Source organism: Hydrogenophaga sp. (assembly GCF_030651625.1).
Lineage (GTDB): Bacteria > Pseudomonadota > Gammaproteobacteria > Burkholderiales > Burkholderiaceae_C > Hydrogenophaga.
Map to the genome: position 1 here is coordinate 57,672 of NZ_JAUSCF010000004.1, position 51,626 is coordinate 109,297.

Annotated in this window: 39 protein-coding genes and 1 pseudogene (1 of these 40 only partly in view); 23 read left to right on the forward strand and 17 right to left on the reverse strand. The window is 64.3% G+C overall.

The features are described 5' to 3' along the window. The 9 genes from Q7V46_RS01185 to Q7V46_RS01225 all read left to right on the forward strand — a co-directional run. Nucleotides 1-651 carry the 3' portion of a glycosyltransferase family 2 protein gene (locus Q7V46_RS01185; RefSeq protein WP_304911670.1) on the forward strand. Its footprint begins 315 nt before the window's first position, so only the last 651 of its 966 coding nucleotides appear in the window; its start codon lies off the left edge, out of view; the stop codon is at nt 649-651. A 150-nt stretch (nt 652-801) separates the two neighbouring features. Further along, entirely contained in the window at nt 802-2,007 is a 1,206-nt protein-coding gene (locus Q7V46_RS01190) for a glycosyltransferase family 4 protein (RefSeq protein ID WP_304911671.1), read from the forward strand. Further along, the gene (locus Q7V46_RS01195; RefSeq protein WP_304911672.1) at nt 2,004-3,200 is read left to right on the forward strand and encodes a glycosyltransferase family 2 protein; all 1,197 of its coding nucleotides are present in this window, start codon (nt 2,004-2,006) and stop codon (nt 3,198-3,200) included. Before Q7V46_RS01190 ends, Q7V46_RS01195 begins: the two co-directional genes overlap by 4 nt. A 126-nt stretch (nt 3,201-3,326) precedes the next feature. Beyond that, a complete protein-coding gene (locus Q7V46_RS01200; RefSeq protein WP_304911673.1) occupies nt 3,327-4,067 on the forward strand; it encodes a WecB/TagA/CpsF family glycosyltransferase in 741 nt (246 codons plus the stop codon). A 310-nt stretch (nt 4,068-4,377) separates the two neighbouring features. Then, nucleotides 4,378-5,238: an ExeA family protein gene (locus Q7V46_RS01205; protein ID WP_304911674.1), complete on the forward strand. Its 861-nt coding sequence runs from the start codon at nt 4,378-4,380 to the stop codon at nt 5,236-5,238. A gap of 84 nt (nt 5,239-5,322) precedes the next feature. Continuing rightward, nucleotides 5,323-11,763, forward strand: a complete 6,441-nt coding sequence (locus tag Q7V46_RS01210) for a type I polyketide synthase (RefSeq protein WP_304911675.1) — start codon at nt 5,323-5,325, stop codon at nt 11,761-11,763. Continuing rightward, nucleotides 11,760-12,758, forward strand: coding sequence for a glycosyltransferase family 2 protein (locus tag Q7V46_RS01215; protein ID WP_304911676.1), 999 nt, complete (start codon nt 11,760-11,762; stop codon nt 12,756-12,758). Before Q7V46_RS01210 ends, Q7V46_RS01215 begins: the two co-directional genes overlap by 4 nt. Nucleotides 12,759-12,812: 54 nt before the next feature. Further along, nucleotides 12,813-17,435, forward strand: a complete 4,623-nt coding sequence (locus Q7V46_RS01220) for a MupA/Atu3671 family FMN-dependent luciferase-like monooxygenase (RefSeq protein WP_304911677.1) — start codon at nt 12,813-12,815, stop codon at nt 17,433-17,435. Between the two features lie 12 nt (nt 17,436-17,447). Then, nucleotides 17,448-18,200 (forward strand): 4'-phosphopantetheinyl transferase, encoded by a 753-nt coding sequence (locus tag Q7V46_RS01225; protein ID WP_304911678.1) that lies wholly within the window; start codon nt 17,448-17,450, stop codon nt 18,198-18,200. Here the strand turns inward: Q7V46_RS01225 and Q7V46_RS01230 are convergent. Continuing rightward, the gene (locus Q7V46_RS01230; protein ID WP_304911679.1) at nt 18,190-19,443 is read right to left on the reverse strand and encodes a glycosyltransferase; all 1,254 of its coding nucleotides are present in this window, start codon (nt 19,441-19,443) and stop codon (nt 18,190-18,192) included. The two genes, Q7V46_RS01225 and Q7V46_RS01230, sit on opposite strands and share 11 nt — an antisense overlap. 564 nt (nt 19,444-20,007) lie before the next feature. Between Q7V46_RS01230 and Q7V46_RS01235 the strand changes: the two genes are divergently transcribed. From Q7V46_RS01235 to Q7V46_RS01285, 11 genes and pseudogenes are all read left to right on the forward strand, one after another. Beyond that, complete coding sequence (locus Q7V46_RS01235) at nt 20,008-21,255, forward strand: glycosyltransferase (RefSeq protein ID WP_304911680.1); 1,248 nt, start codon at nt 20,008-20,010, stop codon at nt 21,253-21,255. Nucleotides 21,256-21,402: 147 nt separating this feature from the next. After that, nucleotides 21,403-27,459, forward strand: a complete 6,057-nt coding sequence (locus Q7V46_RS01240; RefSeq protein ID WP_304911681.1) for a non-ribosomal peptide synthetase — start codon at nt 21,403-21,405, stop codon at nt 27,457-27,459. Further along, entirely contained in the window at nt 27,450-28,385 is a 936-nt protein-coding gene (locus tag Q7V46_RS01245) for a hypothetical protein (protein WP_304911682.1), read from the forward strand. Before Q7V46_RS01240 ends, Q7V46_RS01245 begins: the two co-directional genes overlap by 10 nt. Nucleotides 28,386-28,579: 194 nt before the next feature. Next, nucleotides 28,580-30,034: an undecaprenyl-phosphate glucose phosphotransferase gene (locus Q7V46_RS01250; RefSeq protein WP_304911683.1), complete on the forward strand. Its 1,455-nt coding sequence runs from the start codon at nt 28,580-28,582 to the stop codon at nt 30,032-30,034. Between the two features lie 71 nt (nt 30,035-30,105). Beyond that, on the forward strand, nt 30,106-30,384 hold the full coding sequence (locus Q7V46_RS01255; protein ID WP_304911684.1) for a type II toxin-antitoxin system RelE/ParE family toxin: 279 nt from the start codon (nt 30,106-30,108) through the stop codon (nt 30,382-30,384). A gap of 9 nt (nt 30,385-30,393) precedes the next feature. Beyond that, nucleotides 30,394-30,693, forward strand: coding sequence for a HigA family addiction module antitoxin (locus tag Q7V46_RS01260; protein WP_304911685.1), 300 nt, complete (start codon nt 30,394-30,396; stop codon nt 30,691-30,693). A gap of 212 nt (nt 30,694-30,905) precedes the next feature. Next, nucleotides 30,906-31,058, forward strand: a complete 153-nt coding sequence (locus Q7V46_RS01265) for a hypothetical protein (RefSeq protein ID WP_304911686.1) — start codon at nt 30,906-30,908, stop codon at nt 31,056-31,058. A gap of 21 nt (nt 31,059-31,079) precedes the next feature. Beyond that, nucleotides 31,080-31,391, forward strand: a complete 312-nt coding sequence (locus tag Q7V46_RS01270) for a hypothetical protein (protein ID WP_304911687.1) — start codon at nt 31,080-31,082, stop codon at nt 31,389-31,391. Between the two features lie 201 nt (nt 31,392-31,592). Beyond that, nucleotides 31,593-31,964, forward strand: a pseudogene (locus Q7V46_RS01275) (sugar transferase); the annotation flags it as partial. A 189-nt stretch (nt 31,965-32,153) separates the two neighbouring features. Then, on the forward strand, nt 32,154-32,444 hold the full coding sequence (locus Q7V46_RS01280; protein WP_304911688.1) for a nucleotidyltransferase family protein: 291 nt from the start codon (nt 32,154-32,156) through the stop codon (nt 32,442-32,444). After that, entirely contained in the window at nt 32,441-32,569 is a 129-nt protein-coding gene (locus Q7V46_RS01285; RefSeq protein WP_304911689.1) for a hypothetical protein, read from the forward strand. Before Q7V46_RS01280 ends, Q7V46_RS01285 begins: the two co-directional genes overlap by 4 nt. Before the next feature lie 173 nt (nt 32,570-32,742). On the opposite strand, the gene tfpZ is transcribed toward Q7V46_RS01285, so the two are convergent. The 3 genes from tfpZ to Q7V46_RS01300 form a co-directional block, all read right to left on the reverse strand. Next, entirely contained in the window at nt 32,743-33,513 is a 771-nt protein-coding gene (gene tfpZ, locus Q7V46_RS01290) for a TfpX/TfpZ family type IV pilin accessory protein (RefSeq protein ID WP_304911690.1), read from the reverse strand. 58 nt (nt 33,514-33,571) lie between these two features. Next, nucleotides 33,572-34,120, reverse strand: coding sequence for a prepilin-type N-terminal cleavage/methylation domain-containing protein (locus Q7V46_RS01295; protein ID WP_304911691.1), 549 nt, complete (start codon nt 34,118-34,120; stop codon nt 33,572-33,574). Nucleotides 34,121-34,464: 344 nt separating this feature from the next. Further along, on the reverse strand, nt 34,465-35,010 hold the full coding sequence (locus Q7V46_RS01300; RefSeq protein WP_304911692.1) for a prepilin-type N-terminal cleavage/methylation domain-containing protein: 546 nt from the start codon (nt 35,008-35,010) through the stop codon (nt 34,465-34,467). 440 nt (nt 35,011-35,450) lie between these two features. Here Q7V46_RS01300 and Q7V46_RS01305 point away from each other — a divergent pair, with 440 nt between their 5' ends. Together Q7V46_RS01305 and Q7V46_RS01310 are read left to right on the forward strand one after the other, a co-directional pair. Next, on the forward strand, nt 35,451-35,714 hold the full coding sequence (locus Q7V46_RS01305) for an antitoxin (protein WP_304911693.1): 264 nt from the start codon (nt 35,451-35,453) through the stop codon (nt 35,712-35,714). Between the two features lie 8 nt (nt 35,715-35,722). Next, nucleotides 35,723-36,109: a type II toxin-antitoxin system VapC family toxin gene (locus Q7V46_RS01310; protein ID WP_304911694.1), complete on the forward strand. Its 387-nt coding sequence runs from the start codon at nt 35,723-35,725 to the stop codon at nt 36,107-36,109. 353 nt (nt 36,110-36,462) lie between these two features. Here the strand turns inward: Q7V46_RS01310 and Q7V46_RS01315 are convergent, their stop codons facing one another. The 9 genes from Q7V46_RS01315 to sucC all read right to left on the reverse strand — a co-directional run bounded on the left by Q7V46_RS01315 (nt 36,463) and on the right by sucC (nt 47,090). Then, nucleotides 36,463-36,597 (reverse strand): hypothetical protein, encoded by a 135-nt coding sequence (locus Q7V46_RS01315; RefSeq protein WP_304911695.1) that lies wholly within the window; start codon nt 36,595-36,597, stop codon nt 36,463-36,465. A gap of 561 nt (nt 36,598-37,158) precedes the next feature. Continuing rightward, nucleotides 37,159-37,971, reverse strand: a complete 813-nt coding sequence (locus Q7V46_RS01320; RefSeq protein WP_304911696.1) for a 3',5'-cyclic-nucleotide phosphodiesterase — start codon at nt 37,969-37,971, stop codon at nt 37,159-37,161. Beyond that, nucleotides 37,968-38,123, reverse strand: a complete 156-nt coding sequence (locus Q7V46_RS01325; protein ID WP_304911697.1) for a hypothetical protein — start codon at nt 38,121-38,123, stop codon at nt 37,968-37,970. Before Q7V46_RS01325 ends, Q7V46_RS01320 begins: the two co-directional genes overlap by 4 nt. Beyond that, nucleotides 38,120-40,369 carry a CHASE2 domain-containing protein gene (locus Q7V46_RS01330; protein WP_304911698.1) on the reverse strand — a complete coding sequence of 750 codons (2,250 nt, stop codon included), beginning with the start codon at nt 40,367-40,369 and terminating at the stop codon, nt 38,120-38,122. Before Q7V46_RS01330 ends, Q7V46_RS01325 begins: the two co-directional genes overlap by 4 nt. Nucleotides 40,370-40,427: 58 nt before the next feature. Continuing rightward, complete coding sequence (locus Q7V46_RS01335; RefSeq protein ID WP_304911699.1) at nt 40,428-41,072, reverse strand: FHA domain-containing protein; 645 nt, start codon at nt 41,070-41,072, stop codon at nt 40,428-40,430. A 43-nt stretch (nt 41,073-41,115) separates the two neighbouring features. Beyond that, the gene (locus Q7V46_RS01340) at nt 41,116-41,901 is read right to left on the reverse strand and encodes a Stp1/IreP family PP2C-type Ser/Thr phosphatase (protein WP_304911700.1); all 786 of its coding nucleotides are present in this window, start codon (nt 41,899-41,901) and stop codon (nt 41,116-41,118) included. Then, nucleotides 41,898-44,561: a CHASE2 domain-containing serine/threonine-protein kinase gene (locus Q7V46_RS01345; protein ID WP_304911701.1), complete on the reverse strand. Its 2,664-nt coding sequence runs from the start codon at nt 44,559-44,561 to the stop codon at nt 41,898-41,900. Before Q7V46_RS01345 ends, Q7V46_RS01340 begins: the two co-directional genes overlap by 4 nt. Nucleotides 44,562-44,889: 328 nt before the next feature. Beyond that, nucleotides 44,890-45,783: a succinate--CoA ligase subunit alpha gene (gene sucD, locus Q7V46_RS01350; protein ID WP_304911702.1), complete on the reverse strand. Its 894-nt coding sequence runs from the start codon at nt 45,781-45,783 to the stop codon at nt 44,890-44,892. 146 nt (nt 45,784-45,929) lie between these two features. Further along, nucleotides 45,930-47,090 carry an ADP-forming succinate--CoA ligase subunit beta gene (gene sucC, locus Q7V46_RS01355; protein ID WP_304911703.1) on the reverse strand — a complete coding sequence of 387 codons (1,161 nt, stop codon included), beginning with the start codon at nt 47,088-47,090 and terminating at the stop codon, nt 45,930-45,932. Nucleotides 47,091-47,278: 188 nt separating this feature from the next. Here sucC and argC point away from each other — a divergent pair, with 188 nt between their 5' ends. Continuing rightward, the gene (gene argC, locus Q7V46_RS01360) at nt 47,279-48,190 is read left to right on the forward strand and encodes an N-acetyl-gamma-glutamyl-phosphate reductase (protein WP_304911704.1); all 912 of its coding nucleotides are present in this window, start codon (nt 47,279-47,281) and stop codon (nt 48,188-48,190) included. A 444-nt stretch (nt 48,191-48,634) separates the two neighbouring features. Here argC and recX read toward each other — a convergent pair whose 3' ends face one another. The 4 genes from recX to Q7V46_RS01380 all read right to left on the reverse strand — a co-directional run. Beyond that, nucleotides 48,635-49,093, reverse strand: a complete 459-nt coding sequence (gene recX / locus Q7V46_RS01365) for a recombination regulator RecX (RefSeq protein WP_304911705.1) — start codon at nt 49,091-49,093, stop codon at nt 48,635-48,637. 48 nt (nt 49,094-49,141) lie between these two features. Continuing rightward, on the reverse strand, nt 49,142-50,248 hold the full coding sequence (gene recA / locus Q7V46_RS01370) for a recombinase RecA (RefSeq protein WP_370690248.1): 1,107 nt from the start codon (nt 50,246-50,248) through the stop codon (nt 49,142-49,144). 82 nt (nt 50,249-50,330) lie between these two features. Next, nucleotides 50,331-51,032: an RNA 2',3'-cyclic phosphodiesterase gene (gene thpR / locus Q7V46_RS01375; RefSeq protein WP_370690249.1), complete on the reverse strand. Its 702-nt coding sequence runs from the start codon at nt 51,030-51,032 to the stop codon at nt 50,331-50,333. Next, nucleotides 50,917-51,626 (reverse strand): nicotinamide-nucleotide amidohydrolase family protein (locus Q7V46_RS01380; RefSeq protein WP_304911708.1); only part of this gene is annotated, 710 nt, incomplete at its 5' end. The genes Q7V46_RS01380 and thpR, both read right to left, overlap by 116 nt.

Genomic DNA, 51,626 nt, shown 5'->3' on the forward strand with positions numbered 1-51,626 from the left:
CATTTCCTTCAGGAACACCCCACCCACGCTGTGGTGTGTGGCCGTCGCCGTGAGCGCCACCCGGAACGTTCTGTCTACAACCGGATGTGCGACCAGGAATGGGACACGCCAGTGGGCGACGCCCTCAGTTGCGGCGGTGACGCCATGATGCGGGTGCCGGCACTGCTGGCCGTGGGCGGCTACCGGGACGACCTGATCGCTGGCGAGGAACCCGAACTGTGCGTGCGGCTTCGGCAGGCGGGATGGCTCATCCACCGGCTTGACCGGGAAATGACCCTGCACGATGCGGCCATGACCCGTTTCAGCCAGTGGTGGAAGCGCACGGTGCGGGCTGGGCACGCTTTCGCGCAAGGCGCGTGGCTGCACGGTGCGCCCCCCGAACGCCACTGGGTGCGCGAAACCCGGCGCGCCTGGTTCTGGGGCGCGGGACTGCCTGTGGTGATCGCCATCGGCCTGGTCCTCGTGGGTCCGTGGGGAGCGCTGCCGGGACTGGCCTACCCCTTGCAATGGCTGCGCCTGTACCGACGCAATGGCATGGCACGAACGAGCGGCTTCCTGCTGATCGGCAAATTCGCAGAGATGTGGGGGGTGGGGAAGTTTCACCTCTCGCGATTGCGCGGTGTCGCTGGCTCTATCATCGAATACAAATGATTCGAACAACCAGAGGCAACGTCCATTGAACCCAGGCCTTTTTGGGCAGAGGTCCCCGGCCATCAAATTTGCAGCCCGGGGCAGATCGCTGACCGTGCGGCTCACACTGCTCGTCGCAGGGCTTGTCGGGCGGCACAGAGGACCGAACTGATGCGTGTCGCCTACTTCACCAACCAGTACCCGAAGGTCAGCCACAGCTTCATCCGACGCGAAATACTGGCGCTGGAGCGCCAGGGCGTGGAAGTGGATCGCCTGGCGCTGCGCGGCTGGTCAGATCCGCTCGTCGACGAAGACGACATCGCCGAACGGGCAAAGACCCACTACCTGCTGCGCAAGGGTCTGGGCGCGCTCCTGCCGGCCACCTTTCGCCAGGCCCTGCGCACGCCCGCTGCCTTTGTTCGGGGAATCGGCATGGCCTTTCGCCTGTCCCGCATGTCCGATCGGCCGGCACCCTACCACCTGGTGTATCTGGCCGAGGCCTGCGAGATGGTGCGCTGGTGTCGCGAGCACCAGGTCGATCACCTGCACGTGCACTTCGGCACCAACCCGACCGAAGTCGCCTTGCTGGCCCGCCTGCTCGAGGGTCCTCGCTTTTCCTTCACGGTGCACGGCCCTGATGAGTTCGATCGGCCACTGGGACTGCACCTGCGGGAAAAAATCGAGGCGGCCACCCATGTGGTTGCGATCAGCTCCTTCGGGCGCAGCCAGCTGTACCGCTGGGTCGGACACGACCATTGGCCCAAGATACAGGTGGTGCATTGCGGCCTGGAAGCAGCCTTTCTCGATACGCTTTCCGCAGAACCGTTTCCCACAACCCCCCGACTGGTCTGCGTGGGCCGCCTGTGCGAACAGAAGGGGCAATTGTTGCTGCTCGAAGCCGTCCGCCGGCTCAGGGACCAGGGAGTCGATCTCCACCTGGTGCTGGCTGGCGATGGCGAGATGCGGGGTGAGCTTGAACGGTTCATCCAGCAGCACAACCTGCAATCCCGGGTCAGCATCACCGGATGGATCAGCAGCGAGCGCGTGAAGCAGGAGTTGCAGGCCGCCAGGACCATGGTCCTGGCCAGCTTTGCCGAGGGTCTTCCTGTGGTGATCATGGAAGCCATGGCGCTGGGGCGACCTGTGTTGACCACCAGCATCGCCGGCATTCCAGAACTGGTGCGCCACGGCATCGACGGCTGGCTCGTCCCCGCTGGAGACGTGGAAGCGCTGGTGGACATGCTGGCCGTTGCGCTGGCCACACCAACCCATCAACTGCAGGACATGGGTCGCGCTGCCCGAAGCCGGGTCATTGAAAGGCATTCGATCGACACCGAAGCCACCAAGCTGCACCGCCTGTTTGCGTCCGCTCCATGATCACCACGTTCCTCAGCTGGGTGCTGCTGGCCACCGGTGGAGTGCTGCTGGCCTGGGTCGGGTTGCTTGCAGTTCAGACCCTGGCCAGTTTTCTCCCTCGGCGCGGCGGCCCAGGCCCCTTCCATGGGGAGGCTCCCGCACCTTCGGTGGTGGTTCTGATGCCCGCGCACGACGAGGCCGAGATCATCGAATCCATGGTGGCACAAGCCCTGACGTCGCTGCCCGCTGGCGCCCGGCTGCTGGTCGTGGCAGACAACTGCACGGACGACACCGCTGTCCGTGCGCGATCGGCTGGCGCTGAGGTGCTGGAACGGTCCGACGTGTACCTTCGCGGCAAGGGCTACGCGCTCGCCCATGGCGTGAGTCACTTGCGCCAGGCCCCGCCCGACGTGGTCATCGTGGTCGACGCGGATTGCGTCGCTGCCCCCGGCAGCCTGGCCACCATCGCCACCGCGGCACACCACCTGCAGCGGCCTGTCCAGGCGATGTACGACATGCTCGCACCCGACGGGGCCGGGCTGATGCAGCGCATGGCCGCCTTCGCCTGGGACTTTCGAACCCGGCTGCGGGCCGAAGGCTACCGCCGCCTCGGCCTGCCGTGCCAGCTGATGGGCAGCGGGATGGCTTTCCCCTGGCCCTTGCTGCAGCGAGTCAATCTGGCCACCGGCCACATCGTCGAAGACCTCAAGCTCGGCCTGGACTGCGCGCAAGTGCGCAAGCCACCCCAATTCATGCCTTGGGCACTGGTCAGCAGCCACTTTCCCACCAACGACCAGGGCTCGCAATCGCAGCGCCAGCGCTGGGAACACGGCCACCTGAGCATGGTCGCCTCGCAGGGGCCAGGCCTGCTGTGGCGCGCAGTGACCCAGAGAAACATGGGGCTGCTGGCGCTGACACTGGACATGAGCGTACCCCCGCTGGCGCTGCTGGTCATGTTGCTGGGAACGCAGGCAATCACCGCAACCGCACTGGCATGGTGGGGCCTGGCCTGGCCAGTGGTCGCAACGATCTCTGTCGGCGCCTTGGCACTGCTGGTTCTGACGGTGTTGGCTGGCTGGTGGAAAGCCGGCCGGCGATGGATCGGTCTGGGCGAGCTCATGTCTGTGCCCTGGTACGTGCTGCGCAAAATCCCCATCTACCTGGGTTTTCTCGCCCGCCGTCAGATGGCCTGGATCCGGACCCGAAGAGATTGAGCCCATGACCACCCCAGCGTGCGCCCCGTCTCTGGCACAAGCCCGCATCACCTCAGGGGCGCATCATGTTCCCCCCTCGTCGCGCGGAATCAGGGACCAGGCCGTTGCCCCACCGGACCACCGATCATGAATGACACCTGCAGCCTGTGCGGTCTGCCCGTTTCTCGCGCCAGCATGAGGCAAACCCTGGACCATCTGCTGGAACGCATGGCCCGGGGCGAAGGCGCCTGGCTGCTGACACTCAACACCGAAATGCTCTCCCGCTTCACCAGGGACCCTGGGTATCGCGATCTTGTCGCCCAGGCCGACATCATCACGGCCGACGGCATGCCACTGGTCTGGGCATCGCGATTCAAGGGGGCCGATCAGGCCATTGCCGAACGGACCACCGGCGTCGATCTGGTGGATGCGTTTCTGCGTTTGCCACAGGTGCCCCCCTACGCCATCATTGGCGGCGTCGACCCCGCCACCACCCTGCGGTTGTATGGCGACCATGCGCAACAGGCCTGCCGCTACCTGTTCAGCGGCAAAGTGGACCTGAGCGACGAACAGGTGAAGGCGTTTGCCGAGACCTTGCGCGCCGAGAATGTGCGCATGCTGTTTGTCGCACTGGGCGTTCCCAAACAGGACCGGCTGGCCCTGAAGCTGCGAAGCGCGATACCGGAACTGGTCGTCACAGGGATCGGTGGCACCTTCGAGATTCTGGGCCCGCAGGGCAGTCGCGCACCGCTCTGGATGCAGAAATCGGGCCTGGAGTGGCTGTACCGGCTGGTCAAGGAGCCCGGTCGCCTGTGGAAGCGCTACCTTGTCCACTACCCCGCCGGCATAAGCTTGATTCTCAAGGATCTTTTTCTTTCGCGGCAGTGAGGTGGACACGATGGCATCGGCCGCCTGAAAGGCATGACATTCATGCCGGTTGATTCAGGCACCATGCCGATCTGCAACGCCGTCGGCTCCGTGCCGATTGACGCCAGCGGCGCTTGAAAGATGGATCGCGAATCGCGCCTGCCGGATGAGGATGCAAGGGCAGATGCGCAGCCATCCCCTGCCGCGTCATGCGGCAGGGGATGCCGAAGTGCCTCTTAGAATGTAATGAAATGGTGCCTGAATGTCTGTTGTTCTAAATCTCGATGACATCTGGTCGGGCAGCCTGCTCATTGGCCAGGAGGATTGACACGTGTACGAATCGTTCTATGGTCTTCGCGAAAGACCTTTCTCCATTCAGCCTGACCCGGATTTCCTGTTCATGAGCCAGCGCCATTCGCAGGCCTTCAGCATGCTGGAGTACGGCATGGTGAGCCGTGCCGGCTTCACCGTGGTCTGTGGCGATGTGGGATGCGGGAAGACAACGCTGGTCCGCCGCCTGCTCAACACGCTGGGCGAAGACGTGCGGGTGGGTCTGGTCACCAACACCCATCAGGACATGGGCAATCTGCTGGAATGGATCATGCTCGCCTACGGGCTCCCATTCGAAGGCAAATCGCAGGTGAGCCAATACGATGCTTTCCAGCAGTTTCTGATTGCCGAATACGGCAAAGGCCACAGGGTGGTGCTCATCGTCGATGAAGCGCAGAACCTCAGCGTGTCTGCACTGGAATATCTGCGCATGCTGTCCAACATCAATGCCGACAAGGATCAGCTGCTTCAAATGATTCTGGTGGGTCAGCCGCAGTTGCGCGACAAACTCAAAAGGCCCGAACTCACGCAGTTTGCGCAGCGGGTGGCCGTGGACTATTTCATTCCTCCCTTGGGCACGGTGGAAGTGGCAGATTACATTGAACACCGGCTTCGCGTGGCAGGGCGCGATCGCAAGCTTTTCAGCCCGTTGGCGATGGCCAAGATCGGCAAGGTGGCGCAGGGCGTTCCCCGCAATATCAACACACTGTGCGACATGGCCCTGGTCTATGGCTACGCATACGAGGCCCGTGTCATCGATGTGCACATCATTGATGAGGTGCTCCACGATCGCTCGCAGTTCGGCGTGTTGGGAGAGCAGGCACCCGCAAATTCTGGGGAAAATCTGCCCGGGCGTGATTAATTTGTCAGTCTTACGTTCTATTGCTGACGCGATAATGGCAGTTTAGTGGGATGGAGCCATGTGCCAGGAATCATTGGGGTCGGTGTGACAACGCAATCAACCAACGACATTGCCATTGTCGGCATCTCTGCCCACCTTCCAGGCGCAAGCCATCCACAGGCCTATTGGGACAACCTGCGCCAGGGGATCGAGTCCATTCGGCGTCTCAGCGACGACGAATTGCTCGCGGCAGGCGAAAGCCCGGAACGCATGCGGCACCACAACTATGTGCCTGCAGCGGCCGTGCTGGATGGCTTTGAGCAATTTGACGCCGATTTCTTCGGGTTCAGCCCCAAGGAAGCGGCCATCATGGACCCACAGCACCGCCAGTTTCTGGAGGTGGCCTGGGAGGCACTGGAAAGCGCCGGTCATCCGCCCGAGTCTTTTCCAGGCGCCATCGCCGTGTATGCCGGCTGCGGGATGGGCAGCTACTTCTACTTCAACATCTGCTCCAATCCGGACCTGGTGGCCAACACCGGCATGTTCCTGTTGCGACACACCGGCAACGACAAGGACTTCCTCTCCACCCGGGTCAGCCACATCTTTGACCTCAAGGGTCCCAGCGTCAACATCCAGACCGCCTGCTCCACGTCGCTGGTGGCGGTGCACTATGCCTGTCAGTCACTGCTGAGTGGCGAATGCGACATGGCCTTGGCCGGCGGGGTGACGATCGAACTGCCGCACGCGCGTGGCTACATTTTCCAGGAGGGCGAAATTCTTTCGCCTGACGGCCATTGCCACGCCTTCGACCACCGCGCCCAGGGCACGGTGTTCGGTTCGGGGGCAGGCGTTGTGGTGCTGCGCCGGCTGGAAGACGCCCTGAAGGACGGCGACCACATCTGGGCCGTGATCAAGGGCACGGCTGTCAACAACGACGGAGCGGCCAAGGCAGGCTATCTGGCGCCCAGCGTGGACGGTCAGGCCAAGGCCATCGCGGAAGCACAGGCCGTGGCCGGTGTGTCGGCCGACACCATCGACTACGTGGAATGCCATGGCACGGGCACCTTCCTGGGCGACCCGATCGAGGTCGCCGCGCTGACCCAGGCGTTCCAGGAAACCACCAGCGAAACCGGTTTCTGCCGCATCGGTTCGGTCAAGACCAACATCGGCCACCTCGACACAGCGGCGGGCGTGGCCAGCCTGATCAAGGTGGCGCTGGCGCTCAAGCACCGCGAGCTGCCGCCGAGCCTGGGCTACGAGCGTCCCAATCCGTCGATCGACTTCGATGGAAGCCCGTTCCAGGTCAACCACACCCTGACCCCGTGGGTTTCGCACACGGGGCCTCGCCGGGCGGGCGTGAATTCGCTCGGCGTGGGCGGCACCAATGCCCACGCCGTGCTGGAAGAGGCGCCCGAAACAGCACCGAGCGAGCCGTCGGACTGGCCGTTCCAGTTGCTGGTGGTTTCAGGCCGCTCGCGTGCGGCCGTTGACGCAAACGCCAAGGCCCTGGCCGCTCACCTGCGCGCCCACCCCGAACTGTCTCTGGCCGACGTGGCCTACACGCTCAGGGAAGGCCGTCGCGCCTTCGAGCACCGGCGCGTGCTGGTGGCTGAAACCCTGGAAGAAGCCGCCACCCTGCTGGAAGGCACTGACACCCGACGTGTGTTCACCCACAGCCACCTGGGTGAAGACCCCGAGGTGGTGTTCATGTTCCCGGGCGGGGGTGCCCAGTACGCCGGCATGGCGCGCGAACTTTACGCCACCGAACCGGTGTTTCAGGACTGGATGGACCGCGGCCTGGAAGTGCTGCAGCGCCAACTGGACTACGACATCCGCGCGCTGTGGTTGCCCGAACCCGACCAGCACGATCAGGCGGTTGAGAAGCTCAAGCGCCCTTCGGTGCAGTTGCCCCTGATCATGATCGTGGAGTACGCGCTGGCGCAGCTGTGGATGTCCTGGGGCGTGAAACCCGCTGCCCTGGTGGGCCACAGCATGGGGGAAAACACCGCCGCCTGTCTGGCCGGCGTGATGTCGTTCGAAGATTGCATTGGCCTGGTGCTGCTGCGTGGCCAGTTGTTCGACACCGTGCCCGTGGGCGGCATGCTCAGTGTGCCGCTGCCTGCCGCCGAGGTGCGTGGCCTGCTGGGCAGCGAGCTGGACATGGCCAGCGTGAACGCGCCCGAGCTGTGCGTGGTGTCCGGACCGCAACACGCGCTCGACGCATTGGAGGCCACACTGCGCGAGCGCGAGGTCGAACCCCAGCGCGTCCAGATCGACATAGCCGCGCATTCGCGCATGCTCGGCCCCATTCTGGGCCGCTTTGAGGCCTACCTGCGCAGCATCCGCCTGAGCGCGCCCAGGCTGTCGATCATCTCGAACCGCGATGGTCAGCCTCTGAGCGCTGCGCAGGCCACCGATCCTCTGTACTGGGTCGCACACCTGCGCAACACGGTGCAGTTTGCCGACTGCCTGGCCACGCTGATGAAAGCGAGTGACCGGGTGTATCTTGAAGTGGGTCCGGGCAAGGCACTGGGCTCACTGGCGCAGGCCAATGGTGTGCCGGCAGGCCAGGTCATCAACTCGCTGCGCCACGCTGATCACGTCGTCGCCGACGATGTGTGGTTCCTTGGCACACTGGGACGTCTCTGGGCCACCGGCGTGAAGGTCGACTGGGAACCGATCTGGGGCGAGGCGCGCCGCCATCGCGTGCCGCTTCCCACCTACGCCTTCCAGCGCAAGCCTTATTTCATTGCGCCCGGCGCAGCACGGGCCACCGCGCCAGAGGCTGTGCGGCCATTGCGCACCGACGACGTGAGTCTGTGGGGCTACCAGCCCCGCTGGCGGCCACGCCAGGCCGACGTGGAAATCGATGTGGCCCAGGACCTTTCCACAACGGCGCCGCAAAACTGGCTGGTGTTCATGGACGATGCCGGCTTGGCCGATCACCTGGTCCACCGGCTGCGCAACGCCAGCCACCGGGTGACGGTGGTGCGCTCCGGCGACCTTTTTGCGCGTGTGAGCGAGAACGAGTACGTGCTGGCGCCAGAACGCGGCCGCGAAGGTTACGACGAACTGGTGCGGGATCTGGTGGCCACAGGCCATACGCCGCAACAGATCGTGCATGCCTGGCTGGTCACCCAGGAAGAGCAGTTTCGCCCGGGCAGCAGTTTCTTTCACCGCAACATCGAGCAGGGATTCTTCAGCCTGCTGTTTCTCGCCCAGGCCATGGCCGGCGAGAACCTGCCAAAACCCATGCACCTGACGGTGCTGAGCACCGGTGCCGCCCGTGTGCGCGACGAGGCCTTGCCCTACCCTGAAAAGGCCACGGCTCTGGGCCCCGCCCGCGTGGCTCCGCGCGAACTGCCAGGCCTCACCTGCACGGTGCTGGATGTGGTGCTCCCTGTGGCTGAAAAGGGTTGGCGCGCCAAACCGGATATGGGTGCATGGAACGCCTTGAGCGAGCGCGTGCTCGAAGAACTGTTCGCCACTCCGGGCAACCGGGTGGCGGCGTTGCGGGCCGACAAGCGCTTTGAACTGGGCTACGCCCCGCTGCCGCTGGCGCCCGCCGAGGACCTGAGCGGGCTGGCCATGGGTTGCGTCTGTCTGCTCACCGGCGGTCTGGGTGGCATAGGCCTGACCGTGGCCGAGCGCCTGGCGCGCGAAAAGCATGCCCGCCTGGTGCTGCTGGCGCGACAGCCGCTGCCTGCACCCGATACCTGGGACCGCCACTTGCGCAGCGGTGAACCGCTGGATCCGACCGTGCAGCGCATCCTGGCCGTGCGCCGCCTCGAAGCGCTGGGTGCCCAGGTGATGGTGATCGCCGCCGACGTGTGCAATGTGAAAGACATGCAGGCAGCCGCCGAACAGGCGCAGCAGCGTTTCGGGCGTATCGCGCTGGTGATCCACGCCGCCGGCGTGGTGGACGACGGTCCCCTGCTGACCAAGACATCGGGTGGTGTGGAAGAGGTGTTTGCGCCAAAGGTTCACGGTGTGCAGATCCTCCACGAACTGTTTCCCGATGGCAGCATTGATGGCCTGGTGCTGTTTTCGTCCACCAGCACCATCACCGCGCCGGCTGGCCAGGTCGACTATGTGGCAGCCAACGAGTACCTCAACGCCTACGCGCGCAGCCGCGCAGGTGGCCGCACCCGGGTGCTGGCCATCGACTGGGGCATCTGGAACGAAGTGGGCATGGCGGCCAAGGCCATGGCCAGCCGCCTCGGCGAGGCACCACCGCCCCCCCGGCATCCGGTCGACGCCCCCTTGCTCGACGAAGCCACCTTCGACCCGGCTGGAAACCGCCTCTTCACCGCCCGCTGGCACACGCAGGACCGCTGGATTCTCGACGGTCACCGCACGGCCTCCGGCCAGGCCCTTTTGCCTGGCACCGGCTACCTGGAACTCGCCGCAGAGGCCCTGCGCGGCAACGGGGAGACGGGTTCGTTCACGATCCAGGATCTTTACTTTTTCCGTCCGCTGGAAGTGGACGACACCCAGGCCCGCGATGTCCGGGTGATGCTGGCCCGAAGCGACGAGGGCTATGCCCTCGAGGTGCGCAGCGATGTGCTGTTTGAAGGTCGCAAGGCCTACCAGCTCAATGCCCAGGCCACGCTGGTGCCTGGCCCGCTGCCGCCGGCCGCCCGGCTCGAACTCCAGGACCTGCTGGCACGTTGTCCACTGCGAAGGGCCGAAGACACTGGTGGTCTGCGTTCGCCGCAGGAGGCCCACCTGAACTTCGGCCCGCGCTGGCGGGTGCTGCAGTCGGTCGCTTACGGACACAACGAAGGCGTGGCCCATCTGCAACTGCCCGCGGAATTTGAGGGCGACGTTCGGGCGGGCTTCCTCCTGCACCCGGCGTTGCTGGACCTGGCCACCGGCTGGGCGATGCATCTGATCGAGGGGTACGGGCCCGATCACCTTTGGGTGCCGGTGTCTTACCGGTCGGTGCAGGTGCACCGACCCCTGCCAACCGAAGTCTGGAGCTGGGTCCGCAACGCACAGGACAACCGCGCCGACGCACCGTTTGCGGTGTTCGATGTCACGCTGTTCGATGCACAGGGCGAAGTCTGTCTGGAGGTTCAGGGCTTCTCCATCAAGCGCCTGCAGGAAGGGGGGTTTGCGACGTCGGCCAGCCGGCTCGATGCACGCGAACTGGTTTTCGATGGGCCCGCGCGCGGTGCTTCCCAGGCCAAGCTCTCACCCGCTGAAGAACAGCTGCAACACAGCATGTCGCAGGGCATCCTGCCGCACGAAGGCGCCGATGCGTTTGGGCGTGCCCTGGCCACAGGCATGTCCCAGGTGGTGATCTCTTCCATGAACCTGGATGCCCTGGTGCGCCAGGCCGGCGAGGCCACGGCTGCCGAGGTGGGCTCCGGTCAGAAATTCCAGCGACCCGACCTGGACAGCGACTATGTGGAACCACGCAACGACGTGGAGCGCACCCTGGTGGGGTTCTGGGAAGAATTGCTCGGTGTAGACCAGGTGGGCGTTGCCGACAGCTTCTTCGATCTGGGCGGGCACTCGCTGATCGCGGTCCGCCTTTTCGCGATGGTGAAGAAGGCCTACCGGGTCGAGTTTCCCATCTCGGTCCTGTTCGAAGCGCCCACCATAGCCTTGTGCGCCGACATGATCCGGGAACGCATCGGCGACACAGGCACGGATACCGGCAGCGCTGCGGACGTACCCGGTTCCGCTGTATCCACCCCCCGACGCCGCTTCACCCACCTGGTGGCCATGCACGATGGCGAAGGGGGTGAGCGCCCGCCTTTCTTCCTGGTCGCCGGCATGTTCGGCAACGTGCTCAACCTGCGCCACCTGGCCCGACTGATTGGCGTGGGGCGGCCGTTTTACGGGCTGCAGGCGCGGGGTCTTTACGGCGACCAGGCGCCACACGCCACGCTGGTCGAAGCAGCCACCGACTGCATCGCCGAGATGCGCCTGGTCCAGCCCCAGGGCCCCTACCTGCTGGGCGGTTTCTCGGGCGGAGGCATCACGGCACTGGAGATCGCACGGCAGCTGGAAGCCGCCGGCGAAACGGTGTCGCTGCTGGTGCTGCTGGACACCCCGCTGCCTGTGCGCCCCAGCCTCAACCGGATGGACAAGCTGATGATCAAACTGGCCGAGCTGCGCCGGGGTGGCCTGGGTTTCCTCAAGGAATGGGTCAGGCGCCGCGTCGAGTGGGAACTGCAACGCCGCCGGGGTGTCGCGGCGCCCACGGCCAGTGTCCACCAACTCCACAACGCCGAAATCGAAGCGGCGTTCCGCGCCGCATTGCCGGCGTATCCGCTGAAAGCCTGGAAGGGCCCCGCCGTGCTGTTCCGTCCGCCGCTGGATCGCCACTGGAAGGTGTCCGGGGGACGCTGGGTCAGCGCAGAACGCGAATACCTGTACGAAGACAACGACTGGACCCGCTTCATGCCAGCACTGAAAGTGATCGAAGTGCCCGGCAACCACGACTCCATGGTGCTCGAGCCCAACGTGCGCGTGCTTGCGAGCCACATGAAAACCTGCATTGAGGCGGCCGAAAAGCCGAACGACCCCACATGAATCCCACCCTACAGCCCACGGTGCTCACGGTGTTGCTGAACTTTCGCACACCGGACATGACGCTGCAGGCCCTGGAAGCGGTGCTGCGGGAAATGCAGGATCTCGCTGGCGCCGTCACGGTGGTGGACAACGACTCGGGTGACGGCTCCTTCGAGAAAATTCGCGACACCGTACGCGCCAGGGAATGGCAACGGGTGAGGGTGCTGCAGTCCGGGCACAACGGAGGCTACGGTGCCGGCAACAACTTCGGCATCCGCCAGGGTCTGCCAGATGGTTCGGCACCCGATTTCGTGTACCTGCTGAACTCCGACGCCTTCCCCGAACCGGGTTGTCTGAGCATTCTGCTGGATCACATGGTGCGGCATCCTCGCGTGGGTTTTGCCGGCGGGCGAACCCATGGGCAAGACGGCGTGCTCCACAACACCGCCTTCCGCTTTCCGACCGTCTTCAGCGAATTCGAAGGCGCTGTCGCCACGGGCCCCTTCTCACGCCTCCTCAAGAAGTACATCGTGGCCATGCCGACCCCTGAAGACGTGCAGGAAGTGGACTGGCTGGCCGGCGCCAGCCTGATGGTGCGGCGCCAGACCCTGGACGAAATCGGCCTCTTTGATGAGCGCTACTTTCTGTATTTTGAAGAGACCGACCTGTGCCTGCGCGCCCGACGCGCCGGCTGGTCGTCCATGTACGTGCCGCAAAGCCAGGTGATGCACATCGGATCGGTGACCACGGGCATGAGAACCTGGCGGCGCATGCCTTCCTACTGGTTCGACTCCCGTCTGCGGTACTTCATGAAAAACCATGGCGTGCTGTACGCAGCCGCGGCCACCCTGGCGCATGTCACAGGCGCTCTGCTGTTACGGCTGCGCCATCTGGTGAACAGGCGCAGCCGGCGGGAGAACGCACCGGAACACTTTCTGCGGGATCTGGTGTCACACGATCTGCGTGGTCTGTGGCAACGTGAGCCGCTGGGCGAGCAACCCGGCGCCAAGTCCTGAACAAAACGGCACGAGCCGCCAGCACATTTTTTTCTCCTACGTCCGGAGCAGTTCATGAGCAGTTTTTCCTGTGTGGTAATGGGCAACGAGTCCCTGCTGATCCAGTGCGCCGAGCGCCTGCTGCAAGGCGGCGACCGCATCGGTGCGGTGGTGACACGCAATGCCGACATCCGCACCTGGGCCCTGCACAAGCATCTTCGGGTGGAGGCACCGGGTGAGGGCCTGGGCGAGCGTCTGGCGGATCTCGATTTCGACTGGCTGTTCAGCATCGCCAACCTGTCGGTGATTCCGCAGACGGTACTCGATCGCGCCGCACATGGCGCCATCAATTTCCACGACGGCCCGCTGCCCCGGCACGCGGGTCTGAACGCCCCGGTGTGGGCCATCCTGCAGCGCGAAAAGCAGCACGGGGTGACCTGGCACATGATCGAGGGTGGCATCGACGAAGGCGACATCGTCAAGCAGCAGCTGTTCGACATGGCGCCCCATGAAACGGCACTGACCCTGAACACGCGCTGCTACGAAGCGGCGATGGAAAGTTTCACCGAGTTGCTGGCCGACCTGCACGGAACGGGCCTGCGACGCACACCCCAGGACCTCAGCCAGCGCAGCTACCACGCCCGCCTGGACCGGCCGGGCGCGGCGGCCCAGCTTGATTTTGCGCAGCCGGCCGAAACGCTGGTGGCCCTGGTCTCGGCCCTGGACCACGGCACCTACTGGAACCCCCTGACCTGCCCCAAGGTGGAAGTCGCGGGCCGCGTGCTGCTCGTCAAGGGTGCCGCAATTGAAGCTGGCGCAGGCGGCGCTGTGCCCGGTCAGGTCTTGGAAGCGACACAGGCCGGTCTCGTGGTGGCCACCGCATCGGACCCGGTCCGATTGACGGGTTTGCGCGACATGCAAGGCCAGCCCGTGTGCCCTTCCACCATCGCCCGCACAGGTGACCAGCTTCCCGCGCTGGACGCCGCACAGGCACAGAACCTGACCGAGGCCATGGCCCGGGTGGTGGCCGGCGAGGCGGCCTGGCGCCGCTGCCTGCAGTCGCCCCAGGCCATCGACCTGCCATCGACCACCGCCGCCACTGGCCCTGTGGCCCTGCGCCAGACCGCACTGCAAGTGCCTGCAGGGCTCACGGGCGACCGCCTGCTGGCTGCGGTGGCCGCCGGGGTTGCCCGGGTGAGCGGCAAGACGGCTTTCGACATGGCCTACCAGGACGCGGCCGCGCCACAGGCGCCGGCCTACCTGTCCACCTGGGTCCCGTTGCGCCTGACGGCTGCAGGCGACAGCCCGTTCTCCGCCTTCGCCGAACAGTGCGCCTCCGCGCTGGACAAGGCGCGCCGCCACCCGGCCTTTGCGCTGGATCTCGTGGCACGCGACCCGGCCATCAAGGGCCTGTCGATACCGCAATTCGGGCTCTCTGTGGGTGCGGCATTCGTTGAAGGCAGCGCTGTGACCGCACAGCTCACCCGAGATGGCACCCTGTCGCTGTGGTACGACGCCGCCCGCCTGCCCGACGAAGCCGCTGCACAGCTCGCACAGCGCCTGCAAAGCGTGTTGCACGCCCTGGGTGATCCATCCGCCCAGGACACCCACCTGGGGAGCCTGCCCATCCTGTCACCCGCCGAGCGCGAGCAGGTGCTGTACGGCTGGAATCACACCCGCTGCGACTACGAGCGGAACACCTGCGTGCACCAGTTCTTTGAAGCGCAAGTCACGCGCACGCCGCAAGCCACCGCCGTGGTGTTCGAAGGCACGGCGCTGACCTATGCCGAACTGAACACCCGCGCCAACCGCGTGGCACACCGCCTGCGTGACATGGGCGTGCAACCGGGCACGCTGGTGGGCCTGTACACACCCCGCTCGCTGGAGTTGCTGGTGGGCGCGCTCGCCATCCAGAAAGCTGGCGGCGCCTACGTGCCGCTGGATCCGGCCTACCCGGCCGACCGTGTGGCGCTCTACATTGAAGACAGCGGCGCGCCGGTGATCATCGCGCAGTCCACCCTGGTGAAGAACCTTCCCAGCCATCAAGCGCAGGTGCTGGTGATCGACCAGGATGCGCAGATCGGTACACAGCCAGACACCAACCCCGACAGCGGGGTGCAACCATCCGACATCGCCTACATGATCTACACCTCGGGCTCCACCGGCCGGCCCAAGGGCGTGATGGTGGAGCACCGCAATGTGGCCAACTTCTTCCGTGGCATGGACGACCGCATCCGCCACGACCCGCCGGGCGTGTGGCTGGCCGTCACCAGCCTGTCGTTCGACATCTCGGTGCTGGAGCTGTTCTACACCCTGGCGCGCGGGTTCAAGCTGATCCTCTCAAGCGACGAAAACCGCGCGCTCGTCTCCGGTGGCCAGTTGCCGATCTCGGCCCAGAAAATGGACTTCAGCCTCTACTACTGGGGCAACGACGACGGCGCCGGCCCAAAGAAGTACGAACTGCTGCTCGAAGGCGCCAAATTCGCCGACAACCACGGGTTCTGTGCGGTGTGGACGCCCGAGCGCCACTTCCATGCCTTTGGCGGCCCGTATCCGAACCCGTCGGTCACGGGCGCTGCGGTGGCCGCGGTCACCAAAAACATCGGCGTGCGCGCGGGCAGCTGCGTGGGTCCACTGCATCATCCCGCACGCATTGCCGAAGAATGGGCGGTCATCGACAACCTCACCAACGGCAGGGCCGGTCTGGCCATTGCCTCGGGTTGGCAGCCAGACGACTTCGTGTTGCGACCGCAGAACACACCGCCCAACAACAAGAAGGCGATGTTCGAAACCATTGAGCAACTGCGCCGCCTCTGGCGCGGCGAAGCGGTGGCGTTTCCCACGGTCAGTGGAGAGCCCTTCAACGTGGTCACCCAGCCACGCCCGGTGTCCAAGGAATTGCCGGTTTGGGTCACCACCGCAGGCAACCCGGAGACATGGAAGGAAGCCGGCGCCATTGGCGCCCACGTGCTCACCCACTTGCTGGGCCAGACCGTGGAGGAGGTTGGCAGCAAGATCAAGATCTACCACCAGGCGCTGAGCGACGCAGGGCACGATCCGACGCAATTCACGGTCACGCTCATGCTGCACACCTATGTGGCGCGTGACCGCGAGCAAGCGCGTGAAACGGCCCGTGGCCCGATGAAGGACTACCTGCGCAGCGCGGCCGGTCTCATCAAGCAGTACGCCTGGGCCTTCCCTGCCTTCAAGAAGCCATCGGGCGTGAACAACCCGTTTGACCTCGACCTGCGGTCGCTGACAGAAGAAGAACTGGAAGCCATTCTGGACTTTGCCTTCATTCGCTACTTCGAGGACTCCGGACTTTTTGGCACGGTGGACGATTGTTTGCAGCGGGTGGAGGAACTCAAAGCCATCGGTGTGGCCGAGGTCGCCTGCCTGATCGACTACGGCATTCCGACAGAGAAGGTCATGGAAGGCCTTTACCCCCTGGCCGAAGTGCTGCGCCGTTCAAACGAGGCAACAGAGGTGCCTGACGACGATTTCTCCATCGCTGCCCAGATCGTGCGTCACGGCGTCACCCACCTGCAATGCACCCCCAGCATGGCCCGCATGATTGCCATGAACGACGAAGCCAAGTCGGCGCTTTCAAAGGTCCAGCATCTGATGATTGGTGGCGAGGCACTGCCCGGTACCCTGGTGGCCGAACTGGGCCAGGTCACGAAAGCCTCCGTCGAAAACATGTACGGTCCCACCGAGACCACCATCTGGTCGTCCACCGAAACCGCCAGCGCCTCCGAAGCGGTGGTCAACATCGGCCGGCCGATTGCCAACACCCAGATGTATGTGCTCGACGACCACCAGCAGCCCGTTCCGGTGGGCGTGCCTGGTGAGCTCTACATTGGCGGCGACGGTGTCACACGTGGCTACTGGCAGCGCGACGACCTCACCGCCGAGCGCTTCCCTGCCGATCCCTTCGTGCGCCCCGAATGCACCGCACCCGGCGGTGCCCGCATGTACCGCACCGGCGACCTGGCGCGCTGGCGCCCGGACGGCCGCATCGACTTTCTGGGCCGCGCCGACTTCCAGGTCAAGATCCGGGGCTACCGCATCGAGCTGGGCGAGATCGAAGCCGTGCTCGAATCCGTCGACGGTGTTCGACAGGCCGTGGTGGTGGCCCGCGAAGACCAGCCGGGCGATGTGCGCCTGGTGGCCTACCTGCGCACCGACGCGGGTTTCTCGACCGAGCGCCTGCGCGAGTGGGCCGCCACCCGTCTGCCCGAGCACATGGTGCCGGCCCATTTCGTGACGGTCGAAGAATTCCCCCTCACGCCCAATCGCAAGGTCGACCGCAAGGCCCTGCCCGCCCCGACGCAGACCTCCTTGCGCGAGCGTACCGAGGTGTTTGTGGCACCCGAGAACGAAATCGAACAGAAGATCGCCGCCATCTGGTCGCGCGTGCTGGGTGTGCCACAGATCGGTGGCAAGGACAATTTCTTCGCGCTCGGCGGCCACTCGCTGCTGGCCGTGCAGGCCCACCGTGAAATCAAGCAGGCACTCAATTCCACCCGCCTGAGCATCACCGACATCTTCCGCTTCCCGACCCTCTCGGCCCTGGCCGCCCACCTCGACGACAAGCCGCGCGACACGCCTGAAGCCGCCGCAGAATCGGCCGACCGGGCCCAGATGCGCGCCGACGCCATGTCGCGCCGGCGCGCCATGCGCTCGGGAAAGACCTGAGCACAGGTTCAAGTGACTCACCCGGGTCCATCCGCGTGGTCGGAACTGCAGCAGGCGCTCACCGCCGCCGTTGGCCAGGGTGTGGGCGTGGTTTTCAGCGGCGTGGACGGCGATCCGGACCGTCTGCACCCGCTGGAGCGCGCCGCGATGGGCCGGGCCATTGTCCGGCGCCAGCGCGAATACGCCGCAGGTCGCGAAGCCGCACGGATGGCCATGCGTTTGATCGGATGGCCCGAAGCCCCCGTCCCCAGTGCCCCGGACCGTTCGCCACAGTGGCCACCGGGACTGATCGGGTCCATTTCGCACACCCGCGACGCCTGCCTGGTGTTGGTGGCCCCGTGTGCCCGGTTCCTGGGCATCGGCGTGGACATCGACATGCACGAGCCCGTCGAGCCTCACTTGTGGCCCTTGATCTGCACTCCTGCCGAACAGGCGGCACTGGCGACCTGGCCCGAAAACGAAAGAGGCTTGGCGGTGACCCGCCTGTTTTCGGCCAAAGAGGCGGTTTTCAAATGGCAATTCCCCCTGCATCGCCGCATGCTGGATTTCCAGCATGTGCACATCCACCTCGCGCAGAGCAACAGCACCTTCGTTGCACACATTGACCAGGGCAGCGATCCCCGCGTGCATCCCCACGTCTGCACGCAGGGAAAGATACTTTGCCGTGGCGAGCACGTCGTGTCGTGGGTGATCACCCCGCAAGATCCAACGGAAGCGGGCCTTCAGCGCCAGGAGAAACCGGGTTTGAACTGCCTCACCCCGTAAGCTGCCTCGAACCGCGTGCACGCAAACTGCCATCCAGCAAGCGCCAGCGATTCAGATGCATGTGACGGTGGGTCATGTTGGCCGCCACCTTCAAGCCATTCAGTCCCAGTGTTTTCAATGCGCTGCGTTGTGCCGCGGCCTGGCGCCACGTCTCGAACAGGGCCTGTGCATCTCCCGATGGGAAAAACCGCCCCGCATGGGTGGGCACACAATCGCGCAGGCCGGGCGTGTTGCTGGCCAGGACCGGCACGCCCTGCGAGAAGGCGTCGTAGACGATCCGGGGTTGTTCGTCCGAACGACTCGGCACGACGACGGCGTGGTAGCCGTGCAACTGCTTGAAAAAGGACGGGCCGTAGGGCGTGGTGCCCAGCAGTCTCAGTCGCGTCGAGCGGCGCGGTTTGGCGGCCGCAGTCCGGCACCTGTCGGCCAGTTCGCCATCACCCAACACATCCAGATGCACGGGCACGCCATGGGCCTCCGCCAGATCCAGGGCGTCGAGAAGATCCAGCACGCCCTTGGCGGCGACCAGTCGGCCGGCAAACAGCAAGTTGAGCGACCCGGACGATTCGGCGAGCTTTTCATTCCAGCTGTGCAGCACCGCCGCTTCGCTGGCGATGTTGTCGTCATCGATCCAGGAAGCGTGGATGATATGCCCCCGGTCAGGCCGTCGGGTCAGCAGGCTCTGTTTGTATTCGGCCTGCGTGAAGACCGCCAGGTCGGTCATGTTGATGCAGCAACGATTGACCCACTCCGACAGTGCCGCGTCAATGCGCTCGGGCCAGCGCGCAGGAACGCTCAGGTCGGTGCGCCACGGTGACGACTCGACAATGATCAGCAAATACTTGCCACGCAACTTGGCCGCGAAGGTGGCAATGTTGTGCAGTGAGGTGAGCATCCAGCCACCCAGTCCTGTGTGCACCACATCGGCACGGCCGATGGCCTGCCACAGCCGGCCAACCATGATGGGCAATGCCAGTGTCTGCTTGAAGCGGGCGGGCAAATCGATGAACTGGATGCGTGGGTCGTCCAGCAACACCACGCCCTCGGGAAGCGGCCCGTCAATGCGGGGGCAGGCCAGCGTGAAGTGGGAGATGTAATCCGGGTGCCTGATGAGGTCCTTGTGCCACAGTGCATCCACATACCGTTTGCCGTCGACATCACAATACACCGGGATGGAAATCACCAGCAGGTAATGCCCTGAGAGGGGCATGGGTGTCTCGGTGGTTTCTACGGCGACGGTCACTTGGAGCTCCAGGCCATTGGCAGACAACCGGTTCAGCACCACCCTGCGGCCCGATTTTGGCGATCATTCAGGTCTGCCGCAGCGTGATCGTTCAGACTGTAGCCCAGGTAACAACCAGTAAGCAATCCATTCAATCACATACAAATGATGACACGCGTGAGGGCGCCTGGCTCGTGGCTGAAGACGGGGAGCGGCGGTCAGTGGCGTAGCCATCGGCAGCGCGACAAACCTCACGCCAGGCACCCGCTGCATCGGTGCCCAGGAGAATGGTATGTGATTGACGACAGCCGGTTCGTTGTTTCCTTGCGTCAGACCGAACATGACCGGTGGTCAAGCCGTTTATTCTGTGCACAGGAAGCCTTTTGTATGCCAACGGCGGAGCGCCGGGTGTCTGTTGGGCTTCCGCGATGTGCCCGTCGCGCAGCAACGGCAGAGCCCATGCTGGCCAAATGCTGGCGTGCCTCAGATTCATTCGACCCAAGTACCCATGCCCACATGCCAACACGGAGGTCAATTCATGACCACCCACGCTCTGGTGTTGACCTGGCTTATCGGAACACCTGTGTGACAAGCACGCAACCCATCGTCATGGCGACCCCGGGCAACACCCTGCTGCTTTACGCGCCCGTTCCCCTTTATTCCAGCGGGCAGGGTTACCTGCTGGAAGACCAGGCCTGCAACGGCCTTCGCCGGTGGGCAGAAAATTTTGACCACGTCATCGTGATGCACCCGCTGCAGCACGGCGCAGCGCCGCCCAGCTGGATTCCGGTGGAATCGTCCGGCATCGATCTGGACCGGGTGGAGTTCGTGGCTCTGCCCACCGCCTACCGCCCCGACCAGTTTCTGCTCCACTACGGGAAGGTGCGGCGGCAGATCGCTCAGCTGATCGATCGCGCACAGTACCTGACCTTTGCCATCGGTGGCCTATTTGGTGACTGGGGCGCGGTGGCGGCACTGGAGGCCCACCGCAAGGGCCGGCGCTTTGCGGTCTGGACCGATCGGGTGGAGTCCGACGTGGCCCGGCACGAGGCAACGTCCGCTCCAACACTGAAAGCGCGTGTGAGGGCAAGGCTCTTCCACCGGCCCATGGCCATGCTGGAGCGGGCCGTCATTCGTCGCGCCACCGTGGGCCTCTTTCACGGTGCAGAGACGCACGCCGCGTACGCGCCCTATGCCAAGGCGGCGGAAATCGTGCACGACATCCACCTTCGGGAGGAGGATCGCATCCCTGCTGACGAGCTGAAAAAGAAGCAGGAAACGGTCTTGCAGGGCCCCTTGAAAATCTGCTATCTGGGTCGCGCCGACCCGATGAAGGGCACCGACGACTGGATGGCTGTGATGGCGAACCTGAAGGCGGCCGGGATCGACTTCCACGCGACATGGCTGGGTGCCGGCGAACGCCTGCAAGCCATGAAGGACCAGAGCGACAGCCTGGGGCTGGGGGCGCAGGTCGCGCTGCCCGGCTTCGTGAGAGACCGTGCGGCGATCCTGACCGCGCTGCGGGAGGCGCAGGTGTTCGTGTTCTGCCACAAGACGCCGGAGTCGCCCCGCAACCTGATCGAGGCGCTGGTTTCGGGGACGCCGCTCGTCGGCTACGACAGCCCTTTTCCCAGAGACCTGATCGCTGCGAACGGCGGCGGCTGGCTGTCGCCCAAAGACGATGTGAAAGCGCTCACGGCCGTCCTGGTCAGCCTCGCGGGCGATCGCCAGCGCCTGGCAGACCTCATCGATCGGGCCGCCCGGGATGGCAGTCCCTTCAACGATGTGGCGGTCTTCAAACACCGCAGCGAAGTGATACGTGCCCACCTCTGATACCCAGCTTCCCGGCGGGCACCCCGCAGGGGGCGGGCGGGAAAAACCCACGTCCGGTGTTCGCCTGGACCGTTACCGCCCATCGCTGCCACTGGCATGCGTTCCGATCCATCAAACAAGAATGACCGTTCATCTGGGGAGCTCGACATGAGTGAGGAAGCGGTAACAGGCGGTCCGGAAGAGCCTGAACCGTCCACGCTGCGTGGCCTGCTGCGGGCTGGCGCAGCGCAGGCCGGCGAGCGCCTGGCGTTCGCTTTTCTGGACGACCAGCTGGCCGTGACCGGGCAACTGACGTTCTCGGAACTGGCCGACATGGCCCACACCATCGCCTTGCGCCTGGCACCGCTGGTGGCGCCAGGCGACCGGGTGTTGCTGGCCTTCGACAACGGCCCGGACGCCGTGTGCCTGTTCTGGGGCTGTATCGCAGCAGGCGTGGTGCCTGTGCCTGCGCCAGCGCCCAAACCACCGCGCGCAAAAGCCAGGAATGCCCGGTTGCCGGGCATCGCTGCCGACGCAGGCATCACGCTCGCCATGGCTTCCGACGAGCATGCCAGGGCCGCCAGGGTCCACTCGCCCGAACTCACCTGGCTGTCGCTGCCGGAGCTGCTGGCCGACGGGCCCGCCAGTGCGCCCGCCGCCAGCCGGGCAGAGGCGACACCCAGCGACCTTGCCTACCTGCAGTACACATCGGGATCCACCAGCGAGCCCCGTGGCGTTGAAATCACCCACGCCAACATCCTGGCCCAGTGCAAGGCCCTCGGCACAGCAGAGAAGATCGATCCCGACCGGTCGCGTGCCCTGATCTGGCTGCCCTGGTTCCACGACTATGGCCTGGTGCACGGTCTGGTGCAGCCGGTGTACACCCGGGCCGCCTCGTTCCTGATGCCCACCAGCGCTTTCACACTCAATCCGTTGAAGTGGCTCGAAGCCATCGACCAACACCAGATCACCCACAGCGGCGGTCCGGACTTCGCCTACGCCGCCTGCGTGCAGGCCCTGGCGCGACAACCGAACTGGTCCGCCCGGCTCAGTGGCTGGGAGCTGGCTTCCAGCGGCGCGGAGCCGGTGCGTGACACCACGCTGCATGCTTTTGCCGAAGCCTTTGCGCCGCACGGCTTCGACAACACCCTCTTCGCACCTTCGTACGGCCTGGCGGAAGCGGTGCTGGGCGTCACGATGCGAAACCTGCGCACGGCGCCACGCTGCCTGGCGCTGGACGCGAGGGCGCTGGAGCACAAAGCGGTGCTTGAAGCGCAGGCCACGGCCACGGGTTCGCGCGCCCTGGTGAGCTGCGGCAAGCCCCTGCCCGGGTTTGAAGTGCGCATCGTGGACCCCCTGACCCGCCTGCCCTGCAACCCGGACCGGATCGGGGAAATCTGGGTGGCAGGACCGAGCGTGGGGCGGGGCTACTGGGGCCAGCCAGCGACCAGCGAAGCGATCTTCCGCGCATCTCTCGCGGGCGATGAGCCTGGCCGCTCAACCTACCTCCGGACCGGAGATCTGGGTTTTCTTTCTGAGGGCGAGCTGTTCATCACAGGCAGGGACAAGGACCTGATCGTGGTCCATGGCCGCAACATCTACCCCCAGGATATCGAACTGACGACACAGACGGCCCATCCCGCCGTGCGGCCAGGCGGCGTGATCGCGGTGGCGGTCGAAAAGGGCGCACGTCAGGTGGTGGTGGTGCTGATGGAATGCCACCGCAGACAGACACCGGCAGAGATCCGTGTGGCGATCGACGAGGTGCGGCGACAGGTCGGGCTCGAGCACGAGCTGGACCTTCACGATGTGTTGCCCCTGCAGACCGGCGCCTTGCCGCGCACCTCCAGCGGCAAGCCGCAGCGCGGCGCCGCCCGCCACCTGTACCTGCAGGGCGCGCTGGAGCCCATGCGACTGGCGGCTCAGGTGCCCTCAGACCTCGCCGCATCCCCGGCCCTGGCGTCAGACCCCCTGCTGCTGGAAACGCTGACCGCGTTGTGGGCCGAGATCCTGGGCCAGACGACGATCGAACCCGAGGCGAACTTCTTTGACCTCGGCGGCGACTCGCTGCTGGCCACCCAGCTGGTGTCGCGCCTGCACGCAAGGCTGGGGGTCGAACTGCCGGTCAGCGCCCTGTTCGAGGCCCCCACGGTGCAAGGTCTCGCGCACCAGGTTGCCCGGGCACGGGCGAACCTGTCGGACGACCCCGCCACCCTGACCCTGTTCGAGCGGGTGCCGCCCGCCCCGGACCGCGCCCGCGCGCCGGGCAGCCAGGTTCCGCTGTCGTTCTCCCAGGAGCGCATGTGGTTCATGCACGAGCTCGCCCCCACGAGCACCGCCTACAACATCCCGCTGGCCCTGCGCCTGCACGGTCCGCTCGACGTGACCGCCCTGCAGACCGCCCTGGCGCGGGTGGTGGACCGGCACGAAGTGCTGCGCACCCGCTTCATCAAGACCCGCGAAGGTGTGGTGGGCGAGGTGGTGGAGAGCCCGCCACCCGTACTCGAAGCCGTGCACCTGAACACCGCCGGTCTGCGCACCACCGAAGAGGCGCTGCACCGCCACCTGACCCAGGCCACCAGCGAGCCTTTCCGGCTGGACCAGTGCCCGCTGTTTCGCGCGCAGGTGGTGCACCTGGGTGACCAGGACGCGGTGCTGCTGATCGTGATGCACCACATCGTCAGCGACCAGTGGTCGTTCGCCGAGATGGGCCGGGAACTGGCGGTGCACTACAGCGCGGCGCGCACCGGGGGTGAAGCGTCTCTGCCCCGACTGACGATCCAGTACGCCGACTACGCCGCCTGGCACCGCCAGTGGTTTGAAGGTGCGCGGCGCGACCGGGAGCTCGCTTACTGGACGCGTCGCCTGGAAGGCCTGGAACCGCTGCCACTGAACGAAGACTTTCCGCGCCCCCGGCAGCAGAGCTTCAGGGGTGCCTCGATTCGTTTCCCTCTGCCTGTGGACGACATCGCCGCCCTGCGGCGCCTGGGTGCGGCCCATGGTGCCAGCCTGTCGATGGTGCTGATGGCCGCACTCAATGTGATGCTGCACCGGCACACCGGCAAGACCGACATCGCCATCGGCGTGCCGATTGCCAACCGCCACCACCTGGCCTCCGAAAGCCTGATCGGCACCTTCGTGAACACCCTGGTGTTCCGCACCGACCTGGCTGGCGATCCGGACTACCGCACCGTGCTGGCACGGGTGCGCGACGTGTCGCTGGAGGCCTTCGCCCACCAGGACATGCCCTTCGAGGTGCTGGTGCGCGAACTGGCGGGCCAACCCGACGCCAGCCGGCAACCGCTGTTCAATGTGATGTTCAACATGGTGAACTCACAGGCCCGCGACAGCACCTTCGACGGACTGACCTGGTCCCGTCTGGATTTCGACCGGGCATCGGCCCAGTTCGACCTGACGGTGGTCGCCGACCTGCTCTACGACCAGGCCCTGGTGATCGAGTACGCCACCGATCTGTTCACACGCGAGACCGTGCAACGCATGGGCGAGCACCTGCAACGCATCCTGCTCGCCGCGATCGACGCCCCCGGGGTGCGCGTGGCCACGATCCCGCTGCTGGGTGACGCCGAGCGCGCCTGCCTGCACAACTGGTCGCTGGGGCCCGCCCAAGCGCCGGCGGCCCACTCGGTGGTCGACTGGGTGGCGCGCGGCGCGCGGCGGTTCCCGCAGCAGACCGCGCTCATCTTCGGCGACACGCACCTGACCCACCAGGCACTGGACGAGGCGTCGAACCGGCTGGCCAGGGTGCTGCGCGATCAGGGCATTGCGCGCGGTGCCCGCGTCGGTCTGTGCCTGCCGCGCAGCCACGACCTGGTCATCGCCCTGCTGGCCGTCCTCAAGACCGGTGCGGCCTATGTCCCGCTGGACCCCGCCTATCCGGTGGAGCGGCTGAACCACCAGATCGACGATGCCGACCTGGCGATGCTGGTCACGCTCCGGCCCATGGCGCAGACGCTGGCGCGCGGGCACCAGTCGAACCTGCTGCTGGACGTGGACCATGCACGGATCTTGGCGGCCGCCACCGATCCCCTGGAAGCGAACCCCGATCTCGACGCCGGGCCGGAAGATGCGGCCTACCTGATCTACACCTCCGGCTCCACCGGTAAGCCCAAAGGGGTCGCCGTGCCCCACCGGGCCGTGGTCAACTTCCTGTGCAGCATGGCGAACGAGCCGGGTCTCTCACCCCGGGACCGGCTGCTGGCCGTCACCACGCCCAGCTTCGACATCGCCGTGCTCGAGCTGCTCCTGCCGCTGGGTGTGGGCGCCACGGTGGTCGTTGCCAGCGAAGCCCAGGCCACCGACGGCACGGCACTGGCCGAGGTGATCGCCCGGGAGCACATCACGGTGCTGCAGGCCACGCCGTCGCGCTGGCACCTGCTGATCGATTCCGGCTGGCCTGGAAACGCCGGCTTGAAGGCGCTGGTGGGCGGCGAACCGCTCACGCCCAGTCTGGCCACGCAGTTGCTGGCCTGCTGCGGCGAGGTCTGGAACATGTACGGCCCCACCGAAACCACGGTGTGGTCGAGCTGTTGGCGGGTACAGGCCGACGCCGTGCAGCACATCTCGCTGGGGCAGCCGATCGCCAACACGTCGGTCCAGGTGCTTGACGAACACCACCAGCCCAGCCCCATTGGCGTGCCTGGGGAAATTCACATCGGCGGTACCGGGGTGGCACTCGGCTATTACAAACGCCCGGACCTCACCGCCGAGCGCTTCATCGAGCAACCCGAAGCCGCGGAGCGGGAGAACCGGCGCATCTACCGCACCGGTGACCGTGGGCGCTGGCGACACGATGGCTCGCTGGAACACGGCGGGCGGCTGGACGACCAGATCAAGCTGCGCGGCTTCCGTATCGAACTCGGCGAGATTGAAGCCCGCCTGCTGAGCCATCCGGGCGTCGCGCGCGCCGTGGTGATCCTGCGCGAAGACCAGCCCGGCCAGGCCAGGCTGGTGGCCTATGTGGTGCCCGAAGGCCCCATGCCCGCGCGCGAGGCCTTGCGACAGCATCTTCGCCAATGGCTGCCGGACCACATGGTCCCCGCTGTGGTGGTGCCGCTCGACAGCATTCCGGTGCTGCCCAACGGCAAGACCAACCGCCGGGCGCTGCCCGCCCCCGACCACAGCCATGCCGGCACAGGCGCCGCACCGGTGGCGCCGCGCAACACCACCGAGCAGGCCATCTGGGCGGTCTGGCAGGAAGCCCTGCACGCCGAAGGCTTCGGCATTCACGACAACTTCTTCGATCTCGGGGGCCATTCGATCCTGGCCGTGGCTGTGGTCAGCCGCATCGAGACGGCGCTGGATCGACCATGTGCGCTGGGCCTGCTGTTCGAGCACCCGACGGTGGCCGACCTGGCCTGCGCCCTCACACAGACCCGCCCGGAAGGTGCACCGGACCTGCCGGTGGCGGTGCTGCAGCCGCAGGGCAGCGGCCCGGGCCTGTTCCTGCTGGCGGGGGCGGAGATGTACCGCCACCTCGCACAGAAGCTGGATCCGCAGATGCCGGTGTACGGCGTGTTTTCTCAGACCGAAATCGACTTGCTGCACTGGCCGGCGCAGGCGGCGCTTCCGGCGGTTTCGGTCGAGACGCTGGCCGGGGAATACCTCGCGCTGATCCAGGGCATCCAGCCGCACGGGCCCTACTTTCTGGGGGGCTTCTCGATCGGCGGGGCACTGGCCTATGAGGTGGCACAGCGTCTGCATCGAGCCGGTGAAGAGATCGGCCTGATCGTGCTGCTCGACTCCATGCTGCCCGGGCACGGCTTCAAATACCTGCTGGCGGGCGTGATCAGGCGCCTGCGGCTGATCCGGCGCGAAGGCCTGGGGCACCTGCTGCACGTCTACCGCGTCTACCGACGTCAGACCCAGCAACGGCACGCGCCGGGCAGCCGGCGCATCCAGGCCTACGCGCAGGCCATACGCGCCTACGAGGCCGTGCCCAGCGATCTGCCCGTGCTGTTCCTGCAGGCTGGCAACGACGCTTCCACCGCACCGGCCTACGGCTGGCGCTCACTGGTGCCAGAATTGACCGTGGAACGCGTGCCTGGCAATCACATGAGCATTCTGGAACCACCCAATGTGGACACGCTGGCCCGTCAGGTGCGGACCCACCTGGCAGCCGTGCCAGTGGGCCATTCTGCGGTGTCTGCTGTGAACGCCGGGATGGAACTTTCATCTGAATCCGTCACCTCTGCCCCATGTACCTGAGGAATTCACTGACCTGTGCCCTGGCCTTGCTGCTGAGTGCCTGTGGATGGCAAAAATCGCTGGACCCTGTGGCGCTCTCCGCCCTGTACGCGCAACCCCTGGCCCCGCCGGACAAGCCCCTGCGGGTGTTCCACATCGGGCACAGCCTGGTGGGCCGCGACATGCCAGCCATGCTGGAACAGCTGGCCGGCGCGGGCCACGACCACCGTTCCCAGCTGGGTTGGGGTGCCACGCTCAAGTCGCACTGGGAACCCGATGTGCCCATCAACGGCTTTGAGCAGGAAAACGCCCACCCGCGCTACCAGGACGCCACGGCGGCGGTCAAGAGCGGTCAGCTGGATGCGCTGGTCCTGACCGAGATGGTCGAGATCAAGGACGCGATCAAATACTTTGACAGCCCGGCCTACCTGCGGCGGTGGGCGCGCCTGGCGCGCGAAAGCAACCCCGCCACCCGCGTGTACCTGTACGAAACCTGGCACCCGCTGGACGATCCCCAGGGCTGGCTCCAGCGGCTGGACGACGACCTGCCGCGCCACTGGGAGGGCGAGCTGCTGGCCAAGGCCCTGGCCCACGGCGACACCGGGCCGGTCCACGTGATTCCGGCCGGACAGGTCATGGCGCGTTTCGTCCGGCGCCTGGAGCAGGGCGGGGGGTTGCCCGGTCTGGCATCGCGTGAAGGCCTCTTTGCCCTGAACCCCGACGGCACGCAGGACAACATCCACCTGAGCGACCTGGGCAGCTACCTGGTGGCCCTGACCCACTTCGCCGTGCTTTACCACCGCAGTCCGGTGGGCCTGCCGCACCGGCTGCTGCGGGCCGACGGCAGCCCGGCAGACGCCCCCAGCGATGAAGTGGCACACATGATGCAGGCCGTGGTCTGGGAAGTGGTGACAGGCTACCCCAAGACCGGCGTGGCACCGCCGTGAGCACACGGGTTCGCCCCCGCACGGGCCCATCAGGCGGCACCACCTGTCTGACACCCGATGCCACGGATCCCTTTAAAGGCATCGGCCAGGCGGAAATCCCCCACCATGCGTGCGTTTGCAGCGGCATGGGGCCATCCACCCGGGCGGCCCTGGCGACCGCACATTCGGCCAGCCACCCCACCCTATACTGATCCATGGCGCTTTCTCACCAGCCCCCCAAATCCATCCTGAAGCGGCGCAGCAGCATCTCCACGGCGGTACAGACCGTGCTGGACGGGCTCGCCGTGATGGGCCTGGGTTACTTCCTCGTGCTGCACCACATCGGCGGACTCACGGCGGAATACACCGTGCTGCTGCTGCTGTTGCTGATCAGCATGGGTGTGGCCTACGACCAGTTCGGTCTCTACCGCAGCAACAGCGGCTTTGCCCGCAAGGCGCTCACGCTGTTCAAGGCCTGGACGCTGGTGTTCGCCTTCCTGCTGGCGGTGGGCTTTGCGGTCAAGCAGACCGAGTTTTTCTCGCGCCTGTTGCTGGGGCAGCTCTACGTGGCGGGCTACGTGTTGCAGCTGCTGCTGCAGTTTGCGTTCCGCAGTGCGCAGATGCGCCTGATGCACCACGCCGTTGCGCCCGAGAACGTGCTGATCGTGGGCACCGGCCGCCTCGCCAAGTACCTGCAGAACAAGGTGTCCACCAACCCCTGGCTGGGCCAGCATGTGATTGGCTGCCTGGCGCTGCCCGAAGGCGGCGACGTGGACATGGAGAACGTGCCGTCCAAGCTCTACGATTCGTCGGACTTCGCTTCGCTGAAAGACGCCCAGGTGGTCGGGCAGTTCGACGAAATGATGGCGGTGATCGACCAGTTTGAAGTGCGCACCGTGTACTTCGCCATTCCGCTGAGCCAGTCGGCCCTGATCGAGGACATGTATTTCCGGCTGCTCGACAAGCACGTGGCCGTGCACTGGGTGCCCGACATTTTCTCCATGCTGCTGGTCAACCACAGCGTGCGCGAGATCGCCGGCCTGCCGGTGCTCACCCTGTCGGAAACGCCACTCACCGGCACGCGCCTGCTGCTCAAGGCGGTGGAAGATTTCGTGCTCTCGGCCCTGATCTTGCTGGCGGTGTCGCCGCTGCTGCTGATCATTGCGATCGCCATCAAGCTCGACAGCCCGGGGCCGGTGTTCTTCAAGCAGGCGCGCAACGGCTGGAGCGGCAAGACCTTCCGGATCTGGAAGTTCCGCAGCATGCACGTGCACCAGCCCGACGCCGGCGAGGTGAAGCAGGCCACCCGCAACGACCCGCGCGTGACCCGCGTGGGCGCCTTCCTGCGCAAGACCAGCCTGGACGAGCTGCCCCAGCTGATCAACGTGCTCGGGGGCAGCATGTCGCTGGTGGGCCCGCGCCCGCACGCCGTGCAGCACGACGCCGAATACTCACAGCGCATCGACAGCTACTTCGCGCGCCACAACATCAAGCCCGGCATCACCGGCCTGGCACAGGTGCGTGGCTTCCGGGGCGAAACCACCCACATCGAACAGATGCAGCAACGCGTGGAGGCCGACATCGAGTACATCAACAACTGGTCGCTGTGGCTGGACTTCACGATTCTGCTGCGCACGCTGGGGGCGTTGACCGGGCGGAATGCGTATTGAGATTTAGGTGGATCTGCAAGGAAATAGCGCGATCTGCTTTACAGGTTCCGTATAACGGAATATCATGAATCATGATCCGCTCTTTTGTTTGTACCGACACCGAGGCGCTTTTCCACAGCCGCCTGGTGCCGAGGTTCAAGAACATCGAACGGGTAGCACGGCGAAAGTTGCTGCAGTTACATGCCTCGACCGAACTGGCCAGCTTGCGGGTTCCTCCCGGCAACCAGCTCGAAGCGCTGAAGCATGACCGTAAAGGCCAACACAGTGTGCGCATCAACGAACAGTGGCGGTTGTGCTTTGTCTGGCGCGAAGACGGGGCGTACCAGGTTGAAATTGTGGACTACCACTAGGAGCAGAACATGGCGAAATTGCTAGAGGAAATTCACCCCGGCGAAATCTTGCTGGAAGACTTCATGAAACCCATGGGCATCAGCGCGCGCAAGCTGTCTGCCGATATCGACGTGTCACCGAGCCGCATCAGTGAGGTCGTGCATGGCCAGCGCCCCATCACGGCTGACACGGCACTGCGCCTGGGTCTCTACTTCGGTATGGAGCCCCGTTTCTGGATCAACCTCCAATCAGAGTACGACATGCGCACCACCGCCCGCGAATTTCAGACCAAGATCGCACCGCGCATTCGGGTGTTTCAGCACGTCTGAAGGGGGCAGTGCCCGACGAAGCTGTGATCCGCGGCGAAAACGAGCGCTGAAATCCTGAGCTCGACCGGCAGTGTGATGGATATGAACGCTGGAACAAGCGTTGATGCAGGTTGGTGAAGGTGAAGGCGAAGGTACCCATTGGAAGCCACAATCTTCCCTGGCAATCACGGGCAACGTGAACCACGCTTCTCGCCTGTCCGGGGAATCACCCAGTGCTCGAAGCGCTCAAGCCGATGTGCCACGCGCTGTACTGGAAGACGGAAACCGGTTCGGACTTTTCCGCCTGCGCTGTAGCCCTGTCGGAACTGGCCCGGCTTTCGCCCGGTGCCGACGTGTGGGTGAAGAACGACCCCGTGTTCGGTTGATTCACACTGCTGGTCTCGTTCATGGACGCCGCCCCCTGGCGTTTCACCGGTTTCACCGGTTTTACCGGTTTTACCGGTTTTACCGGTAACTTACTCGAAGAGAACCACCTGCAGTCCCATGCGTTCGTGGTGAAGTCCATTGATGAAGCACTGCTGGAGGCGCTGGCACCGGTAATGTCCACCGCTTGGTCGTACAACGCCACCATGCCGGCCATGCTGCAGCAGGAAACGCCTTGTCTCGCGTGGCCGCTCCGCATTTCAGTATCGGGGCGTTTTGGTACGGCAACAGTCTCAAAAAACCCGATCTCTGTCTGTTCCACCCGAAGGAACTGATTGAGGCGGGTTTTCCGTTCCTGAAGCGCTCAACGGTGGAAAAGTTTTCAACCTGTTTTCAGGCGCCGAAGGAGATGAAAACCCCGTTGGGTTCACTCGGACATCCAGTGCCGTGAGCCTTGGCGTTTCGACTGTCTGCATGGTCGTGCGCCATCCTGACTGCACATAAGACGGTGACTCAATTGCCGGCGAAGTGAAGCAGGCGACCCACGCGTGACCCGCGTGGGCGCCTTTCTGCGCAAGACCAGTCTGGACGAGCTGCCCCAGCTGATCAACGTGCTCGGGGGCAGCATGTCGCTGGTGGGGGGCAGGTCAGGGCCACGCCCGCAAGCCGTGCAGCACGACGCCGAATACTCACAGCGCATCGACAGCTACTTCGCGCGCCACAACATCAAGCCCGGCATCACCGGCCTGGCACAGGTGCGTGGCTTCCGGGGCGAGACCACCCACATCGAACAGATGCAGCAACGCGTGGAGGCCGACATCGAGTACATCAACAACTGGTCGCTGTGGCTGGACTTCACGATTCTGCTGCGCACGCTGGGGGCGCTGACCGGGCGGAATGCGTATTGAGGGGGTTGGGGCGCTCACGGGCGCGATCGAAAGCACAACGGCACAGAACCCATTCCCGCTTTCGTTGGAAGCGCGAACCCATCCTCCCCCTGTGTAGCGTCACGCAACCCGCATGGAAAGTATGGGTGCCTGAATCGCGCTGAAGGCGGAACACTCTGTGCATTGGTCAAAAAATCCAGATTGACAAAGATGCTGCTCGACGAATTGCATGCTCAACGCGACGTCATACAGAGCCTTGGCACGCGCTACGGGGCCCGCCATATCCGCGTCTTCGGCTCGATGGCACGTCGTGAGGAGCGTGCCGACAGCGATGTGGACTTTCTGGTGGATTTCCCGCGCGGCTACGACCTTTTTGCCCAGCACATGCCGCTGACACACCAACTGGCGCAGCTGTTGCAGCGACCGGTGGAACTGGTGCCTGAACACGAGCTGAACCGGCACATACGCGCACAGGTCTTGAGCGAGGTGGTGGATCTATGAGCATACCCTGGCAACCCTATGCGCTGCACATCCTGGATGCCATCGCGCGCATTCGGCAAATACAGGCCCGAGGCGACCTGACACAGGATCAGGTGTTGTACGACACCACCTTGCGAAGCGTGTAAGCCCTACGCTACATTATCTGTCGGTCGACAATTTATGTGACAGGGTTGGGAAATAAGAATTGAATGGAGGAACTCAGTTGAGTTCCCCAATCCTCGTAAATCTCCATCCCCACAAGATCAAATCGTTCCATCGCCTCAATATCGAATGGATAGAATCACGTCCATACCTTGCATTACAATGGATCCAGGGGGACATAACCGATGATGTCCAGCGTATTCGCATCGAGAAGGGCAGTCCAGAAGATTGACCTTGACTCAACTGGCAAGGTCAAGACTTGATCTTCGGAGACTTTATTTTTTTCCAACCACCTTTCAAGTAGTGCTCGATTTTCAGGCGTTCGACCCATAAGAATTCGAATTGGTTGAGCTCTTTGTCTGATTATCTCTTGATTGTCCGAATTCAAAGGTTGCCAGTACTCCGGGCGTACTGGCAAATCTTTTCCAGCAAGAGCCAGTTCAAACGATTTCATTCGTTCGCTACCGTCGCGGGATGGGCGCAGACCGACCAGTGCGACACCGGAAAATGGCAGATTTCGATAGCCTGACTCAGCCAGTGGCAAATCGGCAGGGTCGACATCGGCTGCACTCACAACCACGAAACGATCTACCGCGTGCACGAGATATACCGGCCGTGCTTGATAGACCGACCAAATGCCATATCCCAATGCGAGCACCTGCATCATAACGATCACGCAGAGGTCGCGGATCAATTCGGGGCGAGGCTTTCGCTTGTCAAACACCACCCATGTAAGGATAGGGCCGAGCACGACATCCACCGCAACAATGAGTCCGAACAGGGCTTGCCCTCCGGAGAGTTCCCGGTAGGGAAATGGGTACCAAAGAAAGAAAACGAGCAGGGAGCACACCAGCGCCACCGATCCGGTGAAGGCCAAATGTATGCCTGCTGCCTTGCTCCTTGATTTCCAGTCTACTGTCTTTAGCATTCACAAGCAGAGATGCAATTTCAAAAGGAACAGCTCTTTCACAGCGCCAGGCTAAGTGCTATCGGCACTCGCCAGGCGCGAACCGCGAGGGGAGCGGATTAGACGGTACGTCGACCGACATGCCCCGGGAAACTGCGAGCAGATTGGCGGATGACGCACAGGCCCAGTCCACCGGTCCGGTCTCGCCCGTGTACGTGTTTGCAAGTGCGACATCCAGCGGTACATAGCCCCCGTCTGCCGAAAGAAAAGGCTTTAAAATCAGGGCAGCGTCATTGGGAATGGTTCCTACGTTATCGCGATCAAAGACCACAAGGATCTCTCCCGATGTATCGTCGATCTGAATCCTCTCGATGTACTTGCTTGTTCGGCCTGCACCGCCCTGACCTTCGTTGAACGTGGTCGCGGTCACTGCTAGCTCCACCTGAGTCAGTGCGGCGGTGGACACAATTTGTTTGGCATCCGTGGCGAGGGACATGCCTTCGATCACGCGGGCACGAATCGCGTAGTCCTGATACGCAGGCAACGCAATCGCTGCCAGAATAGCAATAATTGCCACGACAATCATCAGCTCGATGAGGGTGAAGCCTTGGGCAATTCTGGGTTTCATGGGCATCTTTTGATGTGATCACAGCGTTGCATTTGACGCAGCAGAAGTCATGCCAATTTTATTGCGGGTGTCCTGCGTGATTTAAGTCACAGCTTAAAGCCATGGCTGTCAATTTTTGTCAAGATCCCCCTTTTTATAGAAGGACTGACAATTAGCTTCTGCAGATTAGCCCCCGACACGAGCGATTTCCACAGGGTGCTCCTGCGCAATACTGACATATCCTCGGCTACAATACATGCCGCACTCAAACGGTGGTACAGACATCTACACGAAAAAAGGGACGCCCGTAGGCGTCCCTTTTTTCGTGCACGCATGAAGAGCCGCTACGGCTCTTCAGCTTCGCATCAACGGCACTCGCTGGGTGCGAACTTGGTGGGCAAAGTACCCGCCGTGATGCCGGTCATACCACGGTTGGTTGCCACTGACTGGCCCACGGTCGCGCAACCCCAATCAATTGGGCCAGTCTCGGCGGCAGGGTCAGCAAACACGACATCCAAAGCCGCGAAGACTCCGCCGCCTTGAGACATGAAAGGCTTCATCACGAGGGTTGCATCTACCGGAATATTACCGACGTTGTCACGGTTGTAAGTCACAACGATTTCGCCAGACGCTGGGTCGATTTGCACGCGGTTCACGTACTTGCTGGTTGCGCCGTCCCCACCGGCCTGGTCGTTCCAAGAGACCGCCAATGCGTCGAGTTCGGCCGCGGTCGTGCCGCTCGTGCCGATCTGGGTCTTGGCATCCGCTGCCACAGACAGACCTTCGGTTACGCGAGCACGGATGGTGTAGTCTTGGTAAGCGGGCAGAGCCACGGCAGCCAGAATACCGATGATGGCCACCACGATCATCAATTCGATCAGGGTGAAACCTTTTTGCATGGAACGCTTCATGGAAAAAACTCCTTGAGGGGGTTGTATGGGGGGTAGGGAACGGTAAGCCTAGTGCAGGGAGCGTGCCAGCTTGAAATGGCCGGTGTTTTGCGGCCTATTTCACGGTTCGGCGGGGGCGGGTGACGAAACGTGTCGCATGGGGTTTGCTGTGGGTGACAAATTTTGTCCGTGGGCGATGGGGTGACGTTTTTCGTCGTACCGGTGGTCGGGGATGGGCGGTTGTGTCCGGTGTTTGGGGCTCTCTAGGAGGTGCGGTGGTTCTGCCAATGGGGGCAACCGGCTCGGCTCCCCTTTGGAATCGCTGCTGCCCTAACCTTCAGCCCTCCGCCAGCGAGGAAGGGAGCGAGAACAGCTCGCTACGCAGGGGTGGTTGGCTCTCTTGATGTTGCAGGCCGCAGCGATATATACTGAGATATATATCATTCTCAAGAGGTGCTGCCGTGACTTCAACCGCCAAAATATTCAAGACAGGTCGCAGCCAGGCGGTGCGCCTGCCCTTGGCCTACCGTTTCGACACGACAGAGGTCTTCATTCGCCGAGATCCGCAAACAGGCGATGTGATTCTCTCCAGCAAACCCAGCACTTGGGACGGTTTCTTGCAGGTCAGAAAGACTGCCAGCGTACCAGCCGATTTCCTGAGCGGGTCTGACCGCGATCAGGGTGGCACACACAACCGCGATCCATTCGAAGCGTGGTCCGAGTGAAGCGCTACATGCTTGACACCAGCACGGTCAGCTATCTGGTGCGTGCGCATCCCCTGGTCACACAGCGGGTCGTGGACGCTCCCATGGCGTCGCTGTGTATTTCCTCCGTCACGGAGGGTGAGTTGATGTTCGGCGTGGCGCGCAGGCCGCAAGCCGTTCGGCTGGCGAGCACGGTGAATGAGTTCCTGAACCGGGTGGTCTCTCTGCCTTGGGACAGCGATGTGGCAAGGTGCTATGGAATGCTCAGGGCCAAGACACAAGGCGAAGGCATCAACCTGACGCCGCTGGACATGATGATCGCCGCTCATGCGTGGTCGGTGAATGCCACGCTGGTGACCAGTGATGCTGCGTTTTTCCATCTGTCGGCACTGGAAACCGAAGACTGGAGCCGTTGACGAAACGGGATTACAGCCTACTGGAATAAAAGCGGTTTCGGAGCCCACACGTTGTGCGTAGTACCCAAAACCCTTCTCAAAAGGCGAGAGTTCGCCAATGGCGCCATCGATCAGGTCGGCCAGGTCAGAGCGGCGAAGCGGATAGAGGTCTGCCTCCATGGACTGGAGCAATTCGGCGGGGGCGTCCGGCACGGAACCCAGAATGGACTGGCTGCCGATGACCATGATTTCGTTTTGGTCCGTGATGGCTGCGGCTGCGCGAATCAGGTGTTCGAGCTCGCTGCGCCTCATAGGGGTTCCTGGCGCTGATTCCAGTCTTTAAGGAAGGCAAAGCGTTCCTTGTTCGTCAGCACCTAAGTGAAGGGCGACGACTGGCGCAAAGCGGCTCCGTGCTCGGAATCGTCCAGCGCCACCGCAAGCGTGGCCTCGAGTCCTTGCGCCATGAGGCGCTCCCATTCTTCCAGATAAGACTGGGCAGAAGGACTCACGGTGCCTCACCACCGTTGCAGCGTCAGCTGGGCGCGCTCAAACAGCGCGTAGTCCCTTCGAAGCTTGGCCGCCACCGCGCGGTGTAGCGCCAGACTGCGGGCGTCGATGAGCTGGTGGGTGGGCACAACGTTGCACTTTACACGGCCCGTGTGAAGGCTTCAATCCGGGCGCAGAGCGGCCCGGTGATTCTGGAACTTCTCATTGACCACAAGCCACATGAGGATCAGCGCAGACGGCTTCGAGCCTTTTGATCTGCGCGCAAAGAGCAGCGGCCAACCTGGGCAGATGAGAGATCCCACGGAGGCATAGTGATCAAGGCTGACACGCTTGCAAATGCAGGCCCTCACCCCAACCCTCTCCCGCAAGCGGGAGAGGGGGCAAGGCACTGGTGTCAGCGCGCAGTGTCTTTGTCCAGGGACCACAAGGGTCCGGCTCTGCCGCCCCGAGAGGTCGTCCCCCCCTCCAAGCGCCCGAAGGGCGCGCCAGAGAGGGGGGAAGCTGCGTCAGCAGCGCAGGGGGGAGTACCGAATCCAGCGCGTCAGCGGCGCAGGGGGGTGTTCCTAAAGCTCAAACGTCATCCCCGCACTCAGCCAGCGGATGTCGTGCCGTGCCGCATCTGCACGGCTGGGCATGTCGTCGAAGCCGCGGATCTCTTCCATGATGAGTCCGGTTTCGGCGGGCTTGGTGTGGGTGATGTAGATCGGGTAGGTCGCGCCCGCAGCGGCAGGGGCGATCTGGTCGAGTTCGTCGGCCAGGACGCTGGGGGCCAGGTGCAGGCTGCGCTGGGCCAGGGCTTCTTCGCGGTCGCTGAAGGCGGTCTCGATGATGAGCATGGCCACCGGCAGCTGGTTCACGCGCTGCCAGAAGGCGGGGTTGCGGCTGGTGTCGCCGCTGAACACCCAGTGGCCGGACGGGCTGTTGGCCGCAAAGCCCACGGCGGGCACGGTGTGCACGGCGGGCAGCACTTCCACCGCCTTGCCACCCACCTGCAGCACCTCGCCCACGGCAATGGGTGTGCAGCGCATGAGCGGGCTGGCGGCGCTGGGGATGGAGGAAAAGTCCGGCCAGATGAGGTTGTTGAAGATGTGGGCCTTGAGGGCGGCGATGGTGCCGGGCAGGGCGTGCACCTGCAGCGGCGGGGCGCCCGTGGCCAGGCGGCGTGCGGCCACGGCGTCGATCATCAGCGGCAGGCTGGCCACGTGGTCGAGGTGCGAATGGGTCAGCAGCACGTGGTTCACGGCCGCCATTTCGTCGAGCGAAAGATCGCCCACGCCGGTGCCGGCGTCGATCAGCACATCGTCGTCGAGCAGAAAAGAAGTGGTGCGGCAACCCTGTGCAATGGCACCGGAACAGCCCAGAACGCGTACCTTCATGGGGTGGTGGTGGCAACGGGTGGTGGTGAACCGGCGTGCCGGGCACTGGGCATTCTGGCTTCAGGGCGACAGACGGCCATGCTGACCAGCCGCACCGCAGCCCGGCCGGTGTGGCTGCCTTGCTGCTCGCCCTGACTGGAGAATGGATTCATTTGGTGTCGAAAGTGGTCGCGCCGTCCCAACTGGATTCGGGGGGTGAGCGACGCATGAAGGCTACCCGCTCAGTCATGCGCTGGTAAAGGACTTTTTCCGCATTCTGCCGGCTCAGGTTGAGCAACAACACATCGCAATCGTCCCACGCTTGCGCGCGCCAGGCCGAAAGCGCCTGCTTCCACAAGGCCATTTCTTTCAACAGATCTGGGGAAGCGTCACCGGCGCGGCACAACGGTGTGTGAATCGTCACGGCGTGTGCCTTCCCCTTGACACGCACCCTGTCAAGTTCTTGCCACAAAACCCCCGGACACTGGGCGCGCGTGGTGTCGCTGGCCACAATCGTCGCGCCGTACCGGGCGGCGAGGCCTTCCAGCCGGGACGCGAGATTGACCGCATCGCCAATGACGGTGTAGCTGCGGCGCACGTCGGAACCCATGTCGCCCACGCACATGTCGCCGGTGTTCAGGCCAATGCCGACGCCGATCGCGGGCAAGCCTTGCCGGGCATGTTCGCGGTTGATGGCGTCGACTTCGGCGGCCATGTCGAGTGCGGCCTGTACCGCCAGGGCGGCGTGGTCCGGCGTATGTACGGGCGCACCCCAGAAGGCCATCACGCAGTCGCCCATGTATTTGTCGATGGTGCCACGGTGCTGGCGAATGACATGGGTGAGGCGGCTGAACACGGCGTTGAGCAAGGCCTGCAGCTCGGTGGGCGCCATGGTTTCAGCGAGGCGGGTGAAGCCGCGCATGTCGCAGAACATCACGGTGAGTTCGCGTGCGTCGGCGGCCATGGTGTAGCGGTCGGGGTCCTTCACCATTTCGTCGACCAGTTCGGGCGGCACGTAGGTACCGAACAGGTGGGCGAGTTCGCGCTTGGCGCGGCTTTCCACCAGGTAGCCATAGCTCATGTTGAGCGCAAAGGCCAGGGCCGCCATGACCAGACTGGTGGCCAGTGGCAAGACCAGGGCATGGCCCACGTAGAGCCAGAAGTTCAGCGCCACGATGGCCCCGACCACGCCCAAGCTCAAGGCCACTGCCCGTGTGGCCGACAGCAGCGGCAGCCACAGCGCCAGCACCAGGCCAGCCGCAATCAGCACCAGCACCTCATAACCCAGCGCGTAGTCGGGCCGCACCAGGATCTCGCCGTCGAGCAGGCTGGCGATCAGGTTGGCGTGGGTTTCCACGCCGGGATAGGTCTGGCCCACGGGCGTGACGCGCAGATCGAGCAGGCCAGGCGCGGTGGTGCCCAGCAGCGCAATCTTGCCTTTGAGCGCACCGCCGGGGATGCGCTTGGCCAGCACGTCGGCCGCCGAGTGGTAGCGGAACGAACCGCCCTGGGGCCCACCAGGCCCGCGGAACGGCACCAGCGCCAGCACCCGGTCGTCCACCGGAATGGCCAGCTCGGTGCCGCCCTGGGTGAGGCGCACGCTCTCCAGCGCCTGGTACCGGCGCTGCAGCAGGCCGCCGGCGGGAAAGCCCGGCTCCACTGTGGGCAGCCCCACCAGCCGGCGGAACATGGCCAGCGACAGCGATTCGTAGTAACGGCCTTCGAACTCGGCCAGCAGCGGCACCGAGCGCACCACGCCATCGCTGGCGGTGATGGCGTTGAAGAACCCGGCCTGTGGCGCCACCGCCATCAGTGAACCGAGGTTGGCGCCGTGGCCATTCCAGCTCGTGGCGCGAATGGTGCGCCCCTGAAGGGCGCCGGGTTCCATCACGGGCTCGGGCAACACACCACTCTTGCGTCCGTCTCGGTCGCTGGTGAAGTAGTAACCCAGCACCACAGGGCGGTTCTGCAGGCTGCGGGCAAACAGGGCGTCGTGGTCCAGTTCGGGGCGCAGTTGTTCGATATGTTCGGCCAGGCCCGGCACATCGGCCAGCCTGCCCTGGGCAAGGGCTTCCAGCTGGCGCAGGCCCGAACTGTCGTCGGGCTCGGCAAACACCGTGTCAAAGCCCAGCAGGGCGATGCCATGGTCGTCGAACAGGGTGTCGACCAGACGGGCCAGGTGGTTGCGCGACCAGGGCCAGCGGCCCACCTCGGCCAGGCTCTGTTCATCGATATCGATGATCACGACCCGCTCGTCGAGCGTCTGCGGCATGGTGGCGCGCAGGCGGGCGTCAAAAATGATGTCGTCGAGCCGCTGCAGCACGCCCATGGGCAGCGCGCCTGCCGCATGCAGCAGTGCAAAGATCAGCGGAAGCAGGGTGACCGCGATGCGGGCGGCGTGTTTGCTCAGCGCCTGCATGCGGAGAGCCGGACGTGAGAGGCGTGGGTACCTGGCCCAGGGCTCGCGCCCTGGTGCATCACTTCTGGATGAACTGCATTTGCGTGCCCGCCAGTTCGATCAGATCGCCATGCCGCAGATCGACGGCTTCGGTGCCCATCGGCTTGGAATTGATGGTGGGGCGCGTGGCACCTTCAACCAGCGCCACCACGTAGCCGTGCGGACGGCGGGTGATGGCCGCCACGGCCACGCCGGGTTTGCCGATGGTGGTGACCACCTTGACCAGCGGCACTTCGCGCCCGGCCGCCGCACCCGACATGACCTTGATGGCGGCATTGCCCACGGAACCTGCCGAAGCGGCTGCCGGGGCCGGGGCGGACTGTTCGACGACAGCGCCCGAGTTGATGACCATGGTCTTTTCGTGCTTGTCCGCGAAGCTGTCGTTCACGAACTTGATCTTGTACTTGCCGATCTCGACCGTGTCGCCATTCTGCAACTGCTGCTTCTTGATGGCCTTGCCGTTGACGTAGGTGCCGTTGGTGCTGTTGAGGTCTTCCAGAAACACGTCGGCGCCCGACATCTGCATCACGGCGTGCTCGCCACTGACCGCCAGGTTGTCGATCACGATGTCGTTGTAGGGCCGGCGGCCCAGGGTCGTGCGGTCTTTGGTGAGCTGCACTTCTTTCATGACGACACCGTCGATGGATACGATCATTTTCGGCATGGCCGACTCCTGTGGACTCTAAAAAACGGGATCTGGAAAGCGATCATTGACCCAGCATTCGAGACAACAAGCCCTTGCGCACGGGCTTGCTTCTGGCGGCTGCCAGTATGACTGAAATATTATCGCGTCCGCCGCTGTCATTGGCTGCGTCGATCAGGGCGTGCGCTTTTTCCTCGAGTGTGCCGGCCGTCACGAGCAGGGCCGCAATGCGCTGGTCATTGATCATGTCGCTCAATCCGTCGGAACAGAGCACGAAGAGATCGCCCTCTTCCACGCGGAATTCGTTGACTTCCAGCAACACCGTGTCTTCCACACCCAGGGCGCGGGTGACCAGGTTCTTGTGCGTGGCGAACTGGGCCTGCTCGGGCGTGATGAGGCCGGCGTCGAGCTGCTCCTGCAGCAGGGAATGATCACGTGTGAGTTGCACGAAGGCACCTTCGCGCAGGCGGTAGCAGCGCGAGTCGCCCACGTGGCCAATGAGTGTGCGGGCTTCTTGAAACACCCCCATGACCAGCGTGGTGCCCATGCCGGCGTATTGCGGCTGTGAGTTGGCGGCGTTGAAGATCGAGCGGTTGGCATTGTCGATGCAGATTTCCATCGCGCGCTTGATTTCGCGCGAGCTGGCCTGTGCGCCTCCCTCGGCCATCCAGCGTCCGAGTTCGCTGCGAACAAAGGTGGTGGCCATGGCACTGGCCACTTCACCGGCGTTGTAGCCTCCCATGCCATCGGCCAGGATGGCAATGTGATTGTCGACATCGAGCGCCACGGAATCTTCGTTGTTGTCGCGCAGCATGCCGGTGTCGGTGAGGCTGAAATACTCAAAATTCATGATCGAGTTGGATGGGGGCCGCCCCGCAATCCGGCTGAATTGTTGTTGTCTGGAGGGTTCGTCTGAGCGACCACGGCGGTGGTTTCGAATTCTGTGGTGGAGGTCGCTTCTGCCTGCCCGGACGCCCATGCCCGGGTTTTCTCGAATGTGTTGTCTGTCGCCATGGGGGCCGCTTCATCTTGCGTGTCGTGCAGGCCCGTTGCCAGCACTTCACGCAGCTGGTTTGAGAGCTCTGCCCCGGTCTGAAACCGGGCATCGGGCTTTTTGGCCAGCAAGCGATCCAGTATATCGGCGAGTGCCTGCGGCAATTGCGGGCGCACGCTGCGCACGCTGGGCGCTGGCTGGTTGGCGATCTGGTACATCAGGGCCGCCATGGAATCGCCTGCCAGAGGCAGGCTGCCGGTCAGCAACTGGTAGAGGGTCACACCCAGGGAATACAGGTCGGAGCGGCCATCCACCCGCTGCCCGGCCAGTTGCTCCGGCGACATGAAACTGGGCGTACCCATCACCATGCCGGTCTTGGTCTTGCTCGCATCGGTGATGCGGGCAATGCCGAAATCGGTGACTTTGACCGACTGGGAGGCGGGGTCGAACATGATGTTGGCGGGCTTGATGTCGCGGTGCACCACATTCTGGCGGTGCGCATAGTCCAGCGCCAGCGCCACCTGATCGCCGATGCGAATCACCGCATCAACGGGCAGCAGACTGCCTGCCCGCGTGTGCTCCAGCAAGTCGCGACCTTGCAGGAACTCCATCGCAATGAACGCGAGATCGTGGTCTTCGCCGGCGTCGAAGATGGTGACGATGTGCGGGTGTTGCAGGCGCCCTGCCGTTTCCGCTTCACGAAAAAAGCGCTGGCGTGCGTCGTGCAGTTCATGGCCTTCGAACTCCGCGCTGAGCGCGAGTGTCTTGATGGCCACCACACGGCCAATCTTGGGGTCGCGCCCCTGATAGACCACACCCATGGCACCCTTGCCGAGTTCTTTTTCCACCTGGTAGCGGCCCAGCATCGGCTTCTCCACCCCGCCTTCGGCCAGCAGCAGCGTGCCCCCTGGGTGGGACGCGCCAGAGCCGAGCATCACCGTTTCCGACAGGTTCCGGGCACGCGCACGGCGGGCCTTCACGTCGGCGTCTCTGGGGTCCATGTCGGCCATGTGGGCGTACACCGCCTCGGCCTTGTTGAACTGGCGCTTGCGCTCGTAGTCCAGTGCGAGTTGCTGCAGGTTCTGCATCAGGTCGAGGCTGTGGGGCACGCGGCGGAAGCGGTCGAAGGCCATGTCGAGCTGGCCCTGGCCCTGCAGGGCCAGACCCATCATGCGGTTGGTTTCAGCGGATTCGCGGTCGGTGTGTTGTTTGCCCGCCTCGGTTGCGAGAAAGCGGCGGGTGGTGATGGCGCCGTGGCCAATCAGCAACAGGCTGGCAGGGAACACGAGTGGAAGCCACAGCGACGTTGACGACAACAGCACGAACTGGGACCCCAGCAGCGCCACAAAAAGCGCTGCCGTGATCCAGGCACTGGCTGCCGCCCCCAGCCTGGGCAGTCCGGCAACGATGTACAACGCGACCAGCAACAAAACCCCCAGCACCGCGAGCCCCCCCCACACGGGCTCGGCAATGAAATGCCCCCCCAGAATGCTGGAGGTGATGTGCGCCATGGTTTCGGCGGGCGACATCGACGCCGAAACCGGCGTGGCGAACGCACCACCCACCCCGGCCGCGGTGGCGCCGATGATCACGATCTTGTCGGCGTATTTGCTGGCTGGAATGGCCCCCGAGATCACGTCATAGAAAGCATCCACTGAAATGGCCCGCTGGGCGCCAGCATCGCGGTAGAACTGCGGCAGCACGCGTGCCGAATCATCGCTCGGGATGACCCTGTTGCCCAGACGGATGCCTTCACCGGGCACCCACCCGATGTCGGCGATTTTCAGGTTCAGGCTGTGGGCCGCAATGCTCAGCCCCATCGATGGAATCGCCATCTGGTCGAAATGAATGAACAGCGGCTCCCTCCGCACCACGCCATCGACGTCGGCGGTCTGGTTGAGATGCGCCACGGCCACCGCCGCCGAGCCAATGGCTGGCAGGGGTTGCTGTGTGCGAAGTGCAGGCAGTCCGAAGCCAACGGGGGCGCTGATGGCGTTGCGCTGGGCGAAAGCAGGCAGAGGCGCGTCCGGCCGCCCTTGGGGTTCACCCAGAACAAACAACGAAGGCACGATGACGTTGCCGGCCCGCTGCATGCTGCCGGCCAGGCGCGCATCGGAGTCCAGGCGTTGCTCGGCTTCGGCGATGAAATTTTGCAGTTCGCTGCGCGCCGCGTCACTCAGGCCATCCATGCGTGGCACGGAGCTGGACGTGCCGTCGATCCGGGATTGCAGGGCACGCAACTCCACCAGGCCACGGTCGGTCTGGGGCTCAAAAAAGAACGCCGTGTGGGCAATGGTTTTGGCGCCAGCAGCAGACAACTGGTCTATCAGCTGCGCATGCACTTCGCGTGGCCACGGCCACCGGCCAATGTTGGCAATGCTGCGGTCATCGATGGCGATCACGGCAAGCCGATCGTTCGGTACCCTGTCGCTGCTCGCCACACCGAAGTCGTAGAAGCGCCGCTCAAGGCCGGAAAAAAGGTCGGTCGACGCGTGCAGGGCCAGCGCGAGCAGCATCACCGACAACCCTGCCAGGGTGTCGCTTCGCCAGAATGGGCCTCTCCTCCCTTCCGTCTTTTTTGCTCGCTTGCTGGACAAATGGCACCCTGCAGGAAATGCGGCTGGTTGTGCGCCGCGGAAGATTGCCCAGCATCCCGGCGGGTGTCACCGCGTGATGGGCTGGAGGCAGACAGGATCAGGCTCTGGCTCTGGCTTGTTGCATTTTGTTTCAAAATCCATTGGAGTTCAAGCCCGACTGCATATTTAACGCCTCACCCTGCCCAGGCGCGAAAAAAAAGGCAACGCAAGCGTTGCCTTCTTCACGCGGACGCGCGTCTTGTTTCGTTTACAGCTGGGCTTTGAGCAACTTGCCGAGTTCAGACGGGTTGCGTGTGATGATGAATCCCGACTCTTCCATGATCGCGAGCTTGGCATCGGCCGTGTCGGCGCCGCCAGAGATCAGCGCACCGGCGTGGCCCATGCGCTTGCCGGGAGGGGCGGTCACGCCAGCAATGAAACCCACGATGGGCTTCTTCATGTTGGCCTTGCACCACATGGCGGCTTCGGCTTCATCCGGTCCGCCGATTTCGCCGATCATGATCACGGCGTCGGTGTCCGGGTCGTCGTTGAAGGCCTGCATCACGTCGATGTGCTTGAGGCCGTTGATGGGGTCACCACCGATGCCCACGGCACTCGACTGGCCCAGACCCACTTCGGTCAGCATGGCCACGGCTTCGTAGGTCAGCGTGCCGGAGCGGCTCACCACGCCAATGCGGCCCTTGCGGTGGATGTGGCCGGGCATGATGCCGATCTTGATTTCGTCGGGGGTGATGAGACCGGGGCAGTTGGGGCCCAGCAGCAGGGTCCGCTTGCCGCCGGCGGCTTCCTTGGCCTTCATCTTGTTGCGCACTTCGAGCATGTCACGCACCGGAATGCCTTCGGTGATGCAGATGGCCAGGTCCAGATCGGCTTCCACGGCTTCCCAGATGGCGGCGGCCGCGCCGGCGGGCGGCACATAGATCACCGACACGGTGGCGCCGGTCTGGGACGCGGCTTCCTTGACGGAGGCATAGATCGGGATGTTGAAGATCGACTCGCCGGCCTTCTTTGGGTTCACGCCGGCCACGAAGCAGTTCTTGCCGTTTGCGTATTCCTGGCACTTTTCGGTGTGGAACTGGCCCGTCTTGCCCGTGATGCCCTGGGTGATGACCTTGGTGTCTTTGTTGATGTAAATGCTCATGATGATTCCTTGTCCAGATGCTGATGGGTGCGCTCGCCTTGCCTATCCAGCGGCCACCGCAGAACCGCCCTTCGACATGCTCAGGACGGGCTGCTGGTGGTGCCCCCTTACGGGGGAGGCGCCGCAGGCGCATCGGGGGTGGGTCATTATTTGACGGCGGCGACGATCTTCGTCGCGGCTTCGGCCATGGTGTCGGCCGCAATGATGGGCAGGCCGGACTCAGCCAGCATCTTCTTGCCCAGCTCTTCGTTGGTGCCCTTCATGCGCACGACCAGCGGCACGGACAGGTTCACGGCCTTGCAGGCGGTGATGACGCCGGTGGCGATGGTGTCGCACTTCATGATGCCGCCGAAGATGTTGACCAGAATGCCTTCGACCTTCGGGTTCTTGAGCATGATCTTGAAGGCTTCGGTGACCTTCTCGGGGGTGGCGCCGCCGCCCACGTCCAGGAAGTTGGCCGGCTCGCCACCGAACAGCTTGATGGTGTCCATGGTGGCCATCGCCAGACCGGCGCCGTTCACCAGGCAGCCGATGTTGCCGTCGAGGCTGATGTAGGCCAGGTCGAATTTGGAGGCTTCCACTTCGGCCGGATCTTCTTCATCCAGGTCGCGGTAGGCCACGATTTCAGGGTGACGGAACAGCGCGTTGGCGTCGAAGTTGAACTTGGCGTCCAGCGCAATCACGTTGCCCTTGCCGTCGCGGTTCAGGGGATTGATTTCCACCAGCGAAGCGTCGGTGTCCATGTAGCACTTGTAGAGCTTCTGGAAGATGTCCACGGCCTGGGCGGTGGAATCTGCCGGCATGCCGATGGCGTCGGCGATCTTTTTGGCCTGCTCATCGCCCAGTCCGGTCAACGGGTCGATGAACTCGGTGATGATTTTTTCGGGGGTGGAATGGGCCACCTCTTCAATGTCCATGCCACCTTCGCTGGAGGCAATGAAGGCGATTTTCTGCGTGCCGCGGTCGGTGACGACCGACACGTAATATTCCTTCTGGATGTCGGCACCGTCTTCTATATAGAGACGGCGGACCTTCTGGCCTTCGGGTCCGGTCTGGTGCGTCTTGAGCTGCATGCCCAGGATCTCGGTGGCCAGTCGCTTCACGTCATCGATGGATTTCGCGACCTTGACGCCACCCCCCTTGCCACGGCCACCGGCGTGGATCTGTGCCTTGACCACCCACACCGGGCCGCCCAGTTTCTGTGCGGCCTCAACCGCTTCCTGCACCGTGAACGCCGCAATGCCACGGGGCACAGGGACACCAAATTGACGCAAGATTTCCTTGCCTTGGTACTCGTGAATTTTCATGAGGTCTCTCTCAGACTGGATGGGTTTCTTGTTCCCGGCCGAACAGCAGGCAACCGGACCACAGGCACTGGACACGGCAACCGGGAAATGTATCATGCTGCAATGCACCAACCTGGGTCGCCGCACCGCAGCGGAACACGCGACTTTATGTGCATTTCCCTGAATCTGAACTGACAAGGCAAAAGGCAATGGCCAAGGTATTCATTGATGGCGAGGCGGGCACCACGGGTCTGCAGATCCGCGAGCGGCTGGAACTGATTCCCGCGATTGAGCTGGTCAGCATCGCGCCCGAGTTGCGCAAGGTCCCCTCCGCCAAACGGGAGCTGATGTCGCAGGTTGACCTGGTCATCCTGTGCCTGCACGACGATGCCGCTCGCGAATCGGTAGCAATGATCGATTCGCTGGCTGGTCACAAACCCAAGATCATCGACGCCTCCACAGCCCATCGCACGGCGCCGGGCTGGGTGTTCGGTTTTCCCGAATTGGCTGCCGGTCAGCGCGAAGCAGTGGTCAACGCCTCGCGCGTGGCCAACCCCGGTTGTTACGCCAGCGGTGCCATCGCCATGCTGCGCCCGCTGGTCGACGCGGGCGTACTGCCCGCTGATCACCCGGTCTGCCTCCCGGCAGTAAGCGGCTACTCCGGCGGTGGGCGCACCATGATCGAGGCATTTGAGAAGGCCAGCGCTCCCGCGTACGAGTTGTACGCCCTGGGCCTGCAGCACAAACACATTCCCGAAATCATGGCCTACACCGGCCTGACCCGCCGGCCGATTTTCGTTCCTGCCGTGGGCAACTTCGCCCAGGGCATGCTGGTCGAACTGCCACTGCACCTGGACACCCTGCCCGGCCAGCCAACCCTCGCCGACCTGCACGCCATCTATGTGAAGCACTACGCTGACAGTGAATGGGTGCGGGCATTGCCAGCCACAGAAGACGGCAAACTCGATGCGCTCGCCCTCAACAACACCAACAAACTCGAAATCCGCGTGTTCGGCAACGCGCAAGCGCAGCACGCGGTGGTGGTGGCCCGTCTTGACAACCTGGGCAAGGGCGCGAGCGGTGCTGCGGTACAGAATCTCAAACTGATGCTGGAAATATAGAGGCCCCCACGCTCCACCGCTTGCGCGGGTCGCTGCCCCCCGAGGGGGCTGACCTTGCTTGGGGCGGCCCGGCGCTGCGGTCGGTCCGTTGCCCCCACGCTCCACCGCTTGCGCGGGTCGCTGCCCCCCCGAGGGGGCTGACCTTGCTTGGGGCGGCCCGGCGCTGCGGTCTGTCCGTTGCCCCCACGCTCCACCGCTTGCGCGGGTCGCTGCCCCCCGAGGGGGCTGACCTTGCTTGGGGCGGCCCGGCGCTGCGGTCGGTCCGTTGCCCCCACGCTCCACCGCTTGCGCGGGTCGCTGCCCCCCGAGGGGGCTGACCTTGCTTGGGGCGGCCCTGCGCTGCGGTCGGTCCTTTGCCCCCACGCTCCGCCGCTGCGCGGGTCGCTGCCCCCGAGGGTTTGATGTTGCTTGCAACGGTGCTCTGAAATTTGAGACTAACCGCCGTCAATCATCGATGTCCGTCGCGCCGCCGCGCACCACGCGTCGCACCACGTCGCTGCTGAAACCCCGCGCCAGCAGAAAGCGCATCTGTCTGGCGCGGTCGCTGGCGTCTTGCGGCGGCACACCGAACTTCTTGCGCCAGACGTCGCGTGCGCGGGCTTCCTCGGTGTCTTGCAGACTGGCCACGGCTTCGGCCACCGCCTGCGGGTCCAGGCCTTTGGCCTGCAGTTCCTGCTTGACCCGCGCCGCTCCCAGCCGGGCGGCGCGCCGGTGCAAGACCGACTCCACCACCCGCTGTTCGTTGATGAAGCCCTTGGCCTGCAGCTCGTCCAGCGCGCGGGCCAGTTCGCCGGGCTCGGTTTCATGCTGTGCGAGCTTGCGTTGCAATTCCGCACGCGAGTGTTCGCGCCCGGACAGCAGCCGAAGGGCGCGGCCCTTGAGCGACGGCTGGTCAAACCCCATGCGGACCTCGTCGGTTCACGGGTTCAACCGCCCCCTCACGTTCGGACCTCATTCGGCCGTGAGCAGCTTTTCACCTTTGTCGAGCTTGTCGGTTTTGCCTGCTTTTTCGGCCTTGTCAGCTTTGCCACCCTTGACCGGTGCCTCTTCCTCGTCGGTGGGCAGCAGGGGCACACCCAGTTCGGTGCGAACCTTGTTTTCGATCTCGAGGCGCAGTTCGGGGTTTTCGCGCAGGAACTCGCGCGAGTTGTCGCGGCCCTGTCCGATCTTTTCGCCGCTGTAGGCGTACCAGGCACCGGACTTCTCGACCACGCGGTTGACCACGCCCAGGTCCAGGATTTCGCCTTCGCGACTGATGCCTTCGCCGAACAGGATGTCGAACTCGGCGGTCTTGAACGGGGGCGCCACCTTGTTCTTCACCACCTTGACCTTGGTCTCGTTGCCGATGGCTTCGTCGCCCTTCTTGATGGTGCCGGTGCGGCGGATGTCCAGGCGCACCGAGGCGTAGAACTTCAGCGCGTTGCCGCCGGTGGTGGTTTCGGGGCTGCCGAACATCACGCCGATCTTCTCCCGCAGCTGGTTGATGAAGATACAGGTGGTCTGCGAACGGTTAAGCGACCCGGCGAGTTTGCGCATCGCCTGACTCATCAACCTCGCCTGGAGGCCGACTGTCACGTCGCCCATCTCACCCTCGAGTTCCGCTCGAGGGACGAGTGCAGCGACCGAGTCGACGACGATGACGTCGATCGCACCGGAGCGGACGAGCATGTCGGTTATCTCGAGCGCCTGCTCGCCCGTGTCGGGCTGTGAGATCAGGATATCGTCGATGTCCACGCCGAGCCTGGATGCGTAGGCGGGGTCGAGCGCGTGTTCCGCGTCGACGAACGCGGCCACACCGCCGGCGCGCTGGGCCTCCGCGATGATCTGTAGCGCGAGGGTCGTCTTGCCGGACGACTCCGGACCGTAGATCTCGACGATGCGGCCTCGAGGCACACCGCCGATGCCCAGCGCGGCGTCGAGCGCGAGCGAGCCGGTGGGGATTGAATCGATGACCTGCGTAGCTGCATGCTCGCCCAGCCGCATGAGAGAGCCCTTGCCGAACTTGCGCTCGATCTGTTCTCTGGTGAGGTCGAGCACCTTCTCTTTCTCGCGTTCCATGCTTCTCTTCCGCTCCTTATCCCGGTCGGGCGACCCCCTGAAGGCTACCTCGGACGCTACACGAACATACGTTCGATGTCAATCACGTACCGAGGGGGATGATCGCAAGTTCCTCGTAGACCGGCCCCCGGGGCGTGAGCGTCGACGCGAAGAGCGTAACCTCCCGCACTGACATTGTAGTGGCGCGTTCGTCCGAGCGTCGTAGGAGGTGCTCCACTTCGTCGAGCGCGGCGGTCGCGATCCGCCGCGGATGGCGGGCCCGGCACAGCGTGACGTGTGTCTTGAACTCGCGTCCGTCGGGGGTGAAATCGACAAACGAGGTCGCTCCGGCGATGCGGGAGGCGACGCCGACCGTGTCCTCGGCTCCCGCGCTCGCGCCAACCCACAGGAGCGAGGCGGATCGTGGTCGCGGAATCGCGCGAACGGTGTCGAGCCGAAGCCGGTACGTCCCGACGTCGGACAGCGCGTCTCTCACGCGATCGGCGACTTCGGCGCATGCATCCTCGGGCACGCTGCCGAGGAAGCGGAGCGTCACGTGCAGGTTTTCCTCGGCGACCCACTTCTCGCCGCGCCAGGAAGGATCGTGCGTGATGAGAGATTCGCGGCATGCCACGAATGTCGAGCGAAGGCTGAGTGGCAGCGAGATGGCGAGAAATGCGCGAGGCACCCTACACCCCCTGAAGCTCTCGCCTGAGCAGGTCGAGCGCGGTGGCGGTCGCCTGGTCTCGCACGCGCTCGCGGTCGCCACGGAAGCAGCGTTCGGTGGTGAGGGTCTCTGTGCCACGCCGCGCGACGGCGAACCACACGAGTCCCACGGGCTTGTCGGCCGTGGCGCCACCCGGACCCGCGATGCCGGTGGTGGCGACAGCCAGCGTTGCGCCGGCCACCGGGAGCGCACCTTCGGCCATGGCACGCGCCACCGCCTCGCTCACGGCCCCGTGGGCCGACAGCAACTCTGCCGGAACGTGGAGCAGGTGCAGCTTGGCCTCATCCGCGTAGGCCACTACTCCCCCGCCGAAGACGTCGGACGCGCCGGCAACATCGGTGAGAGCTGCTGCCACAAGCCCCCCGGTGCACGACTCTGCGCATGCCAGCTGCACACCGCCAGCGCGGGCGAGTCCGATCACGGTCTCTGCGAGTGATGAGCCGTCCGCCGAGTAGCACACATCGCCGAGCGCTTCGCGCGCCGCGTGGCGTGCGCGATCGAGCGACCCTGTGTCCTGCGCGTCGGCGAAGAGCACGACCTCTACATCCCCGGGCGCAGCCAGGATAGTGAATTCCACGTCCGGGTACGGCGCAATCGCGGGCTCCACCAGTGCCTGTGCGTCCGACTCGGTGATGCCGGTGCATCGCAGCCGGACCGGCGGGATGCCGCGCG

Excerpts from the sequence above, each read along its gene's own strand:
- Q7V46_RS01190 (WP_304911671.1), top strand. The coding sequence starts at position 802 with ATGCGTGTCGCCTACTTCACCAACCAGTACCCGAAGGTCAGCCACAGC.
- Q7V46_RS01195 (WP_304911672.1), top strand. The coding sequence starts at position 2,004 with ATGATCACCACGTTCCTCAGCTGGGTGCTGCTGGCCACCGGTGGAGTG.
- Q7V46_RS01200 (WP_304911673.1), top strand. The coding sequence starts at position 3,327 with ATGAATGACACCTGCAGCCTGTGCGGTCTGCCCGTTTCTCGCGCCAGC.
- Q7V46_RS01215 (WP_304911676.1), top strand. The coding sequence starts at position 11,760 with ATGAATCCCACCCTACAGCCCACGGTGCTCACGGTGTTGCTGAACTTT.
- Q7V46_RS01220 (WP_304911677.1), top strand. The coding sequence starts at position 12,813 with ATGAGCAGTTTTTCCTGTGTGGTAATGGGCAACGAGTCCCTGCTGATC.
- Q7V46_RS01240 (WP_304911681.1), top strand. The coding sequence starts at position 21,403 with ATGAGTGAGGAAGCGGTAACAGGCGGTCCGGAAGAGCCTGAACCGTCC.
- Q7V46_RS01245 (WP_304911682.1), top strand. The coding sequence starts at position 27,450 with ATGTACCTGAGGAATTCACTGACCTGTGCCCTGGCCTTGCTGCTGAGT.
- Q7V46_RS01250 (WP_304911683.1), top strand. The coding sequence starts at position 28,580 with ATGGCGCTTTCTCACCAGCCCCCCAAATCCATCCTGAAGCGGCGCAGC.
- Q7V46_RS01255 (WP_304911684.1), top strand. The coding sequence starts at position 30,106 with ATGATCCGCTCTTTTGTTTGTACCGACACCGAGGCGCTTTTCCACAGC.
- Q7V46_RS01260 (WP_304911685.1), top strand. The coding sequence starts at position 30,394 with ATGGCGAAATTGCTAGAGGAAATTCACCCCGGCGAAATCTTGCTGGAA.
- Q7V46_RS01270 (WP_304911687.1), top strand. The coding sequence starts at position 31,080 with ATGGACGCCGCCCCCTGGCGTTTCACCGGTTTCACCGGTTTTACCGGT.
- Q7V46_RS01280 (WP_304911688.1), top strand. The coding sequence starts at position 32,154 with ATGCTGCTCGACGAATTGCATGCTCAACGCGACGTCATACAGAGCCTT.
- Q7V46_RS01285 (WP_304911689.1), top strand. The coding sequence starts at position 32,441 with ATGAGCATACCCTGGCAACCCTATGCGCTGCACATCCTGGATGCCATC.
- tfpZ (WP_304911690.1), bottom strand. The coding sequence starts at position 33,513 with ATGCTAAAGACAGTAGACTGGAAATCAAGGAGCAAGGCAGCAGGCATA.
- Q7V46_RS01295 (WP_304911691.1), bottom strand. The coding sequence starts at position 34,120 with ATGAAACCCAGAATTGCCCAAGGCTTCACCCTCATCGAGCTGATGATT.
- Q7V46_RS01300 (WP_304911692.1), bottom strand. The coding sequence starts at position 35,010 with ATGAAGCGTTCCATGCAAAAAGGTTTCACCCTGATCGAATTGATGATC.
- Q7V46_RS01310 (WP_304911694.1), top strand. The coding sequence starts at position 35,723 with ATGCTTGACACCAGCACGGTCAGCTATCTGGTGCGTGCGCATCCCCTG.
- Q7V46_RS01320 (WP_304911696.1), bottom strand. The coding sequence starts at position 37,971 with ATGAAGGTACGCGTTCTGGGCTGTTCCGGTGCCATTGCACAGGGTTGC.
- Q7V46_RS01325 (WP_304911697.1), bottom strand. The coding sequence starts at position 38,123 with ATGAATCCATTCTCCAGTCAGGGCGAGCAGCAAGGCAGCCACACCGGC.
- Q7V46_RS01330 (WP_304911698.1), bottom strand. The coding sequence starts at position 40,369 with ATGCAGGCGCTGAGCAAACACGCCGCCCGCATCGCGGTCACCCTGCTT.
- Q7V46_RS01335 (WP_304911699.1), bottom strand. The coding sequence starts at position 41,072 with ATGCCGAAAATGATCGTATCCATCGACGGTGTCGTCATGAAAGAAGTG.
- Q7V46_RS01340 (WP_304911700.1), bottom strand. The coding sequence starts at position 41,901 with ATGAATTTTGAGTATTTCAGCCTCACCGACACCGGCATGCTGCGCGAC.
- Q7V46_RS01345 (WP_304911701.1), bottom strand. The coding sequence starts at position 44,561 with ATGCTGCTCGCGCTGGCCCTGCACGCGTCGACCGACCTTTTTTCCGGC.
- sucD (WP_304911702.1), bottom strand. The coding sequence starts at position 45,783 with ATGAGCATTTACATCAACAAAGACACCAAGGTCATCACCCAGGGCATC.
- sucC (WP_304911703.1), bottom strand. The coding sequence starts at position 47,090 with ATGAAAATTCACGAGTACCAAGGCAAGGAAATCTTGCGTCAATTTGGT.
- argC (WP_304911704.1), top strand. The coding sequence starts at position 47,279 with ATGGCCAAGGTATTCATTGATGGCGAGGCGGGCACCACGGGTCTGCAG.
- recX (WP_304911705.1), bottom strand. The coding sequence starts at position 49,093 with ATGGGGTTTGACCAGCCGTCGCTCAAGGGCCGCGCCCTTCGGCTGCTG.
- recA (WP_370690248.1), bottom strand. The coding sequence starts at position 50,248 with ATGGAACGCGAGAAAGAGAAGGTGCTCGACCTCACCAGAGAACAGATC.